Genomic DNA, 57671 nt, shown 5'->3' on the forward strand with positions numbered 1-57671 from the left:
CTTCTTTTAGCCCCATTGCTAAAACAGCTAAATGCAAACCAGAGGTAGCATTATTTACCGCTAAAGCGTACTTAGCACCAACATAAGTTGCAAATTTTTCTTCAAATTCTTTAACTTTCGGTCCTTGTGTTAAAAAGTCATTTTGTAAAGTTTCTACAACAGCATTGATATCGTCTTGCTGTATATTTTGGCGTCCATAAGGAATTTTAAAAGTCATAGCTATATTTCAAAATTAGAATCAACATGTTTTTTAACCAAAGTTCTCAGACTTTCAATGGTTTCCCAGCTGTCGTTATTATTGGAATTATATGAAAAACCTTCAGGAACGGGTGTTCCATCGAATGCTTTTTGGTATTCTTTTTTAGTATATATTGAATAAGGCGAGTTTTGAGGCAAAATAGCGTAATATTTACCTAAATCAAGAGTACTAAACGAGTCTGATGCAGTAATCATCTCCTCGTGTAATTTCTCTCCTGGTCGAATGCCTACTATCTTTTGCTCTAATTCAGGAGCTATAGCAGTAGCAACATCAATAACATTATATGATGGTATTTTAGGTACAAAAATTTCTCCTCCCCAAGCATTTTCGATTGCATAAAAAACCATTTCACAACCATCTTCCAAAGAAATATTGAAGCGTGTCATATGTTGATCTGTAATTGGTAAAAAAGCGGCACCGCTTTTTTTCTTATTTAAGAAAAAAGGCATGACAGAACCATTAGATCCCATTACATTTCCATATCGAACTACAGAAAACTTAATATCTCTCTTACCTTTTATGTTGTTAGCTGCAATAAATAGCTTATCAGAAGCTAATTTAGTAGCTCCATACAAATTTATAGGAGCTGCTGCCTTATCTGTTGATAGTGCTACTACCTTCTTAACGTTGCATTTTAAAGCAGCGTCAATAACGTTTTCAGCGCCATTAATATTTGTTTTAACACATTCCATCGGATTGTATTCAGCTAAATGAACGTGTTTCATCGCCGCTGCATGAATAACTATATCAATATCTTCAAAAGCACTTTCCAATCTTTTCAGATCTCTTACATCACCAATAAAATAACGTATTTGAGGAAATTCTGATTCAGGAAACTCTTGAGCCATTTGAAAATGTTTTTGCTCATCTCTAGAAAAAATGACAAGACGTTTTACATTGGGGAATCTATTTAGGATTAATTTGGTAAACATTTTCCCGAAAGACCCTGTACCCCCTGTAATTAAAATAGATTGATTATTTAAGTTTAGCATAAAATTTTTTTTCAAAATCTAAATATAATAGTTTGCAAAAATACGTATTTTATAATTTACATTTAATAAATAGTAAAATCAATTTTTGTATGGTGTAAATTATGGTAAATTTGCCAAGCATAGATTAAGTGAGCATGGAAATAAAAAAACAGTACTATAAAGAGGCTATTTCAGCCGAAATTTTTCAATATATATCGCAAGCAGCTAAAGAATTAGAGGTGGAATGTTATGTGATAGGAGGTTTCGTTAGAGATTTCATTTTAAAAAGAGGAACTGCTAAAGATATTGATATTGTAGCGGTAGGTAGTGGTATTAAATTAGCTCAAAAAGTAGCTTCTTTACTCCCCACAAAGCCTAAAGTACAGGTTTTTAAAACATATGGCACTGCAATGTTGCGGTATCAAGACATTGAAATAGAGTTTGTAGGAGCGAGAAAAGAATCTTATACTAAAGATAGTAGGAATCCTGAAGTTTCAGTAGGAACATTACAAGATGATCAGAATAGAAGAGATTTTACGATAAATGCTTTGGCCTTAAGCTTAAATGAAAAAGATTTCGGGTTCTTACTAGATCCTTTTGGAGGGATGAATGACTTGGTAACAAAAACGATTAGAACTCCGCTAGCTCCAGATATTACTTATTCAGACGATCCATTACGCATGATGCGAGCTATTCGATTTGCTACCCAATTGAACTTTTCTATTGAAGAAGAATCTTTGAAAGCAATTACTGAAAATGCAAAGAGAATAGACATCATAACTCGTGAACGAATTATTGTTGAATTGCATAAAATTATAAGTGCTCCAGTTCCTTCTATAGGTTTTCTACTACTAGAAAAAACAAATTTATTAAAACGGTTACTTCCTGAGTTAGTAGATTTGAAAGGAGTAGAGGAAGTAGAAGGGCAAAAGCATAAAGATAATTTTTACCATACATTAGAAGTTGTTGATAATATTTCTAAAAACACCCATGATGTTTGGTTACGCTGGGCGGCTTTATTACATGATATAGGAAAAGCTCCTACTAAAAAGTTTCATAAGAAAAATGGATGGACATTTCATGCCCACGAGTTTGTAGGAGCTAAAATGGTATATAAGTTGTTTAAGAGGTTAAAGATGCCATTAAATAATAAAATGAAATTTGTGCAAAAGATGGTGCTTTTAAGCTCTCGTCCGATTGTGTTGGCTTCGGAAGTTACAGATTCTGCTGTTCGTCGTTTAATATTTGATGCAGGAGATGATGTGGATAGTTTGATGACTCTTTGCGAAGCTGATATCACTACAAAAAATCCTAAAAAATTTAAACGATATCATCAAAACTTTGAGCTTGTTCGTAAAAAAATTAAGGAAGTAGAGGAAAGAGATAGAGTTCGTAACTTTCAACCCCCTATTTCGGGAGAGGAAATTATGAAAACCTTTAATTTAAAACCTTGTAGAGAAATAGGCCAGATAAAGGAAGCTATAAAGGAAGCTATATTAGAAGGGGAGATTTTAAATGAATATGAAGCCTCGTATCAATTTATGCTTAAAAAAGGAAAATCTTTAGGTTTAAAAATAGAAGCTTAATAGTAAAAAATACAATGTACGCTATAGGTATTATTTAATAACTATCTTCAAATAAAAAAAGCTCAGAAATTTTAAATTTCTGAGCTTTTTTTTGAATAGTTTTTTTTAGAAACGGTAAGAAACACCTAGAATAATTTGGTTGGTTCTATTGTCTATAATTGCCTTTTGAGTAACATTCTTTCCTACAAATTTAGCTTCAGAGTCTGTAAGTCCTCTTTCCCATCGAGCATCTACTCCTAATTTGCCAAACTCAACTCCAAATCCCATTTGAAGTCCTAAAGAAAATTTATCAAATTCGTCAGCTGTAATATTTTTAGCATCAAACTTAGCGTCAATAACATATTGAAATGAAGGCCCTATAAAAGCACGTCCAATACCAAATATTTTTTTTCCTAAAAGTATAGGAATATCAATTTTTTGTAAATCGTAATCGTTTTTTTCAGTGCTAAGTGCGTATTCACTTTTAGCTTGTGTATATACAAGTTCAGGTTGTATATATAGTCCATTATTTGGTAAATCTTTTCTAAGCCAAAATCCAGCGTGGAAGCCTGATTTAGCATCTGCCCCTTTTACTGCGTTTCCAAGCGTTTCTGAAAGCTTTAAATCGCCATTATTATTATAATTAATACCTGCTTTAACACCAAATTGGATTTGCGAGTTGATCATTTGATTTGCGCCAAAAATAAGGCACAATGCTAAAATTATTTTTTTCATTTTTATACTTTATATGTTTTCTTGTTGGTTAGAACGAATGGATTAAGATTATCGTTTATTTTCTTTTAATAACTTTTTCAACAGCATTTACAATAGCAATATCATTCAATCCATATTTTTCCATTAGTTGCTCAGGAGTAGCAGATTCACCGAAACTATCATCTACGGCAACGAACTCTTGCGGAGTAGGCGTGTTTTGAGCTAAGCAACGCGCAACACTTTCGCCTAAACCTCCAAACTTATTATGTTCTTCGGCAGTTACTACACATCCTGTTTTAGCAACAGAAGTTAAAATGGCCTTCTCATCTAATGGCTTTATAGTATGAATGTTAATTACTTCTGCAGAAATACCTTTAGCTTCTAGCTTTTCAGCAGCTTGTAAAGCCTCCCAAACTAAATGACCTGTAGCTACAATGGTTACATCAGTACCTTCTGTTAAATGAATTGCTTTACCTATTACGAATGGCTCATTAGTCATAAAAACAGGTACTTTAGGGCGCCCAAAACGTAAGTAAACAGGGCCGTCATGTTCCGCAATCGCAATAGTAGCAGCTTTAGTTTGGCTATAGTCACAGGTATTAATAACAGTCATACCTGGTAACATTTTCATCAATCCAATATCTTCTAATATTTGATGAGTAGCTCCATCTTCTCCTAGCGTTAATCCAGCATGAGAAGCACATATTTTTACGTTTTTATCAGAATAAGCAACAGATTGACGAATTTGGTCATATACACGTCCGGTAGAAAAGTTAGCAAAAGTTCCTGTAAAAGGAATCTTTCCTCCGATAGTCATACCAGCGGCGATACCAATCATATTAGCTTCAGCAATACCCACTTGAAAGAATCTTTCAGGATGATTTTTTTCAAACTCATTCATTTTTAAAGAGCCTGTTAAATCTGCACAAAGAGCTACTACATTTTCATTTGTTTTACCCAATTCAGTCAAGCCATCACCAAAACCTGATCGAGTATCTTTTTTTTCTGTATATGTATATTTTTTCATGTAAATAATTTTAACCAACTAAGGTTTATTCGTGTGTTGTTTAAAGCTTCAAAAATAAACTTTTATTTAAACAGAAGCTTATAAATTCATCAATTCTTCATACAGTTTATGAACAGGTAGCCCCATTACATTAAAATAACTACCTTCTATTTTATGAACACCTATTTTTCCAATCCATTCTTGTATTCCATAACTTCCAGCCTTGTCAAAAGGTTGGCACTTTTTTAAATAATAATGTATTTCTTCTTCAGATAGAGTTTTGAAATGAACATCAGTTATATCATGCACTATTTTTTGAAAATTCTTGCTTTTAATACTTATAGAAGTAATCACTTGATGCTGATTGTTAGACATTTTATTGAGCATTGAAAAAGCGTCTTCATAATTTTTAGGTTTCCCTAGTGCTTCATTATTAAACCAAACAATAGTGTCAGAAGTAATTAAAAGATCTTTTTCTGTTAATTCACTTTCAAAGGGTAGGGATTTTAAATTGGCTAAAAAATCGGTTATTTGACGTCCTTTTAGTTCTTTTGGGTATATTTCCTCAACTTCTTTTAATCTGATTTCAAAAGGGATGTCTAATTCTTTAAAGAAGTTCTGCCTTCTAGGAGATCCTGATGCTAGAATGATGTTATAGTTGGCTAGTTTAGTTTGTAACATTTATGGTAATTTTAAAATAAAAAAGAAGAAGAGCTCCAAAAAGAATCACGGCATTTATTAATTTATGAAAAAGTAAAAAGGAGCGTTGTGTTTTTAATTTTTTTATATCATAATATAAATATAAAAGAGGTGTTAGCATAATAAAAAACAAACATTTTATAAAGGTGGGTTGTAATTTTAAGTAATTTTTATAGAACACTATTAATAAAAAACAAAGCATACTTAAAGCAACTCTTATAAGGAAATATACTCTATTTCTTCCTATGAGGATAGGGAGCGTCTTTTTATTTAATGAATAATCTTTATTGATATGCTTGCTATCATTTATCAGTTTTTTAACACCAAGGAGAATTCCAACAAATAGACTATAAAAAGCAATCAAAAGTTCTTTTTTATACGAGCTAAATCGCGTTTATTATCACGATCTTTCATAGTTTCCCGCTTGTCATGTACCTTTTTTCCTTTACCTAATGCTATTTCTAATTTGGCAAACCCTTTTTCATTAATAAAGAGGCGTAATGGAACAATAGTATTTCCTTTTGCTTCTACATCTTTCTTAAGATTTCGGAGCTCTCGTTTATTCAATAAAAGTCTCCTTTCACTTTTAGGTTTATGGTTAAATTGGTGCCCATATATATATTCCTCAATATACATGTTTATTACAAATAGTTCTCCTTTATCATTAAATTCACAAAAACTTTCTGTAATACGAGCCTTGCTCAAACGAATTGATTTTATTTCTGTTCCTGTTAATTGAATTCCAGCTACATATTTATCTAAAATCTCATACTCGAAACGAGCTTTTTTATTTTGTATGTTGATTTTTTTCTGCATAACTAAGCGCAAATATACTCATAAAAAAGGAGGGAAAAACAAAATTATTAAACTATGATTTTAGTCATATTCTTAGGAAAGAATCCGATTTACTTTTGTTGATGGATTTATAACTATTAAAATTAAATATTATGAAGAAAGTTTTGATAAGCTTTGTTTTAGGAATTCTTTTTTTAGGAAATGCAAATGCACAAGAAAAAGTAAAGGATTGTGATTTTAAGAGGTGGCAGGCCCGCTGTAGATGGGTTACAGTAATTCCTAATGAATCTGCTAAAATAGGAGCTATTGGAGGTGATGCTGCTATAAGTACAAATGTAATTCCGGAAGTGGATTTTACGTACTTTTTTACTAAAAATATTTCTACAGAACTTGTTTTAGGAACTACAAAACACAGTGTTTCGGCAGTACAAACAGCTTTAGGAAATGTAAATTTAGGACATGTATGGTTACTTCCTCCAACGTTAACAGTTCAGTACCATTTTAATATTAGTAATTTCAAACCATATTTAGGAGCTGGAGGCAATTATACAATTTTTTACAGCTCCAATCCAGGGGCGGTAATAGATGTAGCATATAAAAATGCATTAGGGTATGCTTTTCAGTTAGGATTTGATTACGACTTGAATGATAAATGGTTTTTAAATATAGATGCAAAATATGTAGGATTAAATACGGATGTTACTGTTAAGACGTTAGCAGCTACAGTGCCTGCTGATATTGATATAAACCCTCTTTTAATTGGTTTTGGAGTTGGTTTAAAATTTTAAAGGGGGATTTGAAGAAATGTTGGTTACATTTCTTTGATACGAAAGCTTCCTGAGATTCACAGGAAGCTTTTGTTTATCGTTTTAATATTGATTTTTTTAAGACTATAAATCAATTAGCTTTTCGGTAGAGTAGAGTTGAAACTGGAGTACCTAATATTTTTTTGCTAGTTTTTTGATCCTTATTTTCCTTTTAACATAAATTAAATGCATTTTGTGTAATTTTATTAGCAAACTCCGACGTAAAGAAAAACATTATAAAACAAAATTACATGAGATATTTTTTTCTTTTTATTACAATGTATTTCGGTTTGTATAAAACAGATTATACTGCCCAAGAAATAATAGATAAGTCTATTGAAAAAAGTGGTTTGCAAGTCATGAGCAATGCTACATTAGCATTTACGTTTAGAGATAAACATTACAAAGCTGTTAGAAAAGATGGACATTTCAATTTGTCAAAATCGTTTGTAAAAGATGGTGTAAAAATAGAAGATATTCTTTCTAACAGTGGTTTACAACGCTTTATAGGAGGCAAAGAAGTTTCTTTAAATGAGAAAGCGAAAAATGCCTACGCAAATTCTGTGAATTCCGTACATTATTTTGCAGTGCTACCTTATGGATTAAATGATAAGGCGGTTTATAAAAAATTACTGCCAGAGGTAACTATTAAAGGAAAAGCTTATTATAAAATAGAAATTACTTTTAATGAAAAAGGGGGAGGTGATGATTTTGATGACGTGTTTATTTACTGGATTGATAAAAAGACTTTTAAAGTAACTTATTTAGCGTATAAATACCATACCAACGGAGGAGGAATTCGTTTTAGAGATGTAAAAAAAGAACATCTTATAAAAGGAGTACGTTTGGTTGATTATAATAACTACAAACCATTAAAAAAAGAGCTTAATTTTTATGATATAGATAAAGAGTATGAAAATAATAAGCTGAAAAAACTATCAGAAATAGTTTTGGAAAATATTAGCATAACTTATTAAAATAAAAAAAGCGATACTCTGAGTAAGTATCGCTTTTTTTAATTAGTGATTTATTAATTCCGTTTGATTTCTAAAAACAAGTTTGTCATCAAAAGCATCTAGTAAAATAATACTATCGGTAGTAACCTTTCCTGATAATATTTCTTTAGACAAGGTGTTTAATACCTCTTTTTGAAGCACTCGTTTTACAGGACGGGCACCAAATTCAGGTTGGTATCCTTTTTGAGCCAAATAGTTAATAGCTTCATCTGTAGCGTCTAAAGTGATATTTTGTTCTGCAATCATTTTCTTAACGCGGTCTAATTGTATTTTTACAATTTGATGAATGTTTTCCTTAGAAAGCGGTGTAAACATGATAATATCATCTATTCTATTTAAAAACTCAGGTCTTACGGTTTGTTTTAATAAACCTATCACCTCCGTTTTAGCTATTTCCATACTCGATTGGAGATCTCCTTTTAAGTTGTCAAACTTCTCTTGAATGATATGGCTCCCCATATTAGAAGTCATGATGATGATAGTATTTTTAAAATCAGCAACGCGCCCTTTATTATCTGTTAGCCTACCTTCGTCTAATACTTGAAGTAATATATTAAAAGTATCAGGATGCGCTTTTTCAATTTCATCTAAAAGAATTACAGAGTAAGGTTTTCTACGAACAGCTTCAGTCAATTGACCTCCTTCGTCATAGCCCACATATCCAGGAGGCGCACCTACCAAACGGCTTACAGAATGGCGTTCTTGATATTCACTCATATCAATTCTAGTCATTGCATTTTCATCATCAAATAAATAATCAGCTAGGGCTTTTGCTAATTCTGTTTTTCCAACCCCAGTAGTTCCTAAAAATAAGAAAGAACCAATTGGTTTATTAGGATTTTGTAATCCTGCACGAGAACGTCTTACAGCATCAGCAACAGCCGTTATAGCTTCTTCTTGTCCTACCACTCGCTTATGCAATTCATTTTCTAACTTCAATAATTTTTCACGTTCTGATTGCAGCATCTTAGTAACAGGAACCCCCGTCCATTTAGCAACAACTTCGGCAATATTATCATAAGTAACTTCTTCTTTTATTAAGGCGTTATCTTGTTGGTTTGCTAATATTTTTTGTTGTTCTTCAAGAGATTCTTGCGCTGTTTTAATTTTTCCATATCTAATTTCAGCAACCTTACCATAGTCTCCATTTCGTTCCGCCTTATCAGCTTCCTGTTTATAGTTTTCTATAGTTGCTTTTAATGATTGTATAGTATCGACTACACTTTTTTCAGATTGCCATTTTGCATTAATTTCATTACGATCTTCTTTTAAATTTGCTAAATCAGCATTCAAAGATTTTAGTTTAGCAGTATCATCCTCGCGTTTAATGGCTTCTATCTCAATTTCAAGCTGCATGATTCTTCTATCTAAAACATCTAATTCTTCAGGTTTAGAGTTCATTTCCATACGAAGTTTAGCAGCAGCTTCATCCATAAGATCAATGGCTTTGTCTGGTAAAAATCGATTGGTGATATAGCGTTGCGATAATTCTACAGCACCAATAATAGCCTCATCTTTAATGCGAACTTTGTGATGCGTTTCATATGTATCTTTAATTCCTCTTAAAATAGAAATGGCACTTTCTGTATCAGGTTCATCTACTATCACTTTTTGGAAACGACGCTCTAAGGCTTTGTCTTTTTCAAAATATTTTTGATACTCATCCAAGGTAGTAGCACCAATGGCGCGAAGTTCTCCACGTGCCAATGCTGGCTTTAAGATATTAGCGGCATCCATGGCTCCTTGACCTCCTCCAGCACCTACTAAGGTATGAATTTCATCAATAAAAAGTACAATATCACCATTTGAACTAGTTACTTCTTTGACAACAGATTTTAAGCGCTCTTCAAATTCTCCTTTAAATTTAGCTCCTGCAATTAAAGCTCCCATATCTAACGAAAATAGTTGTTTTTCTTTTAAATTTTCAGGAACATCTCCGCGAATAATCCTATGCGCTAATCCCTCTGCAATAGCTGTTTTACCTGTTCCAGGTTCTCCAACTAAAATAGGATTGTTTTTAGTTCTTCTGGTTAAAATTTGTAATAAGCGGCGTATTTCTTCATCTCTACCAATTACTGGATCTAGCTTTCCATCTTGTGCTAATTGGTTTAAGTTTTTAGCATATTTACTTAAAGCATTATAGGTTTCTTCTGCACTTTTAGAAGTTACACGAGTTCCTTTTCTTAATTCTTCTATGGTAGCTAACAAATCTTTTTCCGTAACTCCTTGGTCTTTTAAGATTTGAGAAGCATTACTTTTTGACTTAAAAAGAGCTAGCAAAATATGTTCTATTGATACATATTCATCGCTCATTTTTTTAGCAAGGATGCTTGCTTCATTTAGTGTTTTTCCAGCTTCTCTAGAAAGGAGTATTTCGGCTCCTGACACCTTAGGTAAGTTTTCTAATTGCTTGTTTAAAACTTGTTGAACGATATGGATGTTGATTCCTAGTTTTTTTAGTACAAAAGGAAGTACATTTTCGTCAACATTGAGTAAGGCTTTAAAAATATGTTCATTGTTTATTTGATTATGTCCATAACTTTGCGCTAATTCTTGTGCTTTTTGTATGGTTTCTTGCGATTTTATCGTATAATTGTTTAAATTCATTTTCTATTTTTTTTTAATTTTTCATGAGAAAAAAATCAAAAGTGATACCATTTGTAAAAAGCAAACAAAAACAGTCATTTTGTCTTGTTTATAAGAGTTTTACTGACTTTTTGGCTTTATGAAAGTTTTTTTAATTAGTATCGACCAAACCAAAAAACAAAAATATGGGACTATTTAGTAGTATATTCGGAAATAAAACGAAGAAAGAAGATAAAAAGGAAGTACAATCGAATGTAAATTGGATTCGATTGAATTCTTTAAAGCAATTAGAAGCAATTAAAAAATTGTCTAAAACAGAAACAATCGCTATTTTTAAGCATTCAACAAGATGTAGTATTAGCAGTGTTGCAATTCAACGATTTGAAAGGTCTTTTGATGAAGATTTAAAAGAATTAAAGGTGTATTATTTGGATTTGTTAAATTATCGTGAAATATCAAATGAAGTAGGATACCAATTTCAAGTACTTCACCAATCACCTCAATTACTGGTAATTAAAAATGGAGAAGCCGTTGCGCATGCATCTCATTATGATATTACACAAGTGAATTTAAAAAGCTTTTTAAAATAAACGTTGTTTTGTGCTGGTTTTTCTTAAGAATGATGCTATTTTTGTATCCTTCAAAAAACCAACACATTGAGCAATACAATCTCTGATAAAAAAGTAGGAAAAGACCTATATAGCTACCAAAAAAGGGCCATTCATAGTATTTTTAAAAGCTTTGAAAATGCTCCAGAAAACTACCATTTATTATACCAATTACCAACAGGAGGAGGAAAAACAGTTATTTTTTCAGAAATAACAAGACAATACTTAAAACATTATCAAAAGAAGGTATTGATAATGACGCACCGTATAGAATTATGTAAACAAACTGCTAAAATGTTAGTGGAGTTTGGTGTAGATAATAAGATTGTTGATAGTAAAGCGAGTTTAGATGATCAAAACGAATATAGTTGTTTTGTTGCTATGGTGGAAACACTAAACAATCGACTAAATGATAATATGCTTGATATTTCTGATGTAGGATTAGTGATTATTGATGAAGCGCATTATAATTCTTTTACAAAATTGTTTAAGTATTTTGATAAGTCTTTTGTGCTGGGGGTTACGGCTACTCCTTTAAGTTCAAATATGAAACTGCCTATGAAAGATAATTATGATGATTTAATAGCTGGTGAAAGTATTGGTACATTAATAGAAAATGAATTTCTAGCGCGTGCAAAAGTATATTCTTATAATGTAGGACTGACTTCGTTAGAAGTAGGGGCTAATGGAGATTACACCGTAAAATCTTCTGAAGATTTATATACGAATACAGATATGCTAGGAAAGCTTTTAAAAGCTTATCAAGAACGTTCTAAAGGAAAAAAAACATTGATATTTAACAATGGAATCAATACTTCTTTACATGTTTATGATACTTTTAAAAGAGCAGGGTATCCAATAGCGCATTTAGATAATACAAATACGAAAAAAGAACGCGATTTTATTTTAAAATGGTTTAAAGAAACTCCTAATGCTATTATTACTTCTGTAAGTATTCTAACAACAGGATTTGATGAACCTACTGTAGAATCTATTATATTGAATAGGGCTACAAAATCATTAACCTTATACTATCAAATGATAGGGCGTGGTTCGCGTATTTTACCTGGAAAAAGTAGTTTTAATGTTATTGACTTAGGTAATAATTTCCATCGTTTTGGACCTTGGGGGGCTGATTTAGATTGGCATAAAATGTTTAGAGCGCCTAATTTTTACTTAGATAATTTATTAAGTGATGAGGAAATAGAAAGTACTTTTGTATATGAGCTACCTGAAGAAGTAAGGGCTGAGTTTTCAAATTCAAAAGATTTGTATTTCGATGTTAAAAAGGTGTATGTTGATACCATAAAAACAGGGCAAAGCTCTAAAAAAGTATTGGAACGCTCTATTGAACATCATGCTAGAATGTGTATTGAAAATAGTGAAGATGTGTTTGATGCACTTATCTTGGCTAAAAAGTTAGGAGATGATATTGATGATAGGATACATCGTTACTCAAAATGTATTTGTAAGAGTACACACAATTTTATAGATTGGTTACGCGATGATTATCGTAAGAAATTAAATACATATTTACGTAATAATTTTGATGAGATTTACGAAGATATTTTTGGGCATCCACCTCCTGAAGAAGAATAAAATAACTAGAAATAGTTTGCCAAAAAGCACTACAAAAAAGTAGTACTTTTTTACTTTTTTTTAAGATGATTTGCTAAAAAATGAGTTACATTTGATAGGTTTCTTTTTTGGATGAATTTCTAACATTCATTATGTTTCTGTTAAAAGTTAATAAGAAAAATAGATGCCACTACATAAATTATTTGGAAATTAAAGTAATCATATTAACAAATGGATTTAATTGCTAAAGCATATCATTTAGAAAAGCGCATAGTATTAAATAATGCTACTAAAGCATTAGAGAAGTACCAGCTCCTAAAAAAGGAACGCTCTTTTTTATTGTATAAAATAAAAGAACAATCTTATGTATATATCAAAGATTATGGTAGTATTGTTTTTATAAATTGTGCAACAACCTTAATTGAAAAGACAATAAATTCACTGCTAATAGATCGTAAAGGAAATACAGATTTACCCTCCGAAGAATATACAATTACTTTTAAGGATATTATTGATGTTGATTTTGGCACTATTCAAATAAAGGAACTAAATGACGATGTGGCTCATCTTATCATGTTTAATTTGGCACAATCTGTCGTTTTAATGGGCTATGTTAATGAAACATCTGATTTGCACCATAAAACATTAATTTATTCAAAACAACTAGCGCAAACAGGTAGATTTAAGCTTCCTAAAACACAAATGCAAAAGTTTATAGGAAAAACAATGAATTTAAAAAATAATATTGCCGAAAACCTCTTTATTTTTGAATCCCCTGATCTTGCATGGAATAGCAAAGACTTACTAACACTAGATGATAAATTAAAAAAGGAGCTAGATATAGAAAAACGTCATCAAGGAATAGAAAATAGTCTGAATGTTATTAAGGAGAATTTAGACTTGTTTAGTGATATTCTTCAACATAAATATAGCAGTATGTTGGAATGGATTATTATCATTTTAATTCTCTTTGAAGTAGTTCAGGTTATTATAGAAAAACTAATTTAAAAAAAGAGACTCGTATATGCACAGCGAGTCTCTTTTTTTAGGTAGTTGTTTTATAATTCTAAAACAATTATGGTAAGGTTAAGTTTACTTTAAAGCAGGTAATACTTTACCAGAACACTCTCCAAAACCAATACGAACGTTATCATTTTGTGAGTAGCCTCTCATAATAACGGTATCATGGTCATTAATGAACTTTCGTTCACTACCATCCTTCATTTTAATAGGGTTTTGACCTCGCCAAGTTAGCTCTAACATAGAACCAAAGCTATCTTTAGTAGGGCCTGATATGGTACCGCTTCCCATCATATCTCCAGCATTTACAGGGCATCCGTTTACAGTATGGTGGGCTAGTTGTTGCGCCATGGTCCAGTACATATACTTAAAATTAGAGTTACATACAACCGTTTCATCCTCATTTTCAGGTTTAATAGCCATTTGTAAGTTAATATCATAGCTATCATTCCCTTCTTTACGTAAATAAGGTAAGGGCTCATAAACTTGCTTAGGGTTAGCTACTCTAAAAGGCTCTAAAGCATCTAAGGTTACAATCCAAGGAGAAATAGTAGAGGCAAAGCTTTTTCCTAAGAACGGACCTAAAGGAACATATTCCCATGCTTGAATATCTCTAGCGGACCAATCGTTGAACAATACCAATCCAAAAATATAGTCTTCTGCTTCTTCAATAGGAATTCTTTCACCTAAATCATTTGCAACGGTTGTAATAAATGCCATTTCTAATTCAAAGTCTAATAATTTTGAAGGTCCGAAATTAGGGGTTGTTTCTCCCTCATTTGGTCGTGATTGTCCGATAGGACGACGTATGGGGGTACCTGACGGAACAATTGATGAGCTTCTTCCATGATATCCAATAGGAATTTGTAACCAGTTAGGAAATAAAGCATTTTCTGGATCGCGAAATAATGACCCTACATTGGTAGCGTGCTCTTTACTTGCATAAAAATCAGTATAATCACCAACAGCAACAGGCAATTGCATTTCTACATCTTCCATTCTAAAAATCACTTGGTCTTTATGCTCAGCATTATCTCTTAAACCTTGATTAGTTACATCAAAAATATCAGCAATTCTATTACGAACTAAACGCCATGTTTTGCGCCCATCAGCTATAAAATCATTTAACGTGTCTTGTAAAAAAATATCATCAGTTAGCGGTATTCCTTCAAAATATCCTAATTGATGTAAAGCACCTAAATCTATTGCGTAATCACCAATTCTTGTTCCAATAGTTATAATATCATCTTTAGTAATAAAAACTCCAAAAGGGATATTTTGAATAGGAAAATCTGAGTTTTCTGGTACTTTTAACCAAGATTTTCTGTTAGGGTCGTTAGCTGTTATTTTCATTTCTAATTATTGTATTTTTATTTATAAACCAAACCTACATATTTTTTTATAGTTCTCGGTTACAAAAAATATAAAAAATGTTAATTTGTTTTATAGGTTATATATTAACAAATTCTAAGTAAATATAAACTAAACTTGTTATTAGCAAAATGATTTTTATTACTTTTGATGCTCTTTTAAATAAACAACAATGCAACAAGACCATCAAATTTTTGATCTTATTCAAGAAGAAAAAGAAAGACAATTAAACGGATTGGAGTTAATTGCTTCAGAAAATTTTGTAAGTGAACAAGTAATGCTAGCACAAGGTTCCGTTTTAACCAATAAGTATGCCGAAGGATATCCTAACAAGCGCTATTATGGGGGATGTGAAGTAGTAGATGTAGTTGAGCAAATAGCTATTGATAGAGCTAAGGAGCTGTTTGGTGCTGAGTATGTAAATGTACAACCACATTCTGGAAGTCAAGCAAACACAGCTGTATTTGCAGCTTGTTTACAACCTGGTGATAAAATTTTAGGATTTGATTTATCACATGGAGGGCATTTAACTCATGGTTCTCCTGTTAATTTTTCTGGAAAATTATATGAAACTTCATTTTATGGGGTAACTAAAGAAACTGGTGTTTTGGATTATGATAAAATTCAAGAAACGGCAGAGAAGGAGCAACCTAAGTTAATTATAGCGGGTGCTTCTGCTTATTCTAGAGATATTGATTTTAAACGTTTTCGTGATATTGCAGATAGTGTTGGTGCTATTTTAATGGCGGATATTTCGCATCCGGCGGGATTAATTGCTAAGGGTATTTTAAATGACCCTTTACCTCATTGCCATATTGTTACTACTACTACGCACAAAACTTTAAGAGGTCCTCGTGGCGGAATGATTATGATTGGAAAGGACTTTGAAAATCCGTTTGGGCTAAAGTTAAAAAATGGAAAACTAAAAAAAATGTCAACCTTAATCAATTCTGCTGTTTTTCCAGGAAATCAAGGAGGGCCATTAGAGCACGTTATTGCAGCTAAAGCAATTGCTTTTGGAGAGGCTTTAACCGATGAGTTTTTGGAATATCAGTTGCAAGTTAAAGAAAATGCAGCAGCAATGGCAAAGGCATTTGTAGCAAAAGGATATGATATTATTTCTGGTGGAACGGATAATCATATGATGCTAATTGATTTAAGAAATAAAAATATTTCAGGAAAAGATGCTGAAGCTGCTTTGGGTAAGGCTGCAATAACAGTAAATAAAAACATGGTTCCTTTTGATGATAAATCGCCTTTTATAACTTCAGGTATCCGTGTAGGTACTGCCGCCGTAACAACGCGTGGTTTAAAAGAAGAGGATATGGTAACTATTGTTGATTTGATAGATGAAGCTATTTTAAATGCTGAAAATGATGAAGTGTTGGAGGCTATTGGCGAAAAAGTTTATGAATTAATGCACCACAGAAGATTGTTTGTGATGTAAATTGATTATTTACTTTACAATGAATTTTATAAAAAAGCCTCCAACATTTTTAAGTTGGAGGCTTTTTTTATGCTGTATGCTTTGCGCTGTCAATAATACTTTGAGGCAAAGCCTTTTTTGCTTTTGCTCCCATCTTTTTTAATTTTTCAACACTAGTTATTAAATTACCCCGCCCGTTTACGAGTTTTCCCATTGCTAAATCATAATCAGCTTTAGAGGCATCAATTTTTTTACCTATTCCTATCAAATCTTTTAACAAACCTTCAAATTTATCATATAAGGCACCTGCTTGCCTTGCTATTTCCAAGGCATTTCGTTGCTGCTTTTCATTATTCCACATGGTATCAATTGTTCGTAAAGTAGCTAGTAGGGTGGTAGGCGTAACAATCACTATATTTTTTTCAAAAGCTTTATTATAAAGCGCATTGTCAGCATTTAAGGCTACCGCAAAAGCTGGCTCAATAGGAATGAAGAGCAATACAAAATCAGGCGATGCTATTTTATAAATATCTTCATATCTTTTTTCACTTAATTGAGTAATGTGCTTTTTTAAAGAATGAAGGTGTTTTTTTAACAAAAAGTCTTTTTCAGCTACGTCATCACTATTTGAAAACTGCTCATATGCTGTTAAAGAAACTTTAGCGTCCACAATCATTTTTTTATTATTAGGCAAATGTATTACCACATCGGGTAATACTCTTTTCCCTTGCTCATTGGTAAAAGATTGTTGTACAAAGTACTCTCTGTCTTTTTCCAAGCCAGATTTTTCTAACACACGTTCCAATACTAATTCCCCCCAATTTCCTTGAATTTTACTGTCACCTTTTAACGCTTTTGTTAAGTTTGTTGCTTCTTTACTCATTTGTAAATTAAGTTCTTTTAAACCTAGTATTTGTTGGCGTAAAGCAGCATGGTAATCAACACTTTCTTTATGAGTTTGTGCTACTTTGTTTTCAAAGCCCTTTATTTTTTCTTGAAGAGGCGTTAAAATATTTTGTATGTTTTCTTTATTTTGAGCCGTAAATTTACTTGATTTCTCTTCTAATATTTTATTAGCCAAGTTTTCAAATTCTTTGGTAAATTTAGTCTGCAAGTTTTCTATTTCTTGTTGATTATCTTTTAGTTTTAATTGCAAATTTTGCAAATTGCTCTCTTGAGTTGCGTTTATTTTTATTAAGCTTTCTTTGTCTGCTTGGTTTGCTTTTAACTCAACTTGAAGGGCATTAATTGTTGACTCTGCGTTTTTTTGAATTTGATTTAACAAGATGTTTCGTTCTTGTAAGACTACTTTTTCTTGCTCAAATTTTAATTTGGCTAATAATCGTCCTGATATTAAACCAATTATACCTCCTGATATTGCTATTAATAAGTAAATAATCAATTCGTTCATTATATTAAATTAAGTGCTAAATTTATCATTTTAAAATCCGATAATGACAAAGGCTTTTTCAAAATTTATATACACTAAAATTTTAGGTTGGAAATTTGTTGGTGAGTTTCCTAGCCACTTAAAAAAATATGTAATAATAGGAGCTCCGCATACGAGCTGGAAAGATTTTCCTATTGCGCTTCTTGCTAGGAATTCATGGGGTATAAAAATTAATTTTATAGCTAAAAAGGCTTTGTTTAAACCTCCTTTTGGTTTTATATTTAGATGGTTAGGAGGTGCTCCAGTTGATAGATCTAAAAGTACGAATAAGGTAGATGCTATTGTGGCTATGTTTAACAAGCAAGATGAGTTTCGCTTGGCTTTGTCACCTGAAGGAACTCGTAAAAAAGTGGCTCAATGGAAAACAGGATTTTACCATATAGCAAAAGGTGCTAAGGTACCTATTGTTATGTTTAGTTTTGATTTTGGTAAAAAGCAAGTTGCCTTATCGCCTCCGTTTTATACTACGGATAATATGGAAAAGGATTTTGAATGTTTTTATGATTTCTATAAAGATGTGAAAGGGGCTAACCCCGAATTATTTTAATATAAACAGCGGTTTTATATTCCTAATTTGTACATTTTTTTGGTAAGAAAATATTATTTTTGGGGGAATATAAGAATAGATTAGCTATTTTTGGGAAATAATTATATAAAAAACATTTTAAATCAGCTAATGGCAAAATCAGAACAAACATTTAATAAAAAGGAAAAAGAAAAAAAACGTTTAAAAAAAAGAGAGGAAAAGAGAAAGAAAATGGAAGCGCGTAAGGCAGAGGGGAAAGAAAATGGAAAGAAGGGTATTGAGTTTGCTTACGTAGATCATAATGGAAATTTAACAGACACACCACCTGATCCTGCAAATAAGATCGAAATTGAGGCCGATAGTATTGCTGTAAGCATTCCGAAAGCTACTGAGAGAGAAAAAGAAAAGATTGATCCAGTTAGAACAGGAGTGGTATCCTTTTTTGATTCTTCTAAAGGATTTGGATTTATAATAGATGCAGTAAATAAAGAAAAGTATTTTACACACGTTAGTGGTTTGATAGATAGAATAGCTGAAAACGACAAGGTTTCCTTTGAGTTGGAAAAAGGATTGAAAGGAATGAATGCAGTTAAGGTTACTTTGCTAAAATAATATAGGGGATTTATATAAATCCCTCTTTTTTTGCGCCTAAATTAACTCAATTACAGTCTGTAAGTATTCTTTTAAATACACGACCCAGCTTGTATGTTAAATATTAAAATCAACAGCCAAACAAATATTTAATTACATATACTACATTTTACTCAATGAGACCACAAAAAGTAGAAGACCTACAAGTCTTAAAAGGCTTCATATCTGTTTTTAGAGCAAAAGGATATGAAGGAGCTAGTTTGAATGAATTAGCCGCTGCTTCTGGTTTAAAAAAGGCAAGTTTATATCATCGTTTTCCTGGAGGAAAAAAAGAGATGGCATTGGCCGTTTTAAATTATATAGAAGAATGGATTGAAAAAAATATCTACGGAGTATTGGTAGATAGTACAAAACCTGAAAAGGAACGTATTGAAATGGTTGTTAAAAATATTAACGACTTGTATAGTGGAGGTGTAGAGAGTTGCATGTTTAGATCACTTTCTTTAGACTTAGGAATCGCTTTATTTGGTAAGGAAATTAAAAGAGGTACGGAACTTTGGATTAAAGGCTTTTTAATTTTTGGAATGGAAATAGGAATGCCTAAAGATAGCGCTGCTGAATTAGCTTCTCAAAGCTATATTGATATTCAAGGTAGTTTGGTACTCTCTAAATCAATAGGCACAACGGTACCTTTTTTAAAAGCGTTAAAAAAAATAGAAAAGGCTTATTCTTAACACATCTACAGTAATCTTTTCCCTTTATTAGTTTGCTTTTTTCTTCTTTTTCGGAAAAAAAATCAAGAAAAATCCTACGATATAACTTATGGTCTTTTGCTAGTAGATAACTGAAATTATCTTAGCGCTTTTTTAGGCAACTTACTATAGTTTCTTTTTTTAACGAAAAAAAAGTAAGGAGCAATCAGCGATTAACTAAAATACGATGAGTGATATAATAGGATATTGTTCTTTTTGTGATTTCATTAGTTCCCAATAGGTTATTGAGAAACTTATTCTTTATTAAATAGTAGCTTTCAAGCTTATTATAGCTGCTGTTAAATAACGTTCTTCATCTTTTAATAACTTTATTTTTAGTTGCTGTTGTGTTTCCTTAAAAAGCGAATGTTTTGCTAACCGTGCTTTTATATGGTTTTTACGTAAATCAATCCACTTTACATCCGTTGTACTCAACTCCGTATTATTAAGTAAACTAATACAAGCATTGATTCCTCGAAACCATTGTTCCCTTTGCTGCTGTAGTTGTGCTAGTTTTTTTTGATGTGCTATTAGCAATATTGCTACTGCTTCTTTTTGCTTCTTTAATTGTTGCAATGTTTCTTTTTTTTCTTCATTCATTACGGGTGTTATTTCTGATAGCATATTTATTGGAGTAGCTAGTTGTAAACTTTTATATAGGGTTAAAAGTTTGTTTATAGAAGGTAAATCAAACCCTCTACGACCGTTAATAGCCGATTCTAAAAAGCTTAGAGAACGTTGAATGTAAACCGCAATGATTCTGTTAGATACGTCATAGTATTTTCTTATTTCTTTTATCATTTTTCTGTATTTTTTTCAAATTTTGCAATAAAATAGTTTTCATTTTTTCTTATGCTTGCTGCAAATTTGTCTTATTTCACCCTAATTTTAGCTTTTTTCATAATGTAGCTAAAAACTTAATTAGGATAAAAAATGTTAAATTTTCGCTTCCAAACAAAAAATTGAAATCACTTCATTTTATAAAATTTACTTAAACTTTTTCAAGTTGCTAAAAAAAATACTATTTCAAGTCTTTTTTTTTATTTTTTTCTTAGAATAATGCTGTTAAATCATTTTGAAAGAGCATTTTTACTTCCATAAGTTTGTTTTCTCTTCATTTTTGTACAGCATTTTTTTCTCTCGTAAAAACAGGGTACAAGATTTGACCTTCGTTTTTTGTACAGCGTTTTTTTCCCCTGTAAAAACAGGGTACAAGATTTAACCTTTGTTTTTTGTACAGCGTTTTTTTTCCCTTGTAAAAACACTGTACAGGATTTAACCTTCGTTTTTTGTACAGCGTTTTTTTTCCTCGTAAAAGCACTGTACAAGATTTGACCTTCGTTTTTTGTACAGCGTTTTTTTCCCCTGTAAAAACAGGGTACAAGATTTAACCTTTGTTTTTTGTACAGCGTTTTTTTTCCTCGTAAAAACAGGGTACAAGATTTAACCTTCGTTTTTTGTACAGCGTTTTTTTTCCTCGTAAAAACACTGTACAAGTGGAATGTCTAGTTTTGTTGAGACGAATTAATAGAGTCCATAAATATTATATTTGAATTATGGCAAAAAAGTATGATAATGATTTTAAAGTAATGCTAGTAGAGCTTTTAAAATCAGGAAGAAAAGCAAAATCTCTTAGTGAAGAATACGGTGTTAATGACGGAGTCATAAGACGTTGGAAACGTGAGTATGAAGCTAAATCTGGAGATTTCTCTAAGAAACGTGAGTTATCGGTAGAAGCGCAAGAATTAAAAGCACTAAAGAAAGAACTTAGAGAGGTTAAGTTAGAACGCGATATATTAAAAAAGGCAGTGAGCATCTTCTCCAAGAGCGACAAATGAGATATAAATTCATTTTAAAAAATGTAAGTGTATATCCTGTTGAGAAGATGTATAAATGTATGAAAGTTAGCAAAAATGCTTATTACTATTGGTTAAAACACAAGGATGTAATAAAAATACTACCCTCTAAGGTTTTACTCAAAGAGAGAATTAAATTTCATTTCGAACAAAGTAGAGAAATTTACGGAAGCTATCGTATTCAAAAAATGTTGGAAAGAGAAGGTTTAGTTTATGCACGTTCTTACATTGGGCTAATAATGAAAGAACTAGGACTAAAAAGTATTCTAAAAAGGAAATATGTAGCAACTACTAATTCCAATCATAATTTATCGATTACTAAAAACGAATTAGATAGAAATTTTACAAGTTTAAAATTAGGAGAAAAATGGGTTTCTGATATTACTTATATACGTGTAAATGATCATTGGAATTATTTAACAACAATAATAGATTTAGCAGATAAAAGGGTAGTTGGATGGTCTTTAAGTAAAGATATGACCACTAAAAATACAATAATGAAGGCGTGGAATTTAGCAAGTAATAATAGAGCTATTACAAATAAGTTTATCTTTCATTCAGACAGAGGAGTGCAGTATGCTTCTAATAAAATAACTAACTTATTTTCTTTTAATAGAAAAATAACACAGAGTATGAGTAGAAAGGGAAACTGTTGGGATAATGCAGTAGCTGAATCCTTTTTTAAGACAATTAAGCACGAATGGTTATACCGTTTTAAATATAGTTCTTACAAACAATTATTCAGCAGTATTGAAGATTACATAAATTGGTATAATAACGAAAGACTTCACTCTAGCCTAGGGTATATTTCCCCTTTAGAAATGGAAGTCAAAATAAGAATGGGGGTTAACAAAGCGGCTTGATCAAATTAGTCCCAAATTTATTAGGTAGTCCAGAACAATAAATAATCCTTGTAAATTGATTGCAAAACTGAAAGATAAAAATGCAGAAAAAGAAGTTAATATTTTAACTGAATTGAATATAAATTAAAGTTGCTAACAATCGCTATAAGTACTTGCTACTTCTCGACTACTTATGAAAATCCTCGCGGATTTTCAATCCTAAGTTTTTTCTTAGAAAATTTATTCCTAAATTCACGCAAAAACTAATAGCCGAGAACGTTAGCAACAAGCCACAGCAAACCCTAAATCCGAATGAGTAAAATCACTTCCCACATACTTAATATTGATAAAACAATTTGTAAGAACATTGAGAAATTTGATGACGATGAAAGAGGGTTATTATCCCAAAATATTTTGTCTCAACTTAGGAACTTTGTTGAACATATTTCTTTAAAAGTTTTTGAAGATGCACAACAAACAGAGTTAAATAATAGCTATGAAAATATCCAAAATGCTATTGAGTATATAAAAGCCAGAGGAGACTTAAAGTTTTTATCAAGATTTCATAAACTCTTACAAATTACAGCTTCACATTATACTCTAAACGAAGAAAGTTCAGAAAGATTAATACTAAAATACTTTGAGTACCTTATTAAAATAAAGTCATTTCTTTACAAGACATATAATTTAGATGCCCTTTACAATCTAAAAGATTTTCCAATCCAAACTGATTCTAACCTAAAAGAATATTATGAAAAAATTTCTTCATTAATTAAACAGCCTGAAGAAAATCGTAAAAAAACTAATTACAAAGACAGATATTATATTCAAAAAGTAAAACCTTTTTTTGTAGAAAATGAAATATTCTATGAAGTAACTTTTCGAAGAGCCAATGATTATACAAGCAAATTTGACAGAATAATTGCTTTTACCAAGCTTGAAATACTTGGAAATTATGCAGTGAAACTATCAATAAGTACTGACTATATAGATATTTTAGATAAAAAAATGCCTATTCAAATCATTGATAGTTGGGACGTTTCAATTCGCCCTTGTGAAATAGATAATTTTGCGAAAATTTTTGGTGTAAAATCTAAAATTAGTAGTGGTAAGGAATCTTATGAACTAATGAAATATTTAACATCATCCGGATTAAATTTAGTAGAGGTTATTAGTTTAAATGATTGGTATTATGAATACGTAAAAAAGACGGTTACTGAAAAATCGAAAGCTTCTCGAATATTCCAATTACTGGATAAATGTAGAGAAATGGGTAAAACTAAAAGTGATGGTCATAATCTGCTTAGATATTTACTACTTAAGCTTAATAATAAAATAATTAAAAAACAGTACACTAATTCACCTTGTCATTTATTATCAAATCTAAATTTAGAGTTTGGGTCTATTCCTTTTGACCAAATGCCATTCAATTCGGCATTAATTAATCACAACCCTAAACTGAGTGACCTTTTCTCATCTATCGATACTGAAGGCAGAAAACACGAAATATTAGCAAGACATATAAAAAACAATACGGAACAAAAAGGACAATTATTTACTGCTATCAATGAAATTGAAAACTTTGATAATATTGAAGAACTTATAAGTCAATGGAATGATAATCTATATTGGAAACATAAAAATAGAGAAATAGAAAGTTTTAAAAAAAGTGTATTCATCAAAGGCTATGAAGCAGATACTTTTAACATCATAAACAAGCTAAAAGAAATATCATCTGCGGGAATTAAAAATTATAAAAACTCAATAGAATCTTGGCTTAATTCAACTGCTTATAAAATTGATTGTGAAGAAAAAGAAACTGCTCTTAAAAACTTATTCGAAAGTTCAAAAGTAGCTTTGATTTATGGGGCAGCTGGAACTGGTAAATCAACTATGATTAATCATATTTCAAACTTTTTTGACAAAGAAAGTAAGTTATATTTAGCAAATACTAATCCTGCAGTTGATAATTTAAAACGTAATATAAAGGTTGCAAATTGTAATTTTAAAACTATAACCAAATTTACTTGGAGTAAAGAAACTGAATACGATATTTTAATTATAGATGAGTGCAGTACAGTAAGTAATTCTGATATGCTTAAAATACTTAACAAAGCAAAATTCAGGTTGCTTATTCTTGTTGGAGACGTATTTCAAATAGAATCAATACTTTTTGGAAATTGGTTCAGTCTAATAAAGTCTTTTATTCCAAAATCTTCAGTATTTGAATTGGAAAAACCTTATAGAAGTAATAATCCAGATTTATTAAGACTTTGGGAAAGAGTAAGAAACATTGATGATAACATTCTAGAAACTTTAACGAAAAACGAATATTCTAAAACACTTGATAATTCAATTTTTCAAAATGCAGAAGAAGACGAAATAATACTTTGTTTAAATTATGATGGTCTTTATGGCATAAACAATATAAATTCATTTTTACAAAGCAGTAATTCTAATCAAGCATTTGTTTGGGGTACTCAAACTTACAAAGTGGAAGACCCAATAATTTTCAACGAATCAGGTCGCTTTTCACCTCTAATTTATAACAATCTAAAAGGTAAAATATCAGGAATTAAATTACTTGACGAACAAATTCAATTTGATATTGAAGTTAATCTAGCACTTAATGAATTCGACACAGAATCGTATGATTTTGAACTCTTAGATGATTCTGAAAATGGGAATTCCGTAATTCGATTCACTGTCGACAAGTACAAAAGCACTGATGATGACGATGATGATTCTAGTAATATTATTCCTTTTCAAGTAGCTTATGCAGTTTCTATACATAAAGCACAAGGGTTAGAATATAACTCTGTAAAAATTGTGATAACAGATGAAGTAGAAGAGATGATTTCTCATAATATTTTTTACACAGCAATTACACGAGCAAAAGAAAATTTAAAAATTTATTGGACACCCGAATCTGAAAAGAAAATTATAGAAAGTTTTAAAACTAAGTTTAACAAAAAGGACTATGCTTTACTTAAAACGAAGAACAGTCTTTAATTAATATGAAAAAGGCCAGTTGCTAACACCGGTAACCGTTGCACAAGCCTATAATTTTACGAAAATAGATATAAAACCAAGCTCTTTTTAGGGCTTTTGTTTTTTTTAGGAGACCTTCAAAAACTAAAATAGAATGAGCTCAAAACCAACCGCTGTTTGGTAAGTTTCCCCTTTTTCGAACTGATTATTAATCCAAATATATGAATTTTACGTTTTAAAACAGGGTTGACATCTTTCATTATATTTTTTTATGTCAATCCTGTTTTAAAATGCGCCCAGCGGCAGCGACACAATGTTGTTTCGCATACGGGATTGGAGCCATATCTCCCAAAGCATCATGCGGTCTAAAATTATTGTAATCGTGCATCCATATCTGGGTTTGCTCTCTGACTTGATGAATATTTTCAAAAATATATTTATTTAAAACTCCTCATCTATATGAACCGTTAAAACGTTCTATAAAAGCATTTTGTGTGGGCTTTCCTGGTTCTATATATTTAAAATCAATTTCATGCATGGCACTCCAGGTAGCAGTTAAATTGGCTATAAATTCCGGACCATTATCCATACGTATCTTTTGTGGTTTACCTTTGCGTTTTAGCAGATGATTTAAAACGTAAACTATTCTATTACTAGGTAACGAAAAATCTGCTTCTATATGTAAAGCCTCTCTGTTAAAATCATCTATGATAGTAAAACCTCAGGTAGAATACATCAAATAAATATGGCAGTAGAAAGAATAAATAGAATAAAAGAAGTACTAGTAATTCAAGGAAAATCACAAGTGTGGATTGCGGAAGAATTAGGGAAAAGTACGACTTCTGTAACGGCTTTTTGCAATAATAAATCACAACCACATTTAAAGGATTTAAAAAGAATTGCAGAAATACTAGATATAGATATCAGAGAGCTTTTAGTTTCTACAAAATGATTGTTTTAGAATTTCTAAAATCTGAATTTAAAAGCCATAACTAAGAGTTTATCAACAAAACTGATGGGAGAGAAGGGGTTGATTTCTTAATTGGAGAAAACCAATTATACCTATGCAATTCCAGAATTAAGCGGATATTCATTAGATAATATGATTAACGAATTAAAAGGTTAAAGTTTTATATTATGTTAAATAGAAGTTACTACTTAAAAAAAGCGGCATCAGAAAAATTTGGTCAAAACAATAGGTGGAATGAGCGTACATATTTTAGAGGGTTAGCAATGCACATTCTTAATATTGAGTGTTTTATATTTAACTCAAAACAATTTTAATGAGTTACAATGTTTTCTAAAATATAGCAAATGAACCGTGATTGTTTCCAAAGTTTTCTGAAGCCTTGAATTTTTGTTTAGCTCACGACATTTATATTTTTTTAAGTGTTCGTGAATCTCTGAAAGTCGATTTCTTTTGTTTCAAGACACTATTTTAAATAATTAATTGAGTATTAGTTTTTAAAATACCTAATAGCGCAGAATGAAAAAAAAGTTCATTTTTAGTTACCATGTTAGCAAGGGTATAGAAATTTTAAAGCATGGATTTGAGCTAGGCAAAATTTTATACTCTTGCGGAAACCTTAACGAGAACATCCTAAAAAAATTGTAACGGATATTTTCTTAAATACACGAATCTCAGATAAGAACTTAATGTAAGCTTTTATGCGGTTGGCAAGCGTTGGTAAATTGTGTTTAAAAATAAAAGCTTTTTCAGCTTTAAGTTTTAAAAAGCAATACGATCGATTTTGGCAAGAGGAAATTTTACATAACGGCTAATTATAGATACAAATGTGTGTTCGAATGTTTCTTGAGAATCGCGTATTTAAAAAAAATTGAATAATTGTACAGAATATTAAAATTAAACGAAAAAAAAAGCCAAACAAGAATGTTTAATGCCTCAAGCGCTATAGTTTATTGTGCGTTCCAGGCTTTCTGGGATATTTTATAGAGAATTATAGCTATCAAATAAACTTAGAAGTTAATTAGCCGTAATTTCTTTTAACATAATTATTGTAGATATAGACCTAAAGGCACTATATCTACAATTATGTGTAAATAGCCAGAAAGACGGCTATACAGAAATTACTACATATTTAAACTATAATGTACTGCGTTATGTTACTTTGCTTTGGAAAAAAGCGTTAGCAAAACAAAATTTTACTTCAATTTTTTTTACTCAAAAGTTTATTGAAAATGTAATGGAATACTCTTTACCCGAAATGACAATAGGAGAGTAGGGGAATGTGTATGGAATGGCTTGGATTAATCCATTATTTAATAATTAACTCTTTTTTTAAAATCAATAATTTCGTCTTTCAATTTCTTATTAGCATTTTCTATCAATTCATTTTGGAGTTTCATAATTTTTAATAAATCATGTACAGCATTTAGATTATCAAGTTGAATATGAACTATTTCCTCTAATTGTGCTTTAGTATATTTTTTATAGCTCATTTGTTCTGTTTTTTAGGTTAAATATCCCGATTATAAGAACAAATATATCATAATTCGGATAAAATAAAAACTAATTGTTTAGAAAATCAGAATAAACGGTCATATTTTTTAGATTTATAATCTAAAAAACGGACAAAAATGACTGATTTAGGACTATATTTATCAAGAAAATCTGTAAACAGGTCTGATGTATCTCGAAAGACCGGAATTAGTAAAACTAGATTGAGTGAGTTGTCTAATAATAAGAGAACAAAGCTCAGAGCAAATGAATTATATCTAATAGCTTTAGCTATTGATGTAGAGCCTTGTGATGTATTTAAAGAAGTTTGTAAAAAACTTAAATTAAAGGAAGAAAATTAATTTTTTAAAATCATAAAATTGAAATTAAAAAATAAAATAAAGGCTGTTGATTTCTTTTGCGGAGGAGGAGGAATGAGTTATGGTATGCAGAAATCTGGTATTCAAGTTTTAGCAGGAATTGATTATGAGGAAAATTGTAGAGCTACTTATGAAGCTAATATTAAAAAAGCAAAATTTATTAAAGCTGACGTTTTCGAATTAAAAGAGACTGATTTAGAAAAAGCTTTGAAACTTAAGCGTAATGATGACGAACTATTACTTATAGGTTGTAGCCCTTGTCAATTTTGGAGTATTATAAATACCGATAAGAAAAAATCTCAAAAATCTAAAAACTTACTAGTAGAGTTCGAAAGATTTGTTAAGTATTTTAACCCTGGTTATGTTGTAGTTGAAAATGTTCCTGGTGTTCTTCGCAAAAAAGGAGAAAGCGGTTTAGAAACTTTTATAAATTGGTTAGAGGAAAATAAATATACTGTTCATTTTAAAGTTCATAATACTTCTGAATATGGAGTTCCTCAAAATAGAAAGAGGTTTACTTTAATTGCAAATAGAATCTCTAATAATGAATTAGAGCCTGTAAAAGTAAATAAAAAATTGACCGTAAGAGATGTCATTGGAGTGGATAATGGCTATCCACAAATAAAAGCTGGTCATAGGGATAAAACAGATTTTAATCATTCAGTTCCAAATGTTAGTGAATTAACTTTAAGACGTTTGAAAAAGGTAAAAAAAGATGGAGGTAATCGTCTTAGTTTCGCTAATGACCCTGAACTTCAATTAGATTGTTTTATTGGAAGAGATAATTCTTTCAAGGATACTTTTGGAAGATTATGGTGGGATAAACCATCTCCAACAATTACAACAAAATTTTTTAGTGTTTCTAATGGTCGTTTTGTACATCCAGAAGAGAATAGAGCTTTATCAATTAGAGAAGGAGCAACTTTACAATCTTTTCCTAAAGATTATAAATTTATAGGAACAAGTATAGGAAGTATAGCTCGTTTAATAGGAAATGCAGTGCCTCCGGAATATGCAAAAAGAGTAGGACAAGCAATAATACAAAATCATAAAAATGCAATTTAGAACCAAAGCAAGAGCTGTTGATTTATTGGGTAAAGGTCAAATTGCAGATTTACCAACCGCTATAACTGAGTTATGGAAAAATGGTTATGATGCTTATGCTGACAACCTAACTGCTGAAATATATTTAGATACCTATAAAGATGTTAAGTCTCCTTTGTTTGTAATGACAGATGATGGAAAAGGAATGTCTAGAAATGATATTTTTGAAAAATGGTTAGTTCTTGGTACGGATTCTAAAAGTAGAGCTACTTTAGAAGAACAAGAAAGTGAAGAAACTCTTTGGAAAAAACCTAGAATCAAAGCGGGTGAAAAAGGAATAGGACGATTATCTGTAGCATTCCTAGGAAATCCTATGTTGATGCTTACTAAAAAGCAAGGACATCCTTTACAGGCTGTTTTTTTTGATTGGAGGTTATTAGAAAATTATAATCTTTTTTTAGATGATGTTGATATACCTGTTGAAAACATAGAAAATGTTAATGATTTTTCTTTTAAGTTTGATAAATTAAAAGAATCTTTTCTTAAAAATTTTGATAAAGAAAAAGATATAGATGATAATTATATTTGGGAAGAAAAACAATTAGGGTTAAGAAGAGATATTGAAAATTCAGTAATAAATTCACAAATTCCAAGTTTTTTATTGGATAAGTTACTAAATGGTTTTTTAGATATAGAAAATAGTCACGGAACAAAGTTTATTGTATTTGAACCCTTAGACCAAATAATAGATATAACAAAAAATGATGATGACGGTTTAGATGATAGACAGTTTGTAGCATCTAGTCTTGCAGGATTTACTAATGAGTTTGTTGAAAATAATAAAATTGTTAATACAGCAATACCAATATTTAAAGAAGTCAATGCAGAATATGATTTTTTAACCGTATTTGGACAATTCTTTACTTCTGAAGATTTTAATTATGCTGATGTTGTAATAGAAGGTGTTTTTAATGGGGAAGGTTCTTTTAATGGGACATTAAAATTATATGATGAATTAATAAATTATTCTTATACAAATCCTAGAAAAAAAGATAGAAGAAGTTTCTATGGAAATTTTCCTATTAAAGTTGGAGTTTCACAAGGTAAAGAAAGTGAATCTAAACTTGAATCTAATGCTTGGAAAAGGATTAGTGATAAAGTTAAGGCAAATGGAGGGTTATATATTTACAGAGATAATTTTAGAGTTTTACCTTACGGAAGAACTGATTTTGATTTTTTAGGTTTTGAAAAAAGAAGAGCATTAAGAGCTAGTTCTTATTTCTCGCATAGAAGAATGTTCGGGTACATTGAACTTTCAAGAAATGTAAATAATAAGCTAAACGATAAGTCAAGTAGGGAAGGATTAATAAATAATTCAGCATATAGAACATTTAAGAATGATTTAGAGTCATTTTTTATAGAGTTAGCACAAGAGTTTTTAGGAACGGATGCCAGAGAGTCAATATTTTTAGATAAAAAGACCAAAATAAAAGAAGAAAGTGAAGCTATAAAAAAAGACAATAAAAGAGCTATTGAAGAAAAAAAAGCTTTTTCACGTTCTTTAAAAGATTGTCCTGAAAACTTAAAAAAATATCAAGAAGAGTATCTAACTATTTTAAATGAATTAGAAGAAAAAACAAATGCAACTAATGTATTGTATTCTGATATTGAAGACTTATTAGATAGACTTCATACGCTTGATATAGAATTTAAAAATTTAATACCCAAAATACCAAAACGATATAAACCTACTGACACTCAATTAGACCGTTTAAACAAATATGAAGATAAAATAGTTACATTTAATAATACTATCAAAAAAGATAGTATTCAACTAATGACAAAAGTTAAAGAAAAACTGGAAGTCAAAGAATTGAAAATGGAGTTTTCTAAAAATTATCAAAAGTTTAATGGAGTTTTAGAAAAGATAATTACAGAGAATAGAAATCAATTAAAATCAAAATATGATTCTATATTAAAAGATTTCTCTTTTCGTTCAAGAAGAATTGTTGATGATTTAAATTTTAATAAAGATAAAATTGTTAATTCTATAGATTCAAAAGAAAGTGTTTTAATTGAATCTGAAAAGTTAAGTTCTAAATTTGAATTTCTTAGAGAACAGATAAATAAAGAGCTTACACCATTAGTAGAACATTTAAGTAAGTTAAGTTTTGATATTGATGAAGAGTTAGTACAAGGAGCTTATAAAGCAGAATATGAAACAATAAAATACAAATGGGAACAAACTAGAGAAACAGCTCAATTAGGTGTTGCTGTTGAAATTATAGACCACGAATTCAATCAACTATATGCCAAAATAAATAACTCTATTTCAAAGCTTAGCAGTGAAAATCTTTTTACTGATGTTGAGCAATTTCAATTTCTAACTCAAAATTTCAAGCAGTTAGAAGATAAATATGATTTATTATCTCCTTTGTATAGAATATCTGGTGTCGTTCCTAAAAAAGTAACTGGTTTAGATATTTATAGTTATTTAATAAAATTCTTTGATAGAAGAATTAAGGATTACCAAATTAAATTTCAAACTACAACAGAGTTTAATAATTATAGTTTGAATATTAAAGAGCCTGTTATACACACAGTATTTATAAATATAATAAACAATGCTATCTATTGGATGCGTAATAAAAACGACAGGCAAATATTGTTAGATTTTAAAGAAGATACAAATGAAATAGTTATTTGTAATTCAGGATTAAAAATAGAAAATCATAGGTTAGATAAAATATTTGATATGTTTTACTCTAATCGTCCAAACGGTAGAGGTATAGGTTTATACCTCTCAAAACAAAGTCTAAATGAAAGTAATTTAGATATATATGCTACAAATGAAAAAGAATACAATGTGCTTAACGGTGCTTGTTTTGTTATAAAATCAATATTATAATATGACTTTAAATCAGAAAACCAAAGAAATAATTCTAGATTCAATAAAGTCTGCTATTTTTATTGATGAGAAAGCCTTAGAGCCATATAAAGCAAAACCCAAAGACCCTTATCCAGAAGTTGATTTATCTATTAATCTTCTTAAAAAATTTAAAGAAAAAGGTATTTCACTAGCAGTTCATAAATTTACTCCTAATGACCTTCAAAATGAAGAGCGTCTAAAATATTTTTTTAAAAGAAGAGATTTAGTATTACTTGATTGGAGACTTGAAGGTAATGATGGAGAAGAACATTCTTTAAATCTATTATCTAAAATTGTTAAAGAAAAACATATTCATTTTTGTTCAATTTTCACTTCTGAACTGAATATGAATGAAATTATTGATAATGTTTCAACTTATTTTTCAGGATATAATTTAGGGTATTATCAAAATATAATTGATGAGTTAGATATTTATAGAGATGATAATTTGGCTACTTTTAATCAAATATCATTTAATGATGAAAAGGCCAATGCGCGTCTTTATGGTAATTTTTATAAAATAGATAATAATTTACCTCAATTAATAAAAGATTGTACTGGCTTGTTAAATTTTGGAGAAGCTCTTATTCAAGTATCCTACGCTTTTTCTAATTTACATAAATCATTAGAAGCTAACCCTAAATTATCTCATATAAATAGAACAAATTTCAGTCTTAATATTAATAATACCATTATAACTATTATTCCTAAATCTGAAAATAGTGCAATTAAGATTTTGAACAGATTAGTAGACCAAGTAAGGAAGTCCGAAAATAATCTTTCTCAATTATTAGGTTTAGATATGCAAAATAGTTTTACTAATAATGCTTCTTTTATTGATGAAAATTTATTGAATACTAGTATTGATACTTTAATGTATCACCGGAAGCAACTAAAGATTCATAATTTGGATTTAGAATTTAATAATTTTATAAAATCAATATTATTAGAACATTCAAAATTAAAATTAGAAGACTCAGATTTAAAGATTCTTGAAGAAGAATTTCTAAATAAAATATCAAAGCAAAATTATAAAGTTTCTAATTCTGAAATAGCAGTATTAAATGCATTTTATAATGGTACTGTTTTAAAAGAAAAGAAATTATTGAATTTTGGAGATATATTCAAAGGAGAAAATACTACTTACTATTTATGTATAACAGCACTTTGTGATTGTATACTACACAATGGTGAAAGCAATATAGACTTTAATTACTATTTTGTAAAGGGAAACTCTATTCCTTTGGAAGAAGGTATAAAAAAAGGTGATGGAGGTTTTATTTCTTATATAGATTCTAAAACTTGTATTTTGTGGGGGCAAGAATATGTTAAACCAAAACAATATTTTGTTGAAAATCCTTTACTAGTAGATAATAAAATAAGAATAGAGTTTAGAAATAAACAAAAAGTTTTAGTCCAAGAAGACATTGAATATGTGTTTACTCTAAAACAAAATTATGCCCAAAGGATAACAAATCATAGTTTTAATCATCCTATAAGAGTAGGAGTTGATTTTGTTAAAGTTAATAAGTAAGCTATTGTGATTACTTTAGAATTCCTAAAATCAAAACTAAAAAGCCATAATCTAGAATTAACCGCCAAACCAGATGGGAGTGAAGGGGTTGGTTTTTTAATAGGAAACAACCAAATATATCTACAACCACTAAATTTAGATACTGTAAAACAAAGTATTAAAATTGCAAAGCAAGATTTAGGAGAACTCAACGATAACTTGTTTATCGCTTTAGTTTTAATCATAGAAAAACAACCTAGAGTTGTGTATTTAATTCCATCTAGACAATTACAAAAAACCAATAGTAACTTTTTCATAGATAATGAAGTAAGTTTATTACCCAGTTTATCCAATTGGGAGATAAGAATATCTAGTAAAGCCATACAAGAATTAGAAAAGTATGCTTTAGAAAATATGATTAGTAAACTAAAGGCTTAGTTATATAGTATTATGTTAAATAGAATCTAAATACTTAAACGGCCTCCGAAATTTTTGGCTAAAACAATAGGTGAAATGAGCGTCCATATTTTAGAGTTTTAGCAATACATATTATTGATTATATTGGACTACCTAATAAATTTGGGACTAATTTGATCAAGCCGCTTTGTTAAAATTCATTCTTATTTTGACTTCCATTTCTAAAGGGGAAATATACCCTAGGCTAGAGTGAAGTCTTTCGTTATTATACCAATTTATGTAATCTTCAATACTGCTGAATAATTGTTTATAAGAACTATATTTAAAACGGTATAACCATTCGTGCTTAATTGTCTTAAAAAAGGATTCAGCTACAGCATTATCCCAACAGTTTCCCTTTCTACTCATACTCTGTGTTATTTTTCTATTAAAAGAAAATAAGTTAGTTATACCAATTAAACTTTAATTTAAGTTAAATTTATTATCTTTAAGGTATGGGAAGACTGACTCAAATCCGTATTAGAGAAGATTTAGACACATTAGAATCGTACAAACAAAAAGTAACCAATTTTAAGAGTTCACAAAAGCTTAAAGTTTTGTTTTTAATTAGCTCAGGAGGTTATAAAACATTAGGTCCAATAGCTAGTATCCTTTCTATCAATTATAGTACTCTTCATAGATGGTTGAAGATATATAGAGAAAAAGGAATAGATTATTACCTAAGTCCAGACAAACGTAATAGATCCTCAAAAATAATTACTCCTGCTATTCACAAGGAGTTACAGAATCTGTTGAACCAAGAAAGAGTTCAATTCAATGGTTATAAAGATGTTCAAAAGTGGTTAGAAGTAAATCACGGTGTTAAGATTGAATATCAATGGCTTTGGAAATACTTAAAAACTAAATTAGGTACTACTCTTAAAGTTCCAAGAAAAAGTAACGTTAAGAAAGATAAAGATGCTTCGGCTGAATTTTTTAAAACTTCCTGATAGGTTTAATTCGATTAGAGATAGTCTAAATAAGAATAATAGATTTGATAGCGTCAATTTATATTTTCAAGATGAATCTCGATTTGGTCTGAAGACCTTTGTAGGTAAATGTCTATCGTTAGTAGGATTAAAACCAGTAGTGTCTTACCAACATAAATTTTCTAATACTTACCTGTGGGGTAGCTATTCTCCTATAAATGGAGATAGTTTTGTGTGGGAAATTAATGGAGTAGATTCAAAAATATTTGAAGCCTATTTAGCGGCTTTTTCTCTACATAATCCTAACGAATATAAAATTGTAGTTATAGATAATGCCGCTTTTCATTCCTCAAAAAATATTAATGTGCCTGATAATATTTTTCTCTTGAGAATACCTCCGTACACACCAGAACTTAATCCCTGTGAACAAATATGGCAATATATCAAGTATCGTTTTAGAAATAAGTATTTTCAAAATATGACAGAATTAAAACAATGGTTATATCAAATTGTAAATCAAATGGACAATGAACTTATAAAATCAATTGTAGCTGATTATAGATACAAAGAAATATTTATAACGCATTTTAAAGTTTAAATCGTATTATTTTATTAGAAGCATACTGCACTCCTCTGTCTGAATGAAAGATAAACTTATTTGTAATAGCTCTATTATTACTTGCTAAATTCCACGCCTTCATTATTGTGTTTTCAGTGGTCATATCTTTACTTAAAGACCATCCAACTACCCTTTTATCTGCTAAATCTATTATTGTTGTTAAATAATTCCAATGATCATTTACACGTATATAAGTAATATCAGAAACCCATTTTTCTCCTAATTTTAAACTTGTAAAATTTCTATCTAATTCGTTTTTAGCAATCGATAAATTATGATTGGAATTAGTAGTTGCTACATATTTCCTTTTTAGAATACTTTTTAGTCCTAGTTCTTTCATTAGTAGCCCAACGTAAGAACGTGCATAAACTAAACCTTCTCTTTCCAACATTTTTTGAATACGATAGCTTCCGTAAATTTCTCTACTTTGTTCGAAATGAAATTTAATTCTCTTTTTGAGTAAAACCTTAGAGGGTAGTATTTTTATTACATCCTTGTGTTTTAACCAATAGTAATAAGCATTTTTGCTAACTTTCATACATTTATACATCTTCTCAACAGGATATACACTTACATTTTTTAAAATGAATTTATATCTCATTTGTCGCTCTTGGAGAAGATGCTCACTGCCTTTTTTAATATATCGCGTTCTAACTTAACCTCTCTAAGTTCTTTCTTTAGTGCTTTTAATTCTTGCGCTTCTACCGATAACTCACGTTTCTTAGAGAAATCTCCAGATTTAGCTTCATACTCACGTTTCCAACGTCTTATGACTCCGTCATTAACACCGTATTCTTCACTAAGAGATTTTGCTTTTCTTCCTGATTTTAAAAGCTCTACTAACATTACTTTAAAATCATTATCATACTTTTTTGCCATAATTCAAATATAATATTTATGGACTCTATTAATTCGTCTCAACAAATGTAGACATTCCATATTAAGTTTAATACTAGTTAAAAACAAACTTAACGAGTTACAATCCATTCTAAAATATAGCGAATGAACCGTAATTGTTTCCAAAAATATCTGAAGCCTTGAATTTTTGTTTAGCTCACGACATTTATATTTTTTTAAGTGTTCGTGAATCTCTGAAAGTCGATTTCTTTTGTTTCAAGACACTATTTTAAAGAATTGATTGAGTATCAATTTTTAAAATACCTAATAGCGCAAGAATGAAAAAAGTTAATTTTTAGTTACTATGTTAGCAAGGGTATAGAAATTTTAAAGTATGGATTTGAGCTAGGCAAAATTTTATACTCTTGCGGAAACCTTAACGAGAATATCCTAAAAAAAATTGTAACGGATATTTTCTTAAATACACGAATCTCAGATAAGAACTTAATGTAAGCTTTTAGCGGCTGTAAGCGTTGGTAAATTGTGTTTAAAAATAAAAGCTTTTTCAGCTTTAAGTTTTAAAAAGCAATACGATCGATTTTGGCAAGAGGAAATTTTACATAACGGCTAATTATAGATACAAATGTGTGTTCGAATGTTTCTTGAGAATCGCGTATTTAAAAAAAATTGAATAATTGTACAGAATATTAAAATTAAACGAAAAAAAAAGCCAAACAAGAATGTTTAATGCCTCAAGCGCTATAGTTTATTGTGCGTTCCAGGCTTTCTGGGATATTTTATAGAGAATTATAGCTATCAAATAAACTTAGAAGTTAATTAGCCGTAATTTCTTTTAACATAATTATTGTAGATATAGACCTAAAGGCACTATATCTACAATTATGTGTAAATAGCCAGAAAGACGGCTATACAGAAATTACTACATATTTAAACTATAATTTATATTATGTTAAATAGAGTGTTACACTCCTATAAATATATCTTTTGTCACTATCAATTAAATCAATTAGATATGTTTTGCCATTCCTATTTACTTTTCTAAATTTGTAGTGTAATTCTTATATAACTAGTTACTCGTTAGCTTTTCCTAAAATCAGGAATAAGAATTATTTAACTAACTATTAAATATTCCCCCAAATGAAAAAAATATCATTTCTTTGACTTACGTAACATATCGTTCTCGTATAAAAAATCAATAAAATCTTATAATTTATCATCTCTTACAAATAATTAAGAGACTTCTCAAGGTACCTATAGCATGTATTGCTTTCTTTTAATTTTTGTTGTTAAGAATGTACGGATATGCTTTTGAAATTCAACTTTTATAAGATTTATATAAACTTTACATATTAAAACATACTTATTAACGCCGTACAGGCATTTTTAAGACGGAATTTTTATGCAAAAAGTGCCCCTTTTTGTTAACCAACTATTAAACATTCCCCCAAATGAAAAAAATATCATTTTTTTGACTTGCGTAACATATTGTTCTCGTATAAAAAATCAATAAAATCTTATAATTTATCATCTCTTATAAATAATTAGGAGATTTCTCAAGCTACCTATAGCAGGTATTGCTTTCTTTCAATTTTTGTTGCTAAGAATGTACGGATATGCTTTTGAAATTCAACTTTTATAAGATTTATATAAACTTTACATAATTAAAATATGCTTATTAACGCCGTACAGGCATTTTTAAGACGGATTTTTATGCAAAAAAGTGACCCTTTTGAATTAATATAAACCCCTTAAATATAATTAAAAATGAAAAAAATTATTACGTCTTTAACATTGTTAGCTTTTATAGCTTATTCCTGTAATACAGATGACGAAGTACTTTCTAATCAACAAGTAAGTACTACAGGAATAGATAATAAAGGTATTAAGTTGGAAGGAGACGAGGCTTTGAAAGCTCTCGAAGAAATCAACGCTAGCAATGAATGGAAATTAATAGCTAAAGGAGAAAAAGAAAGTGAAGAAAGAGTTTCAAATGGTTTAATAAGCTTACCAGCTTCTTCCCCATTAAACATAACTCAAGGATTAGAAAAATTAGGCATTACAACTGGTGAAATTACACAAGCAACATCTACATTTGATAAGTGGCTAGCTCACTTTGAGGTTTTTAAACCTTATGCTGTTTTCTTTAATGATAAAGATGTGTTGAACAATCAGTATGGATATACTCCTAAATATGTAGGTAGCAGAAATAGAGAGAGATATGGATATGTTCCTTTTGCTATCAAAGCAGGAAAACCTTCTGTAAGTTATGATAGATTAGATACTCAAGGAAAAGAAGTTCATGAGTTTTATATTATTAATGAAAGTAACTTAACAGATGAATCAACGCAATCATATTCATATGAGCAAGGTGTAGAAGAATCTGTAAATGTAAGTGCGGGAGTTTCTTTAGGCTTTGAAGCTAAAATAGGCGTTCCTATGTTTGCTGAATCTAGTTTTTCTGTAGGTGTGGAGCTTAGTACAGGGTATTCTAATACTAGAAGTACTGTTAAAACTATTGCTGCTGAATATACAGCTCAAATGCCTCCTAGAACTAAGAGAAAAATTAGAATTGTAACTGATTTAGTAAATGTTGATGCTAGGTATAAGATTCCTTATGTTCTTAATGGTAACTTTGAAGCATACTATTATTACCAATTAGAACATACAGGAGGAAGATCAACTCCTGATGGTGATAAAACAAGAAACATCTTCCCTGCTAGTACTCTTGATAAGTACATAGGAAACCAAAAAAGTGCAGGTAGTATATCATATTTAAAGAAATCAAATGTACAGGTATTTGCAGGTCCAGCGATTCCGTTAGACTAATATAGTTACATTTGACTTTACCCTTGAAAATTAAGTGTTAAGTTCCATCATGAGTTTTCATGATGGAATTTTTCTTTATGGAATCATGAATAAGGCTTCCGTAATTCATTGGCAAAATATTTATTAGAGTATATTTGCTGCTATGAACTTTACCTTATTATCTTCTCCTTTGCAAGGATTTACTGATTTCCGGTTTCGAAATGCTCAAAACAAATATTTTGGAGGTATTGATACTTTTTATGCTCCATACATTCGGTTAAACGGAAAAATGAAAATTAAATCGAGTTATGATAAAGATTTGCAGCTTGAAAATAATAAAACATTAGAGGTGATTCCTCAAATTATAACGAATAAAGTTGAAGAGTTTTTATTTGTTGCAAAATATGTGCAAGAGCTAGGCTATAAGGAGCTAAATTGGAACTTGGGCTGCCCCTATCCTATGGTAACTAAGTCAGGAATGGGCTCAGGACTTATTGCTAATCGTGCTAAAATTGATGCAATATTAGATCAAGTACATCATGAAACAGATATTGTAGTATCTATGAAAATGAGATTAGGATATGAAAATAGCAACGAAATACTAAGCACCTTCCCTATTCTTGAAAAATATCCTTTAAAAAATGTAGCGATTCATGCCAGAATAGGCAAGCAGCTTTATAAAGGCGGCGTTGATTTGAATGCTTTCCAAAAATGTATTGATACTTCAAAGCATTTGCTATACTATAATGGAGATATTACTTCTATAGAGGAATTTAAAAAAATACAACAGCGCTTTCCTGCTATTAAGCATTTTATGATAGGCCGTGGTTTGATAGCCGACCCGTTTTTACCTAGTATGATTAAAGAAAATGCCACGGAATATCCAAAAGATAGATGGAGTATTTTTAGAGATTTTCATGAAGAAATTTATCAGCAATACGATGCTGCTTTATCTGGACCAACTCCTATAAAAATGAAAATGTTAGGTTTTTGGGAGTATTTTTCTAAATCTTTTTCAAACCCTCATAAAACATATAAAAAAATAAAAAAAGCAACCTCTCCACAGAAGTATCAGCAAGCAGTAAAAGAAATACTAGATAACGAAAAATAAATACCTATATAATGCAAAAACAAAAAAAATCGCAATTAGAATTTATTGCGTTAATGGCTTCATTAATGTCATTAGTGGCACTTGCTATAGATGCTTTACTTCCTGCATTAAAACAGATAGGAATTTCTATAGGTATTGCATACGTTAACGATAACCAACTATTAATAACCATGATATTTTTAGGCTTGGGACTAGGACAATTAATAGCAGGGCCTATTTCAGATAGTATTGGAAGAAAGCCATTAATTTACTGGGGGTTTGCTGTGTTTGTTATAGCTAGTTTTATATGTGTGACTGCTGAAAGTTTAGAAATGATGGTGGTAGGTAGAATATTACAAGGAATTGGACTTTCTGCTCCTAGAACGATTAGTATAGCCATGGTTAGAGATAGTTTTAGTGGTGACTATATGGCTAGAATCATGTCTTTTATAGTAGTTGTATTTATTCTGATTCCAGTAGTAGCTCCTGCAATAGGAAAAATAATGCTTGATTTATATGGATGGAAATCTATTTTCTATAGCCAGTTGATCTTTGGAGTATTGGTGATTATTTGGTTTTGGAAAAGACAACCTGAGACGTTGAGTAATCATCATAAAAAAAAGTTTTCCACCAATTTATTTGTAAATGGTTTTAAAGAGTTTATAAAGCACAAAGCAGCTATTATTTTTACATTAATATCTGGCTTTATAACAGGGGCATTCATGGTATATTTATCAGCTTCGCAAACAATATTTCAAGAACAATATGGTTTGGTAAATGAATTTCCGTTTATTTTTGCAGGACTGGCTATAGCTGTTGGTTTTGCTACTTTTTTAAATGGTGCTTTTGTTGTAAAATATGGAATGTTACGGCTTATTTCTGTATTTTTAGTTTTATTCACAATCATTCCTCTTATATATCTTTTTCTATTTTATCAAAAGAGCAATCCTTCTATTATTGTACTGCTAAGTTTTTTTGGGGTTCAGTTTTTTGCCATTGGTTTTTTGTTTGGAAATTTGAGAGCTTTAGCCATGCAGCCTATTGGATACATTGCTGGTGTAGGAGCCGCTATTAATGGCTTTTTTTCAACAATAATGGCAGTTCCAATAGCTTCTTATATTGGAAGTTTTATAAACACTACTGCCCTACCTCTTTTTATAGGCTTTTTAGTTTGTGGGGTATTTTCTTTAGCGCTATTGGCTATTTTTAAAAAGGAAAAGTCTAACAATTTTTCAAATCAAACATAAAAACATTTCTATTGAAGATTCCTATTATTTATCAAGACGAACATATGCTTTGTGTATCAAAACCTAATAATACTTTGGTGCATCATGCACACCATTCGCGTAATGTTTCTAATGAAAAATCATTACTACAGCTATTAGACGAACAAATTGGAGGAAAATATTACCCGATTCATCGCTTAGATCGTAAAACATCTGGAATTATTCTATTAGCTAAAAAAACAGAGTATGTAGCTAAGTTTCAAAAATTATTTACCAATAATGAAATACAAAAAACTTATTACGGGGTTATTAGAGGACATTCTCCTAAAGCAAAAATTATTGACACGCCAGTAAAAGGACGTGATGGGAAGGTGTATAAAGAGGCGGAAACTCAATTAAAAACTTTACAAACGATCACTTTAAACATTCCTGTAAAACCTTATGAAACTTCTCGGTATAGTTTGGTTGAATTGAAGCCAAAAACGGGAAGGTTGCATCAACTGCGAATTCATATGAATAAAATTAGTCATCCATTAATAGGAGATGCCAAGTATGGAGATAAAAACCATGACATGATGTATGTAAATAACTTTGGATGGGAAAACATGTTTTTGCATGCCAGCAGCTTAGAATTTGTACACCCTTTTAGCAAAGAGGTCTTGTTTTTAAAATCGGATTTACCCAAGGATTGGAGTAGCTTATTAAAAGAGTTCAAATGGGAGATTTAAAAGAAATAGCTTTTGTGTTTTTTAAATTAGGATGTATTGCTTTTGGCGGCCCAGCGGCTCATATAGCCATGATGGAAGAGGAAGTTGTTCAGAAGCGAAAGTGGATTTCAAGACAGCATTTTTTGGACCTTATGGGAGCTACTCACTTGATTCCAGGACCTAACTCAACTGAATTAACCATGCATTGTGGCTACCAAAGAGGTGGAATATTGGGCGTGTTTGTTGCTGGTATTTCTTTTATTTTTCCAGCAGTTATCATAACAGGTGTTTTTGCTTGGCTCTATGTTTCTTATGGAAAATTACCAGAAATAATCCCGTTTATTTATGGTATAAAACCGGCAGTATTAGTGATTATAGCTATGGCAATACTAAAATTGGGAAAGAAAGCAGTAAAAGGCTATGAATTGACGCTTTTAGGAATCTTAGTAATACTAGCTGCTTTATTAGGTTGTAATGAAGTAGTTGTTTTACTCGTAGCTGGCGGTATAGGTACTATTTATTTTCATCTAAAAAAACAGCAATTTACCCAAAAGAATCACTTAATAGTTTTGCCTTTATTTTTATTAAAAGTTTCTTCTATTCCGAAAATAATTCTTTCTTCTTCTATATTTTGGAGTTTTTTAAAAGTTGGAGCTATTTTGTATGGAAGCGGATATGTTCTATTTGCTTATTTAGATGCGGAGTTAGTTGCTAGCGGATTGCTTTCAAGGCAAGAACTAATTGATGCTATTGCTATTGGCCAACTTACTCCTGGCCCAGTACTTTCTACAGCTACTTTTATAGGATATCAATTAAACGGTATATCAGGTGCTATTGCTGCTACCATAGGTATATTTTTACCGTCTTTTATTTTTGTGCTTATTTTAAATCCTCTTGTAGATAAAATGAGAGCTTCTAAAATACTATCTTACTTTTTAGATTCAGTAAATGTAGCTGCCGTTGCTATCATGCTCGTAGTGTTGATTAAAATGGGATATAGCTCTTTAATTAGCTATAGGGAATTTATAATTCTGGGAATCAGTATTTTATTAATTTATAAAATAAAAAAAATGAATAGTATATGGCTAGTTCCTATTGGTGCCATTATAGGATATTTACTAACTTTTATATAAAACGTGAAAAGGCGATTAAAAAATAGAAAAGGTCGTCTAAAATTCAGACGACCTTTTCTATTTAATAAAAGATTAAAAATCTTTTTACAGTTCTTTAAAAATAGCGTGCATCATTCTTTTTTTATCATTGATGCTCTCCTCTAATGAAATCATAGTTTCAGTTCTACTAACACCTTCAATATCATCTATTCTATAAATGATTTCTTTAGCTTCATTAGTTCCTTTTGCTCTTACTTTACAAAAAATATTGTATTTACCAGCAGTAACATAGGCTACTGTTACATTAGGTATCAAACGTAAGTTTTCTAGTACGTATTGAGTTTTTGATGTTTTATCTAAAAAAACACCTACATGTGCAATAAAAGAATATCCCATTTTTTCGTAATTCAACGTTAGTGTTGAACCTTGAATAATTCCTTCATCTTCCATTTTTTTTACACGAACATGGATGGTTCCTGCAGAAACTAAAAGTTTTTTGGCAATGTCTGTAAACGGAGTACGCGCATTTTCTATTAAAATGTCTAAAATTTGATGGTCTATTTCATCAAGGACAAATTTCTTCATTATTTTTTTAAATTTTTTTCAAATAATAGTGCAAAAATATTAATTTTTTTAGTCATATCATACTTTTTTTTAAGTAAAGTTTAAAAAAATCAGTCTTTTTGTATGATATCTCTATGAGCTAAGAAGTTGGATAAATCACCTTCTTTTTCCTTTTTTAAAGCGGTTACAAAGGTACCATTTTCTATCGTTTCTACATACTGAAAAGCAACATCTTTTTTGTTTTTATTTCTATGTATAACGTCAAAGAAAACCTTTTGATTATTGGGAATATCGAAATATTCTTTATATTGATGATACTTATTTTCAATTGAAATATGATAGATACCTTGTACTAAAGCATAGAAGTTGTATTCTCGTACTTTTTCTCTTTGATAATCATTTGGGTAATGCCCTGCTTCTATTAAAATAGTATTATGCCCTAGCTTCTGAAAATTATCTCCTGTTGCCGTTGGATAAAATTCGTCAGTATAACGACCTATATGATTCGGTATTATTTGCTGTAAGAAAGAGTTCATGGCAATAATAACATTCATGGTAGCAATTCTTCCTTGGGTAATTTTTCGGGTTACTTCTTCTGAAGGAGCCAAAAAAGATATAGCAGCTGGATTTTTAGTTCCTTCAACACCAAAAATGGTGCGTTGGTCATGTAAATTAAAGCAAAATATTGGAGAAAAACGATCTAATATAGTTCTTAATAACCTACTTTCTTTAGCTTTTAAATCAACAGCATCTCTATTCAAATCAATTCCGTTTGAATTTACTCTAGTATATGCTAAAGAGCCATCAGGATTTAACATAGGAATGATTTCTAAAGTACATTCTTCCAAAATTTTACGAACCAATACAGATGCTTGTTCTTGTATTAAAAAATTGAATAGATCAAAAATAGCTTTGGTTCCAGTACTCTCATTTCCATGCATTTGACTCCATATAAGAATCTTCTTTTTTCCAGTACCTATTGATACTTTATAAATAGGTACTCCTTTTTCAGAATTTCCTATTTTTTCTGAAGAAAAATGACTTGCTATATTCGCTAATAAAGGCTTTATATCTTGAAAAGAAATCCATTTTCCTGATAAAGTACTTTCTTTTATCTTCAGATAGTCTTGCTGAAGTTTTTTTACGTTTAACAATGTCATTTTATACAGAGAACCAATTTTTAACCAATCTTTTTTCTATTGGTTCTGATGAAACATGTACGTAATCATTTTTAATAGCATCATAGCTATAATCTTTGGACCAATCAGCTATATTTTCTGCTAAAGTTTTTAATGAGCTACAAATAAAAGCTAATTCTGTTGTTGTGATTGTTGGATGAACAGATAAGCGAACCCATCCTGGCTTTTCAGTATTACAGCCTTCTAAAATTAAATTTTCAATAGCTTTAGAAGTCTTTTTATCTACATTTAATAAAAAATGCCCGTAAGTTCCTGCACAAGAGCATCCTCCTCTAGTTTGAATACCAAAACGATCATTTAATAATTTTACAACCAAATTAAAATGGTACTTTTCAAAGTAAAAAGAAAATATACTCAATCTTTCTTTATGATGAGGGGCTAATATATGTACTCCTTCAATACTTTCTAAGACTGAAAACAAACGCTCATTTATTTCATCTTCTCTTTTTTTAATATTAGTAGTTCCCATCTTTTCTTTTAACTGAATAGCTAAGGCTATTTTAATAGTTTGTAAAAAAGCTGGAGTACCTCCATCTTCACGAGTTTCTACATCATCAAAATAATCATGGTCACCCCAAGGGTTAGTATAGCTAACCGTTCCTCCTCCTGGGTTATCAGGTACCATATTTTTATAGAGTTTTTTATTAAAAATTAAGACCCCTGAACTTCCTGGACCCCCTAAAAATTTATGAGGTGAAAAGAAAACAGCATCTAAATATTCCTCTTTATGTTCAGGGTGCATATTGATATCAACATAAGGAGCAGAACAAGCAAAATCTACGAAGCATAAGCCATTATAATCATGTATTATTTTCGCTATTTTATGGTATTCTGTTTTGATACCTGTAACATTAGAGCAAGCTGTAATGGAAGCGATCTTTAATTTTCGCTCTTTATTTTCTTCTAAAATCTCTTTGAATTGAGCTAAGCAAATTAAACCTTCCTGATTGCAAGGAATTACTTTTACATCAGCTATTGTTTCTAACCATGATGTTTGATTAGAATGGTGTTCCATATGACTAACAAAAACAATAGGTCTTTTTTCTTCAGGAATAAGGGTATGCTCTTTAAGATTTTCGCATACCTTTAATCCTAAAATTCGTTGAAATTTATTAACAACACCAGTCATACCAGAGCCTTCGGTTATCAATACATCATCTTTACTTGCATTTACATGACGTTTAATAATGTTTCTTGCTTCATGATAAGCTAAAGTCATAGCAGCGCCTGAAGTAGATGTTTCTGTATGCGTATTCGCAACAAAAGGACCGAATTCATTTAATAGCTTCTCCTCTATCGGCCTGTATAATCGCCCGCTTGCAGTCCAATCACTATAAATTAATTTTTGAATTCCATAAGGCGATTCAAACGATTGATCGATACCTACGATATTTTTACGAAACTGATTAAAATAATGCTCTAGTGTTTCCATCTGTGTCATTTTAAAAGAGTCTAAACTTTCCTCCTATTAATATTGTCTTTTCATAGAAATAAAAACTTTGAGAAGCAGTATCCAATGCACTTAAAGTTGTTTTAATATCTGGCATATTGATATACCCTACTTTAAAATCAGATTGAATATAAAAATGCTTCAAAAAGGAAATATTAATTCCTGCTCCAGCAGAGATTCCCCATCCTGATAGATGGAAATCGTCATGTCTTTCTCTTCCAAATAATTTCGTATTTGTTCTTGGGTATAAAATTCCAGCTCCTATTCCTTCTGTTAAATTAATTTGTAAATCTTCTAAATTTAAACCGAACCAGTGACTAATATCGTCAAAACGCTTTACTTCAACATTTACATAATTTAACCCATCAGTATGCTCAAAGCGCAAAAAATCTTCTGAGAGTTTTATTGTTTGATTATCATATGTTCCGTCATAAGTATTACCTACATTAATGTTTCCGTTAATTTTTACATCTTGATCGTCAACCATTACATATTTCATATGATCTACTCCAATAGAAACAGTGTAATTTTCCTTAAAAAAGTATCCTATTCTATAATTCGTTTGGGGTATTGTAACCCTTCCTGGATTAAAGTAATCATTAAAAGAAAATTTAGTTTGCCTATCTCGTGCCTTTACATTAGATAAGGTGAAATCGTAATTATTTCCTTTAAAACGGATATCAGAATCGGTATAATTAGCCCAATTCCATCCCCAATACACAAAAAACTTTCCTTTATTGGTCGTTTTCTTTTTCTTAAGAAATTCTTCTTTTTCTTGTCCTATTATTGCAGTAATGCTCATGAGCATCACAAATATAAATGATGTTTTTGTTTTCAATTATTTACGCTATTATTTGTTCAATTTCTTTTATAAATCGCTCTGCTAATGTATCAGCATTATCTTGTGAAACACTTTCTGTATAAATTCTAATAATAGGTTCCGTATTTGATTTACGTAAATGAACCCACTCATTCGCAAAATCAATTTTAACCCCGTCTATTGTATTCACATCTTCTTCTTTATACTTAGTTGCCATTTTTTCTAAAATGTCATCTACATTTATTTGAGGAGTTAACTGAATTTTATTTTTACTCATAAAATAGCTAGGATAACTAGCTCTTAATTCCTTACAAGACATTTTTTTATGAGCCAAATGCGATAAGAATAAGGCTACCCCTACTAAGGAATCTCTTCCATAATGAGACGCTGGATAAATGATACCTCCATTTCCTTCACCTCCTATCACTGTTTCAGTGTCTTTAATCATTTGAACTACATTAACTTCTCCTACTGCACTTGCTGTATAGGTACCTCCATGTTTTTCAGTTATATCTCTTAATGCTCTTGATGATGATAAGTTTGAAACAGTGTTTCCACCATTTAGCTTTCCTAAAACATAATCAGCACAAGCCACTAATGTGTATTCTTCTCCAAACATAGATCCATCTTCGGCAATTAAAGCCAAACGATCTACATCAGGATCTACAACGATTCCTAAATCAGCTTTCTTTTTCACCACTAACTCAGAAATATCAGTTAAATGTTCTTTAAGAGGCTCTGGATTATGAGGAAACTGCCCATTAGGTTCACAATACAATTCAATACATTTTACTTTCAATGCTTTTAATAAAGCAGGAATTGCAATTCCTCCCGTAGAATTTACGCCATCAACAACAACTTTAAATTTTGCTTTTTTAATAGCTTTAGTATCTACTAAATCGAGCTTTAAAACTTCTTTTATATGCTTTTTAATATAATTTTTTTTCTTTTTGTAAGTACCTAAATCATCCACTTGAGCAAAATCAATAGCTGCATCATTTTCAGCTATTTCTAATATTTCTGCACCGTCAGCACCATTTAAAAATTCTCCTTTATTATTTAATAATTTTAAAGCATTCCATTGCTTAGGGTTGTGCGAAGCTGTTAAAATAATTCCTCCATCAGCTTTTTCCATAGGCACAGCTATTTCTACTGTAGGAGTTGTTGATAAGCCTAAATCAAGCACATTAATTCCTAAGCCTGTTAAGGTATTAGCAACTAAGCTACTGATCATTTTACCAGAAATACGAGCATCTCTTCCTAAAACTACCGTAAGCTTTTTATTAGTTGAGTGTTGTTTTTTTATAAACGTACCATAAGCTGCTGCAAATTTTACAGCGTCAATTGGTGTTAAATTGTCACTTGGATTTCCACCTATGGTTCCTCTAATTCCTGATATTGATTTTATTAATGTCATCTCTTCTTTTTTATTGTATAACAAAGATAAAGTTATTTAAGAAATTACTCATGTTTCTTCTTGCTTTAACTGTAACTTTTGTTACACAATAACATATATAAATTAAATTTATCGCAATAAAATGTTCTTTTTTCTTTTAAATCGTAATAAATCTAAAAGAAAAACCGCTAAGCTTTTTTGCTTAGCGGTTTAAAATATTTAATGGTATCTGTTTTTATTTACCTTCCATTTTTCTTTTTAATTCAGCTAATCCTCCGATATCTCCAAGAGTAGTTTTTTCTGCTTCTGCTGCTTTTTTAGTAGCCGCTTTCACATTTCTTTGCTCTTGCTCTTTAAAGATAGCTGTATGAGAAACTACAATTCTTCTGTATTCTTTAGAGAATTCTAATACTTTGAATTGAGCAGTATCTCCTTTTGCTAATTTGTTACCGTCTTCTTTTTCTAAGTGACGAGAAGGAGCAAATCCTTCAACACCATCAGCAAAAACTACAGTAGCACCTTTGTCATTCTTTTCTTTGATTGTTCCTTCGTGAACAGAGTCGATAGCATATGTACCTTCATGAGCATCCCAAGGATTATCTTGTGTTTGCTTATGACCTAAGTTCAACTTACGGTTATCAACATCTAATTCTAACACTTGAACTTCTAATTTATCCCCTACTGTTACAAAGTCAGATGGGTGCTTCACTTTCTTAGTCCAAGATAAGTCAGAAATATATACTAATCCATCAATACCTTCTTCTAATTCAACAAAAACACCAAAGTTAGTGTAGTTACGAACAGTACCAGTATGTGTAGAACCTACAGGATATTTAGTGGTAATGTCTGTCCATGGATCTGGATGTAATTGCTTCATTCCTAAAGACATTTTACGCTCTTCGCGATCTAATGTTAAGATTTGAGCTTCTACTTCGTCTCCTACTTTTACAAAGTCTTGTGCAGAACGTAAGTGCGTTGACCAAGACATTTCAGATACGTGGATTAATCCTTCTACTCCTTCTTCTACTTCAACGAAAGCACCGTAATCCGCTAAAACAACTACTTTACCTTTTACTTTATCTCCTACTTTTAAGTCGGCATTTAAAGCTTCCCATGGGTGAGAAGATAATTGTTTTAATCCTAATTGAATTCTTGACTTATTATCGTCAAAATCTAAAATTACAACATTTAATTTTTGATCTAATTCAACAACTTCATTAGGGTGGTTGATACGAGACCAAGACAAATCTGTGATATGAACTAAACCATCAACACCTCCTAAGTCAACGAACACTCCATAAGAAGTAATGTTTTTAACAACACCTTCTAATACTTGTCCTTTTTCTAATTGGCCAATGATTTCTTTCTTTTGATCTTCTAAATCAGCTTCAATTAACGCTTTATGAGAAACTACTACATTTTTAAATTCATGGTTGATTTTCACCACTTTGAATTCCATAGTTTTCTCTACATATTGATCGTAATCTCTAATTGGTTTTACATCAATTTGAGAACCTGGTAAGAATGCTTCAATACCAAATACATCTACGATCATACCACCACGAGTTCTACATTTAACAAAACCATTAACGATTTCACCTGTTTCGTGTGCGTTATTTACTCTATCCCATGCTTTAATTACACGAGCTTTTTTATGAGATAATACCAATTGACCAGAGCTATCTTCTCTTTTATCAACTAATACTTCTACTTTATCACCAACAGCTAGGTTAGGGTTGTAACGAAATTCGTTTAAAGAAATAACTCCTTCTGATTTAGAATTGATATCGATAATTGCATCTCTATCCGTTTTTCTTACAACAACTCCTTCAATTACATCGCGTTCGTTTACGAAACCTACAGTTCCTTCTAACGCTTTTTCGAATTCTTTTAATTTAGCTTCATCAACTTCATCAATACCTTCTTCGTATTTATGCCAATTAAAAGTTGCTAAAAATTCTGCTGGGTTTACTGCTTCTGCAGTTGTTTTTTTTGTTTCTTCAGACATTCTGAAAACTACTTTGTATCTTTTTGTATCTCAGATTTTTAACAATAGATACGCCAAGAGAAATTATACTTTATATAAGTTGTTTTTAACCTTTTTTAAATCTGTTCTTGTAAAAAGGCGTGCAAATTTATAGTTTTTTATTGAGATAACCTACGATATATTAGTAATTTAGTGGCTTAGTGCTAAAACTAATTTAAACTTTGTATCAAGATTTATTTTTTCAAATGTAGGCTAGTTATTTTAAAAATCTGTTTTGCTATTCCATGCACAAACATCTTTAGGTCTCTTTTTGCCGTATCAAACTGTGATATTATTTGAGTTGCTCTTTTTCTATATTAACTTGTATCCTCTTATTTTTCAATTACTTTTTTTATAAAAACAATAAGAGAGCTAACTTTTCTTAGCTCCCTTATACACATCTTCTATTTTATACTACCTTTTTATTCTGCTCTTAGAGCTAATCAAATACAGTTTTGAGTTCTCTAAACACAACTTGAGCTTTACTTGCTTTATAATTAAAAGGACACTATAATATTGACTTAAATAATTAGTTTTATGTTTTAGAATAATTTAGTATAAAAGTAGATTCCCATAATTATAAAATATCCTAGCAGTTTTATATTTTGGAATGTTATAATACAAATTCCGATTAGCTGTTTTATAAATTAGATCACTATAATTATAAAACATCTTAGCAGTTTTATATTTTGGAATGTTATAATACAAATTCTGATTAGTTGTTTTATGAATTAGATTACTATAATTATAAAATATCTTATTAGTTTTAATTTAATTATCTGTAAATTTAATTTTTGATACTTTAGAATATTCTTTTGAACTTGCTCCGTACACACTTTTAACGTATTTTTTGACATTTTGAGCTATAGTATAGAGCCCTACTCCTTCTGCATATAAAATATTGTTACGTGCTATAAGTTTTGTATTTAACTCTGCTTCCGTTTGATTGACTAAACGTGTACTAGTTACTAACGATGTTAAGTAAGTATTTAGCTTTGTTAATTTTAGTTCTTCTATGTTTGGTTTATAGTTTGGTATAGTTGATAATAGCTGTAGTAATTTTGAAAAATTATCTGCTAGCTGTGTATAAGATTGACGAGAAGTAGATACCGATTTACTTTCTTCTTCATTTATTTCTTCTTTTTTCTTTTTTGATCCTTGTAACAAATAATTTAGAGATTTTGCTTGGTCTAATGTACGGCTTGGTAAGCCTAAAATATCTAATTGATTGATGATTCTTGTACAAGTTGGTTTTAAGTTTTCATAAGCTTCTTGCCGTTTGTGAATTGCACTTTTATTTGCGTTTCGTTTTTCTTCTACTACTGAAAGGTTTGTTAATGCGGTTTTGTAAAGTGCTTTTAGGTTTTTAATTTTTAGGTTATCTACAGAAGGGTTATAAGCTGTGTAAACGACTACCTGTTCTATTAACTTTTGTAAATTAGCAACATTTTTTGCATTTCCTGTTTCATATTGTTGACTCATATTATTGTTTTTTTTATGAATTATAGGTATAAATATACATATTTATTGTAAAAAAGATGCTTTTTTAACCTTTTGATTGTTTTGTTATTTCTTCTTTATATTCTAAATGATTATTATTTACGTGTAGTTTATTAATACATTTCTTTTTAATAATTCAAAGTAAGAAGAACCTATTTTAATAACTACTTGTTATCATAATTATATTGTAAAGAAATAAGGGAGTTTAGCAAAACTCCCTTATTTATATAGCTGTAATTTATTTTGGTGGGGAACTCGATGAAAAATAGCTTATACATTTTGATGTAAAAAGCAAGGAGGATATATTAATTTTGACTCCTTTTTTTGAAATAAACTATGGAGTGTTCTCCGTTATTATTAGTTAGTTTATAGTTTTTTTATACCATCTAAAAATTGAGCTTCTGAATGAGGTAGTAATTTTTTAGCTATTTCTAATGTGTTTACAATATCGTATTCACTGCAATTGGGTATTTCAAAATTACACATACCTTCCATAGCACACTGGCTTACATTTATTAACGAACCTATTAGGCTTACTAGCTCTACGTAACTAGTGTCTACTTTTATTTTTATTTCTGAGTATTCATTATTTTCTGACGAAACTAACGTTTTTAAATACATTTCTTTCAACTCGCGAATTTGCTCTAAATTCATATTTACTTAATTTAAGGGGTTATATAAATATTTCTAAAAGATCATAGCTATTTTTGTTGAACAATAGCAAAACTACCCCTCTTTTTTTACTGTTATGTTAACTTAAGTTAATATGCTAGCAAAATCTTAAAAAACGATACTAAAAGAAAAAAGTTTTAGCATTACTCTATACGCAATCTTTTTTTGATCCTACTTATCGATTGGTTTTTTAATCCTAAAAATGAAGCTATATGATATTGCGGTATCCTTTCACATAAAACCTTGTATTGCGCCACAAAGTTTAAATATCTTTCTTCTGGCTTTAAAAAAAGTAAACTCTCTGTACGGTACAACAACTTATTAAAGGAGTTTTCAGCAATAATTCTACCTATTCTTTCCCATCCCTTTGACATACTGTATAACCTTTCTAAATCATCAATATGAATATAAATAATATCAGAATCTGTTAAAGACTGGATGTAATATAAACAAGGGGTTTGATTAACTAAACTTTTAAAAGCTGTAAAGAAATCATTATCGGAGTGTAAAAAAATATTCCTTTCCTCTAATAACTCATCGTCTATATAGTAGGTTCTAAAAACACCTGAAATAATGAATCCTAGATACTTACAAATATTCCCATATTCATTGAAATACTCTCCTTTTTTAAACTTTTTTTTCCTCCATAGATTTCTGGACAACTCAAGCTCTTCTCTTTTGATACTTATGTTACTTTCTAAACTATCAAACAATAAATTTACTTCTTCCATTTTATTTTAATCTTCAATTTCTTCAATTGCTACTTTAAATAAATTATTAAAAATGATGAATATGCCAGCTGCTTCTTTTTTACGAATCGCTATCGTATATTCACAGTCTAGCTCTAATTTTTGATGGACAATATTAATGTTCTTTTCTTTGATAATACGCATTACTTTGTTCATCATATCGTAACCAAAGTTTAGTTTATACTTAATATCAATTGTTTTTTCAATTATATCAGCAGTTTCCAATGCTAATTGAGCTGATGTTTTATAGGCGTTTATAAGTCCTCCAACTCCTAGCTTTGTTCCTCCAAAATAGCGAACAGAAACAATCAAGATATTGGTTACATCAAACGCCTGTATTTGTCCATAAATTGGCTTTCCTGCCGAATTACTGGGCTCCCCATCATCATTTACTCTAAATCGAATTTTTTCCGTTCCAAACTGCCATGCATAACAAAAGTGACGCGCTGAATGGTGCTTTTTTTTTAATTGTTCCAAAGCTTCTTTTACGTCCTCTTCAGTAAGAACAGGAAATGCATATCCAAAAAATTTACTATTTCTATCCTTGAATACTATTTCTTGAGAAGGGGATTCAATTGTTTTATAAATATCTTTTATCTCTTTTGTCATGCTGAGGCTACTAATAAAATACTCATAATGGCTAAGGCAACTCCAATCCAATTTTTTTTAATTAGTTTCTCTTTAAAGAAAAGTAAGGCAAAAAGAGTTGTCATTATCATTACAGAAACGTTATTAATGGTAAACAACGTAGAGCTTTCTAATCCTTCCGTTTGCAAAGCTTTCAATAAAAACTCCATTGAAAAATAATTAGGAACTCCTAGAATAATACCCCAAAAAATGCTTTTAATTTCAAATTTACTAATTTTTTTTCTTATTCTTTGAAGTATTACAATAAAAACCCCAAAAATAAAAGCTATTCCAAAAATAGTTGCTAAAAATAAAGGGACGCTTTCTTGGTTTACATAAGTGGTTTCTACATATTTTAATCCTGTATCAATGCATCCCGATCCTGTAAATAGCAACAAGGGAAACATCAAATTTTTAAACTTTACAGCCTTGGTGTCACTTTTCGCTGATGATAAATACACTGCTGTTAAAGCTAATATAATTCCTATAAATTTAAAAAGACTCATACTTTCTTTATACACAAGTACTCCAAAAAGAATAGGAATTATTACAGACATTTTACCAGAAACTGAAGCTACTGATAATCCATTTTTTTGTGATGTTATTCCCATGATATTAAATACAGAAATAAATAAAATACCTAAGAAAAAAGCCCCTAGAAACCAAGGTTGATTTGGTATTTCTGTAAGAGAAATGGATGCATTAGAAACCCCAAGCCCAAAAAGAAAAGCGATGATGTAATTTACAACAATTGCCTGCAATGTATTGACCCTATATATTTCAAATAATTTAAAAATAACAAATAACAAACTAGATGTTAACACGCTTAACACAAGATAGATCATAACAATAATTCTTTTCTATTTAACAAATCAGTTACTTCTTCTTTTGGTAACAAATGCCAAGTATGTATTCCTAATTCTTTTGCAGCATCTGTATTTTCTTGAGTATCGTCAATAAAAATAGTTTCACTAGCCATTAAGTCGTTTTCCTTTAAAACAAATTCATAAATGTTTCTATTAGGTTTTCTAAAATGAATTTCATGCGATAAATAAAATTTTTCAAAGCAATCCTTAAATTCATGATACAATTTCATCCCCCAATCATTCTGAATCCATGAAATATGCAAATCATTCGTATTACTCAATAAAAATAATCTATATTTTTTAGAAGCTTTTAACGCTTTTAAAAAAGAAAGCCTTTCTTGAGGAAAATCTAATAAAATAGCATTCCACGCATTTATAAGTGCTTCTTTTTGAATTGTTGGGAATTTATTTTTATAAAAACTAATAAACTCATTTGTAGTTAATAACCCCATTTCATACTTATAGTAGGTTGCTATCATATCGCTAGAAATATCAGTAACTCCTAGCTTTGCCATTTCTCTATAAGTAGCTTCTTTATCTAAATTGATGAATATGTCACCAAAATCAAAAATGATATTTTTAATCATTTGTATATATTTTTAAAACATCTTTTACAATGTTCTTTCTTGTTTTTAATTTTCCTTTTAGTCTTGGTTTTCTAATTCCGTTTTTAAACTCAACATCTCCTATAAAAACCCTCGCCTCATCCCATAAATTTAGATCTATAAATGATTGTAGCGTTTGTGTTCCTCCTTCAACAATTAGCGATTGTATTTTTTCTTCCTGTAGAAAGGCTACTATCTGTGTTATAATTTCTGTAGAAAAATCAATTGATTTATAGGTTATTCCTTCTCTTTTTAAAGGAGGAGTCGCCTTCTTCCTGTCAAAAAAAACAATCGTCTTGGCACTACCATCCAATACGTTTGCTTCTTGAGATATTTGTAAGCTTTTATCTATCACCAACCGAATGGGATTTTTTCCACACCAACTACGTACATTTAATTGAGGATTATCAGCCAGGACAGTATTGGTTCCTACTAAAATAGCATGTTCTTCTGCTCGCCATTTATGTACTAATTGTTGAGAATATACATTAGAAATCCAAATGGGAGTCTGCTCTTTCTTAACCGAAGGAGCAATAAGGCCATCTTGTGTTTCTGCCCATTTTAAAATGATATAAGGGCGCTTTTGATTTTGAACTGTAAAAAAGCGTTTGTGATGTTCTATACTAGCTTCTTTTAATATGTTCATAGTAACATTACATCCTGATTTCTTTAACCGTTCAATACCTTTTCCTGCCACTAAACTATTCGTGTCTATTGTTCCAATGACTACATTAGGAATTTTATGCTGCATGATTAAATCAGCACAAGGCGGTGTCTTTCCAAAATGAGCGCAAGGTTCTAATGTCACATAAATGGTAGCTTCTTTTAATAGTTCTTTGTTTTTAACAGCCCGAATTGCGTTTACTTCTGCATGCGCTCCTCCGTAAGGACTTGTAAATCCTTCTCCTATTATTTTACCTTTATGAACAATAACAGCTCCTACCGACGGATTGGGTCTTGTGGTACCTATTCCGTTTTTAGCAAGCTGCAAACAACGTTGTATATAATTTGTATGATTGATATTATTGTAATTTTATTTCTTCTGTTTGGTCTATAGCATATATTCTTGAAAATCCAAATAAAGCATATTTTAAGTTTCCTTTAAAACGAACTTTTAAGCTATTGCTTAAAAGCGCATTTATAAGACCTCCTAAAATCCCATTCTTTTTCGTTTCAAATACTTTTTTAGTAGGGATCTTCACTTGTAAAGGAACTTCAAATTCTTTTCTTGCTGGAACTTTAAACTTCTCAGAGGATACCTTAGCTATTTCTGTTTCGTTTACCATTACTTTGATTTCATCTGTAGAAATAGTTCCCCCAATATCATTTGGGTTTTGGAAAAATGCACTAGCTTTCAAATGAATGGTATCCGATTTAATAGCAACTACTTTGATAGCATCAACTTTTAAAAAAATGGGTTTCTCTCGAACAGAGCAATTTAAAAAACACAACAATATTCCTAAAAAATACACGAATTTCCTCATCTTTGTTATTTAAAAAATTAAGTACTTTGCTTTTGCAAAAATAGCATATTCAAATGACACCGAAAGACTTTATTATTAGAGAGATTAAATCCAGTGATAATTTAGCCGTAGCTAGCCTTATCCGTTCCGTTCTATTAGAACTTGGAGCCCCTAAAGTAG

The 57671-nt window shown here is 30.3% G+C and carries 51 protein-coding genes and 3 pseudogenes (2 of these 54 cut by a window edge); 26 read left to right on the forward strand and 28 right to left on the reverse strand.

The window, feature by feature from the left end; genetic code table 11:
• Positions 1 to 217, reverse strand: the beginning of a protein-coding gene (gene pseC, locus MARIT_RS07465) for a UDP-4-amino-4,6-dideoxy-N-acetyl-beta-L-altrosamine transaminase (protein WP_100211178.1). 929 nt of this gene lie to the left of the window's left edge; only the first 217 of its 1146 coding nucleotides appear in the window; the start codon lies at positions 215 to 217; its stop codon lies off the left edge, out of view.
• 2 nt (positions 218 to 219) lie between these two features.
• On the reverse strand, positions 220 to 1251 hold the full coding sequence (pseB, locus tag MARIT_RS07470) for a UDP-N-acetylglucosamine 4,6-dehydratase (inverting) (RefSeq protein ID WP_024740776.1): 1032 nt from the start codon (positions 1249 to 1251) through the stop codon (positions 220 to 222).
• A 134-nt stretch (positions 1252 to 1385) separates the two neighbouring features.
• Here pseB and MARIT_RS07475 point away from each other — a divergent pair, with 134 nt between their 5' ends.
• Positions 1386 to 2816 carry a CCA tRNA nucleotidyltransferase gene (locus MARIT_RS07475; protein WP_174683266.1) on the forward strand — a complete coding sequence of 477 codons (1431 nt, stop codon included), beginning with the start codon at positions 1386 to 1388 and terminating at the stop codon, positions 2814 to 2816.
• A gap of 105 nt (positions 2817 to 2921) precedes the next feature.
• Here the strand turns inward: MARIT_RS07475 and MARIT_RS07480 are convergent, their stop codons facing one another.
• From MARIT_RS07480 to smpB, 4 genes are all read right to left on the reverse strand, one after another.
• Complete coding sequence (locus MARIT_RS07480) at positions 2922 to 3530, reverse strand: porin family protein (RefSeq protein ID WP_024740774.1); 609 nt, start codon at positions 3528 to 3530, stop codon at positions 2922 to 2924.
• A gap of 55 nt (positions 3531 to 3585) precedes the next feature.
• Positions 3586 to 4536 carry a transketolase family protein gene (locus MARIT_RS07485; protein WP_024740773.1) on the reverse strand — a complete coding sequence of 317 codons (951 nt, stop codon included), beginning with the start codon at positions 4534 to 4536 and terminating at the stop codon, positions 3586 to 3588.
• Positions 4537 to 4614: 78 nt separating this feature from the next.
• Positions 4615 to 5196, reverse strand: a complete 582-nt coding sequence (locus MARIT_RS07490) for a Maf-like protein (RefSeq protein WP_024740772.1) — start codon at positions 5194 to 5196, stop codon at positions 4615 to 4617.
• Positions 5197 to 5574: 378 nt separating this feature from the next.
• Complete coding sequence (gene smpB / locus MARIT_RS07500) at positions 5575 to 6030, reverse strand: SsrA-binding protein SmpB (RefSeq protein WP_024740770.1); 456 nt, start codon at positions 6028 to 6030, stop codon at positions 5575 to 5577.
• Between the two features lie 131 nt (positions 6031 to 6161).
• Between smpB and MARIT_RS07505 the strand changes: the two genes are divergently transcribed.
• Together MARIT_RS07505 and MARIT_RS07510 are read left to right on the forward strand one after the other, a co-directional pair.
• Positions 6162 to 6797, forward strand: a complete 636-nt coding sequence (locus MARIT_RS07505) for an OmpW/AlkL family protein (RefSeq protein ID WP_024740769.1) — start codon at positions 6162 to 6164, stop codon at positions 6795 to 6797.
• Positions 6798 to 7066: 269 nt separating this feature from the next.
• Positions 7067 to 7792 carry a DUF6503 family protein gene (locus tag MARIT_RS07510; protein WP_100211179.1) on the forward strand — a complete coding sequence of 242 codons (726 nt, stop codon included), beginning with the start codon at positions 7067 to 7069 and terminating at the stop codon, positions 7790 to 7792.
• A 42-nt stretch (positions 7793 to 7834) separates the two neighbouring features.
• On the opposite strand, the gene clpB is transcribed toward MARIT_RS07510, so the two are convergent.
• The gene (gene clpB / locus MARIT_RS07515) at positions 7835 to 10438 is read right to left on the reverse strand and encodes an ATP-dependent chaperone ClpB (RefSeq protein ID WP_100211180.1); all 2604 of its coding nucleotides are present in this window, start codon (positions 10436 to 10438) and stop codon (positions 7835 to 7837) included.
• 164 nt (positions 10439 to 10602) lie between these two features.
• Here clpB and ytxJ point away from each other — a divergent pair, with 164 nt between their 5' ends.
• The 3 genes from ytxJ to MARIT_RS07530 all read left to right on the forward strand — a co-directional run bounded on the left by ytxJ (position 10603) and on the right by MARIT_RS07530 (position 13611).
• Positions 10603 to 11007, forward strand: coding sequence for a bacillithiol system redox-active protein YtxJ (ytxJ, locus tag MARIT_RS07520; protein ID WP_024740766.1), 405 nt, complete (start codon positions 10603 to 10605; stop codon positions 11005 to 11007).
• Positions 11008 to 11073: 66 nt separating this feature from the next.
• Complete coding sequence (locus MARIT_RS07525) at positions 11074 to 12624, forward strand: DEAD/DEAH box helicase (protein ID WP_231975208.1); 1551 nt, start codon at positions 11074 to 11076, stop codon at positions 12622 to 12624.
• 210 nt (positions 12625 to 12834) lie between these two features.
• Entirely contained in the window at positions 12835 to 13611 is a 777-nt protein-coding gene (locus tag MARIT_RS07530) for an RMD1 family protein (RefSeq protein WP_024740764.1), read from the forward strand.
• An 84-nt stretch (positions 13612 to 13695) separates the two neighbouring features.
• Here MARIT_RS07530 and fahA read toward each other — a convergent pair whose 3' ends face one another.
• Positions 13696 to 14976 carry a fumarylacetoacetase gene (fahA, locus tag MARIT_RS07535; protein WP_024740763.1) on the reverse strand — a complete coding sequence of 427 codons (1281 nt, stop codon included), beginning with the start codon at positions 14974 to 14976 and terminating at the stop codon, positions 13696 to 13698.
• 190 nt (positions 14977 to 15166) lie between these two features.
• Between fahA and glyA the strand changes: the two genes are divergently transcribed.
• Positions 15167 to 16441 (forward strand): serine hydroxymethyltransferase, encoded by a 1275-nt coding sequence (glyA, locus tag MARIT_RS07540; protein ID WP_024740762.1) that lies wholly within the window; start codon positions 15167 to 15169, stop codon positions 16439 to 16441.
• Between the two features lie 67 nt (positions 16442 to 16508).
• Here glyA and rmuC read toward each other — a convergent pair whose 3' ends face one another.
• Positions 16509 to 17831: a DNA recombination protein RmuC gene (gene rmuC, locus MARIT_RS07545; protein WP_100211182.1), complete on the reverse strand. Its 1323-nt coding sequence runs from the start codon at positions 17829 to 17831 to the stop codon at positions 16509 to 16511.
• Positions 17832 to 17874: 43 nt separating this feature from the next.
• On the opposite strand from rmuC, the gene MARIT_RS07550 reads away from it, so the two are divergent.
• The 3 genes from MARIT_RS07550 (at position 17875) to MARIT_RS07560 (ending at position 19721) form a co-directional block, all read left to right on the forward strand.
• Positions 17875 to 18417 carry a 1-acyl-sn-glycerol-3-phosphate acyltransferase gene (locus tag MARIT_RS07550; protein WP_024740760.1) on the forward strand — a complete coding sequence of 181 codons (543 nt, stop codon included), beginning with the start codon at positions 17875 to 17877 and terminating at the stop codon, positions 18415 to 18417.
• A gap of 129 nt (positions 18418 to 18546) precedes the next feature.
• Positions 18547 to 19008, forward strand: a complete 462-nt coding sequence (locus tag MARIT_RS07555) for a cold-shock protein (protein WP_024740759.1) — start codon at positions 18547 to 18549, stop codon at positions 19006 to 19008.
• 155 nt (positions 19009 to 19163) lie between these two features.
• Entirely contained in the window at positions 19164 to 19721 is a 558-nt protein-coding gene (locus tag MARIT_RS07560) for a TetR/AcrR family transcriptional regulator (RefSeq protein ID WP_024740758.1), read from the forward strand.
• 282 nt (positions 19722 to 20003) lie between these two features.
• On the opposite strand, the gene MARIT_RS07565 is transcribed toward MARIT_RS07560, so the two are convergent.
• Positions 20004 to 20540, reverse strand: a complete 537-nt coding sequence (locus MARIT_RS07565; RefSeq protein ID WP_100211183.1) for a hypothetical protein — start codon at positions 20538 to 20540, stop codon at positions 20004 to 20006.
• 755 nt (positions 20541 to 21295) lie between these two features.
• Here MARIT_RS07565 and MARIT_RS07575 point away from each other — a divergent pair.
• Both MARIT_RS07575 and MARIT_RS07580 read left to right on the forward strand, forming a co-directional pair.
• Positions 21296 to 22458 (forward strand): IS3 family transposase gene (locus tag MARIT_RS07575; RefSeq protein ID WP_100211185.1). Its coding sequence is split into 2 segments (ribosomal slippage): positions 21296 to 21536 and positions 21536 to 22458, totalling 1164 coding nucleotides; the frame shifts between segments, so codons are not numbered across the junction.
• A gap of 291 nt (positions 22459 to 22749) precedes the next feature.
• The gene (locus MARIT_RS07580; RefSeq protein WP_100211186.1) at positions 22750 to 25449 is read left to right on the forward strand and encodes an ATP-dependent DNA helicase; all 2700 of its coding nucleotides are present in this window, start codon (positions 22750 to 22752) and stop codon (positions 25447 to 25449) included.
• Between the two features lie 253 nt (positions 25450 to 25702).
• Here MARIT_RS07580 and MARIT_RS07585 read toward each other — a convergent pair.
• Positions 25703 to 26146: pseudogene (locus MARIT_RS07585) on the reverse strand (integrase core domain-containing protein); the annotation flags it as partial.
• A 27-nt stretch (positions 26147 to 26173) separates the two neighbouring features.
• On the opposite strand from MARIT_RS07585, the gene MARIT_RS07590 reads away from it, so the two are divergent.
• The gene (locus MARIT_RS07590) at positions 26174 to 26380 is read left to right on the forward strand and encodes a helix-turn-helix domain-containing protein (protein WP_100211187.1); all 207 of its coding nucleotides are present in this window, start codon (positions 26174 to 26176) and stop codon (positions 26378 to 26380) included.
• Between the two features lie 1328 nt (positions 26381 to 27708).
• Here the strand turns inward: MARIT_RS07590 and MARIT_RS07595 are convergent.
• Positions 27709 to 27888, reverse strand: coding sequence for a hypothetical protein (locus tag MARIT_RS07595; RefSeq protein ID WP_100211188.1), 180 nt, complete (start codon positions 27886 to 27888; stop codon positions 27709 to 27711).
• A 138-nt stretch (positions 27889 to 28026) separates the two neighbouring features.
• On the opposite strand from MARIT_RS07595, the gene MARIT_RS07600 reads away from it, so the two are divergent.
• Genes MARIT_RS07600 through MARIT_RS07620 form a run of 5 tightly spaced genes read left to right on the forward strand, consistent with a single transcriptional unit; the run spans position 28027 to position 34190 of the window.
• On the forward strand, positions 28027 to 28248 hold the full coding sequence (locus MARIT_RS07600; RefSeq protein WP_100211189.1) for a helix-turn-helix domain-containing protein: 222 nt from the start codon (positions 28027 to 28029) through the stop codon (positions 28246 to 28248).
• Positions 28249 to 28266: 18 nt separating this feature from the next.
• A complete protein-coding gene (locus tag MARIT_RS07605) occupies positions 28267 to 29331 on the forward strand; it encodes a DNA cytosine methyltransferase (protein ID WP_197706287.1) in 1065 nt (354 codons plus the stop codon).
• Positions 29321 to 32218: an ATP-binding protein gene (locus tag MARIT_RS07610; protein ID WP_100211191.1), complete on the forward strand. Its 2898-nt coding sequence runs from the start codon at positions 29321 to 29323 to the stop codon at positions 32216 to 32218. Before MARIT_RS07605 ends, MARIT_RS07610 begins: the two co-directional genes overlap by 11 nt.
• 1 nt (position 32219) lies before the next feature.
• Positions 32220 to 33773, forward strand: coding sequence for a response regulator receiver domain (locus MARIT_RS07615; RefSeq protein WP_100211192.1), 1554 nt, complete (start codon positions 32220 to 32222; stop codon positions 33771 to 33773).
• 6 nt (positions 33774 to 33779) lie between these two features.
• Positions 33780 to 34190 (forward strand): hypothetical protein, encoded by a 411-nt coding sequence (locus MARIT_RS07620; protein ID WP_100211193.1) that lies wholly within the window; start codon positions 33780 to 33782, stop codon positions 34188 to 34190.
• 156 nt (positions 34191 to 34346) lie between these two features.
• Here the strand turns inward: MARIT_RS07620 and MARIT_RS07625 are convergent.
• Positions 34347 to 34619: pseudogene (locus tag MARIT_RS07625) on the reverse strand (transposase); the annotation flags it as partial.
• A gap of 44 nt (positions 34620 to 34663) precedes the next feature.
• On the opposite strand from MARIT_RS07625, the gene MARIT_RS07630 reads away from it, so the two are divergent.
• Both MARIT_RS07630 and MARIT_RS07635 read left to right on the forward strand, forming a co-directional pair.
• Positions 34664 to 35158, forward strand: coding sequence for a helix-turn-helix domain-containing protein (locus tag MARIT_RS07630; protein WP_024742594.1), 495 nt, complete (start codon positions 34664 to 34666; stop codon positions 35156 to 35158).
• Positions 35127 to 35735, forward strand: a complete 609-nt coding sequence (locus tag MARIT_RS07635) for an IS630 family transposase (protein ID WP_100211083.1) — start codon at positions 35127 to 35129, stop codon at positions 35733 to 35735. The genes MARIT_RS07630 and MARIT_RS07635 overlap by 32 nt, the downstream gene beginning before the upstream one ends.
• Before the next feature lie 7 nt (positions 35736 to 35742).
• Here MARIT_RS07635 and MARIT_RS07640 read toward each other — a convergent pair.
• Positions 35743 to 36635, reverse strand: a pseudogene (locus MARIT_RS07640) (IS3 family transposase); the annotation flags it as partial.
• A gap of 1743 nt (positions 36636 to 38378) precedes the next feature.
• Here MARIT_RS07640 and MARIT_RS07645 point away from each other — a divergent pair.
• The 5 genes from MARIT_RS07645 (at position 38379) to chrA (ending at position 43575) form a co-directional block, all read left to right on the forward strand.
• Positions 38379 to 39440 (forward strand): ETX/MTX2 family pore-forming toxin, encoded by a 1062-nt coding sequence (locus MARIT_RS07645; protein ID WP_100211194.1) that lies wholly within the window; start codon positions 38379 to 38381, stop codon positions 39438 to 39440.
• A gap of 142 nt (positions 39441 to 39582) precedes the next feature.
• Positions 39583 to 40530 carry a tRNA dihydrouridine synthase gene (locus MARIT_RS07650; RefSeq protein WP_100211195.1) on the forward strand — a complete coding sequence of 316 codons (948 nt, stop codon included), beginning with the start codon at positions 39583 to 39585 and terminating at the stop codon, positions 40528 to 40530.
• 11 nt (positions 40531 to 40541) lie between these two features.
• Positions 40542 to 41756, forward strand: a complete 1215-nt coding sequence (locus MARIT_RS07655; RefSeq protein ID WP_100211196.1) for a multidrug effflux MFS transporter — start codon at positions 40542 to 40544, stop codon at positions 41754 to 41756.
• Positions 41757 to 41767: 11 nt separating this feature from the next.
• The gene (locus tag MARIT_RS07660) at positions 41768 to 42463 is read left to right on the forward strand and encodes a pseudouridine synthase (RefSeq protein ID WP_100211197.1); all 696 of its coding nucleotides are present in this window, start codon (positions 41768 to 41770) and stop codon (positions 42461 to 42463) included.
• Positions 42451 to 43575: a chromate efflux transporter gene (gene chrA / locus MARIT_RS07665; RefSeq protein WP_100211198.1), complete on the forward strand. Its 1125-nt coding sequence runs from the start codon at positions 42451 to 42453 to the stop codon at positions 43573 to 43575. Before MARIT_RS07660 ends, chrA begins: the two co-directional genes overlap by 13 nt.
• A gap of 84 nt (positions 43576 to 43659) precedes the next feature.
• Here the strand turns inward: chrA and MARIT_RS07670 are convergent, their stop codons facing one another.
• From MARIT_RS07670 to MARIT_RS07735, 14 genes are all read right to left on the reverse strand, one after another.
• Positions 43660 to 44139, reverse strand: a complete 480-nt coding sequence (locus MARIT_RS07670) for an Lrp/AsnC family transcriptional regulator (protein ID WP_024742032.1) — start codon at positions 44137 to 44139, stop codon at positions 43660 to 43662.
• 89 nt (positions 44140 to 44228) lie between these two features.
• The gene (locus MARIT_RS07675) at positions 44229 to 45278 is read right to left on the reverse strand and encodes a M14 family zinc carboxypeptidase (protein WP_024742033.1); all 1050 of its coding nucleotides are present in this window, start codon (positions 45276 to 45278) and stop codon (positions 44229 to 44231) included.
• Between the two features lies 1 nt (position 45279).
• Positions 45280 to 46749: an aminotransferase class V-fold PLP-dependent enzyme gene (locus MARIT_RS07680; RefSeq protein ID WP_100211199.1), complete on the reverse strand. Its 1470-nt coding sequence runs from the start codon at positions 46747 to 46749 to the stop codon at positions 45280 to 45282.
• A gap of 10 nt (positions 46750 to 46759) precedes the next feature.
• A complete protein-coding gene (locus MARIT_RS07685; protein WP_024742035.1) occupies positions 46760 to 47569 on the reverse strand; it encodes a hypothetical protein in 810 nt (269 codons plus the stop codon).
• Between the two features lie 40 nt (positions 47570 to 47609).
• Positions 47610 to 49004 (reverse strand): phosphoglucosamine mutase, encoded by a 1395-nt coding sequence (gene glmM / locus MARIT_RS07690; RefSeq protein ID WP_100211200.1) that lies wholly within the window; start codon positions 49002 to 49004, stop codon positions 47610 to 47612.
• A gap of 214 nt (positions 49005 to 49218) precedes the next feature.
• Positions 49219 to 50991 carry a 30S ribosomal protein S1 gene (gene rpsA / locus MARIT_RS07695; RefSeq protein WP_024742037.1) on the reverse strand — a complete coding sequence of 591 codons (1773 nt, stop codon included), beginning with the start codon at positions 50989 to 50991 and terminating at the stop codon, positions 49219 to 49221.
• A gap of 789 nt (positions 50992 to 51780) precedes the next feature.
• Positions 51781 to 52491 carry a hypothetical protein gene (locus MARIT_RS07700; RefSeq protein ID WP_024742038.1) on the reverse strand — a complete coding sequence of 237 codons (711 nt, stop codon included), beginning with the start codon at positions 52489 to 52491 and terminating at the stop codon, positions 51781 to 51783.
• Between the two features lie 384 nt (positions 52492 to 52875).
• The gene (locus MARIT_RS07705; protein WP_024742039.1) at positions 52876 to 53163 is read right to left on the reverse strand and encodes a hypothetical protein; all 288 of its coding nucleotides are present in this window, start codon (positions 53161 to 53163) and stop codon (positions 52876 to 52878) included.
• 161 nt (positions 53164 to 53324) lie between these two features.
• Complete coding sequence (locus MARIT_RS07710) at positions 53325 to 53912, reverse strand: Crp/Fnr family transcriptional regulator (protein ID WP_024742040.1); 588 nt, start codon at positions 53910 to 53912, stop codon at positions 53325 to 53327.
• A gap of 6 nt (positions 53913 to 53918) precedes the next feature.
• The gene (locus tag MARIT_RS07715) at positions 53919 to 54539 is read right to left on the reverse strand and encodes an IMPACT family protein (protein ID WP_174683267.1); all 621 of its coding nucleotides are present in this window, start codon (positions 54537 to 54539) and stop codon (positions 53919 to 53921) included.
• On the reverse strand, positions 54536 to 55402 hold the full coding sequence (locus MARIT_RS07720; RefSeq protein WP_100211201.1) for an EamA family transporter: 867 nt from the start codon (positions 55400 to 55402) through the stop codon (positions 54536 to 54538). Before MARIT_RS07720 ends, MARIT_RS07715 begins: the two co-directional genes overlap by 4 nt.
• The gene (locus tag MARIT_RS07725) at positions 55399 to 56010 is read right to left on the reverse strand and encodes an HAD family hydrolase (protein ID WP_024742043.1); all 612 of its coding nucleotides are present in this window, start codon (positions 56008 to 56010) and stop codon (positions 55399 to 55401) included. Before MARIT_RS07725 ends, MARIT_RS07720 begins: the two co-directional genes overlap by 4 nt.
• Positions 56003 to 57049 carry a bifunctional diaminohydroxyphosphoribosylaminopyrimidine deaminase/5-amino-6-(5-phosphoribosylamino)uracil reductase RibD gene (ribD, locus tag MARIT_RS07730; RefSeq protein WP_262509617.1) on the reverse strand — a complete coding sequence of 349 codons (1047 nt, stop codon included), beginning with the start codon at positions 57047 to 57049 and terminating at the stop codon, positions 56003 to 56005. Before ribD ends, MARIT_RS07725 begins: the two co-directional genes overlap by 8 nt.
• Position 57050: 1 nt before the next feature.
• Positions 57051 to 57512 carry an NDR1/HIN1-like protein gene (locus MARIT_RS07735; protein ID WP_024742045.1) on the reverse strand — a complete coding sequence of 154 codons (462 nt, stop codon included), beginning with the start codon at positions 57510 to 57512 and terminating at the stop codon, positions 57051 to 57053.
• A 53-nt stretch (positions 57513 to 57565) separates the two neighbouring features.
• Here MARIT_RS07735 and MARIT_RS07740 point away from each other — a divergent pair, with 53 nt between their 5' ends.
• Positions 57566 to 57671, forward strand: the beginning of a protein-coding gene (locus MARIT_RS07740; protein WP_024742046.1) for a GNAT family N-acetyltransferase. It continues 389 nt past the right edge of the window; only the first 106 of its 495 coding nucleotides appear in the window; its start codon is at positions 57566 to 57568; its stop codon lies beyond the right edge, outside the window.

The sequence above is a fragment of the Tenacibaculum maritimum NCIMB 2154 genome (assembly GCF_900119795.1).
GTDB classification, from domain to species: Bacteria; Bacteroidota; Bacteroidia; order Flavobacteriales; family Flavobacteriaceae; genus Polaribacter; species Polaribacter maritimus.

What these genes read in the sequence shown, in the direction of transcription:
- pseB (WP_024740776.1), bottom strand. Translation starts at nt 1,251, where the DNA reads ATGCTAAACTTAAATAATCAATCTATTTTAATTACAGGGGGTACAGGG.
- MARIT_RS07475 (WP_174683266.1), top strand. Translation starts at nt 1,386, where the DNA reads ATGGAAATAAAAAAACAGTACTATAAAGAGGCTATTTCAGCCGAAATT.
- MARIT_RS07480 (WP_024740774.1), bottom strand. Translation starts at nt 3,530, where the DNA reads ATGAAAAAAATAATTTTAGCATTGTGCCTTATTTTTGGCGCAAATCAA.
- MARIT_RS07485 (WP_024740773.1), bottom strand. Translation starts at nt 4,536, where the DNA reads ATGAAAAAATATACATATACAGAAAAAAAAGATACTCGATCAGGTTTT.
- MARIT_RS07490 (WP_024740772.1), bottom strand. Translation starts at nt 5,196, where the DNA reads ATGTTACAAACTAAACTAGCCAACTATAACATCATTCTAGCATCAGGA.
- smpB (WP_024740770.1), bottom strand. Translation starts at nt 6,030, where the DNA reads ATGCAGAAAAAAATCAACATACAAAATAAAAAAGCTCGTTTCGAGTAT.
- MARIT_RS07505 (WP_024740769.1), top strand. Translation starts at nt 6,162, where the DNA reads ATGAAGAAAGTTTTGATAAGCTTTGTTTTAGGAATTCTTTTTTTAGGA.
- MARIT_RS07510 (WP_100211179.1), top strand. Translation starts at nt 7,067, where the DNA reads ATGAGATATTTTTTTCTTTTTATTACAATGTATTTCGGTTTGTATAAA.
- clpB (WP_100211180.1), bottom strand. Translation starts at nt 10,438, where the DNA reads ATGAATTTAAACAATTATACGATAAAATCGCAAGAAACCATACAAAAA.
- ytxJ (WP_024740766.1), top strand. Translation starts at nt 10,603, where the DNA reads ATGGGACTATTTAGTAGTATATTCGGAAATAAAACGAAGAAAGAAGAT.
- MARIT_RS07530 (WP_024740764.1), top strand. Translation starts at nt 12,835, where the DNA reads ATGGATTTAATTGCTAAAGCATATCATTTAGAAAAGCGCATAGTATTA.
- fahA (WP_024740763.1), bottom strand. Translation starts at nt 14,976, where the DNA reads ATGAAAATAACAGCTAACGACCCTAACAGAAAATCTTGGTTAAAAGTA.
- glyA (WP_024740762.1), top strand. Translation starts at nt 15,167, where the DNA reads ATGCAACAAGACCATCAAATTTTTGATCTTATTCAAGAAGAAAAAGAA.
- rmuC (WP_100211182.1), bottom strand. Translation starts at nt 17,831, where the DNA reads ATGAACGAATTGATTATTTACTTATTAATAGCAATATCAGGAGGTATA.
- MARIT_RS07550 (WP_024740760.1), top strand. Translation starts at nt 17,875, where the DNA reads ATGACAAAGGCTTTTTCAAAATTTATATACACTAAAATTTTAGGTTGG.
- MARIT_RS07555 (WP_024740759.1), top strand. Translation starts at nt 18,547, where the DNA reads ATGGCAAAATCAGAACAAACATTTAATAAAAAGGAAAAAGAAAAAAAA.
- MARIT_RS07560 (WP_024740758.1), top strand. Translation starts at nt 19,164, where the DNA reads ATGAGACCACAAAAAGTAGAAGACCTACAAGTCTTAAAAGGCTTCATA.
- MARIT_RS07565 (WP_100211183.1), bottom strand. Translation starts at nt 20,540, where the DNA reads ATGATAAAAGAAATAAGAAAATACTATGACGTATCTAACAGAATCATT.
- MARIT_RS07580 (WP_100211186.1), top strand. Translation starts at nt 22,750, where the DNA reads ATGAGTAAAATCACTTCCCACATACTTAATATTGATAAAACAATTTGT.
- MARIT_RS07590 (WP_100211187.1), top strand. Translation starts at nt 26,174, where the DNA reads ATGGCAGTAGAAAGAATAAATAGAATAAAAGAAGTACTAGTAATTCAA.
- MARIT_RS07595 (WP_100211188.1), bottom strand. Translation starts at nt 27,888, where the DNA reads ATGAGCTATAAAAAATATACTAAAGCACAATTAGAGGAAATAGTTCAT.
- MARIT_RS07600 (WP_100211189.1), top strand. Translation starts at nt 28,027, where the DNA reads ATGACTGATTTAGGACTATATTTATCAAGAAAATCTGTAAACAGGTCT.
- MARIT_RS07610 (WP_100211191.1), top strand. Translation starts at nt 29,321, where the DNA reads ATGCAATTTAGAACCAAAGCAAGAGCTGTTGATTTATTGGGTAAAGGT.
- MARIT_RS07615 (WP_100211192.1), top strand. Translation starts at nt 32,220, where the DNA reads ATGACTTTAAATCAGAAAACCAAAGAAATAATTCTAGATTCAATAAAG.
- MARIT_RS07630 (WP_024742594.1), top strand. Translation starts at nt 34,664, where the DNA reads ATGGGAAGACTGACTCAAATCCGTATTAGAGAAGATTTAGACACATTA.
- MARIT_RS07635 (WP_100211083.1), top strand. Translation starts at nt 35,127, where the DNA reads ATGCTTCGGCTGAATTTTTTAAAACTTCCTGATAGGTTTAATTCGATT.
- MARIT_RS07645 (WP_100211194.1), top strand. Translation starts at nt 38,379, where the DNA reads ATGAAAAAAATTATTACGTCTTTAACATTGTTAGCTTTTATAGCTTAT.
- MARIT_RS07650 (WP_100211195.1), top strand. Translation starts at nt 39,583, where the DNA reads ATGAACTTTACCTTATTATCTTCTCCTTTGCAAGGATTTACTGATTTC.
- MARIT_RS07655 (WP_100211196.1), top strand. Translation starts at nt 40,542, where the DNA reads ATGCAAAAACAAAAAAAATCGCAATTAGAATTTATTGCGTTAATGGCT.
- chrA (WP_100211198.1), top strand. Translation starts at nt 42,451, where the DNA reads ATGGGAGATTTAAAAGAAATAGCTTTTGTGTTTTTTAAATTAGGATGT.
- MARIT_RS07670 (WP_024742032.1), bottom strand. Translation starts at nt 44,139, where the DNA reads ATGAAGAAATTTGTCCTTGATGAAATAGACCATCAAATTTTAGACATT.
- MARIT_RS07675 (WP_024742033.1), bottom strand. Translation starts at nt 45,278, where the DNA reads ATGACATTGTTAAACGTAAAAAAACTTCAGCAAGACTATCTGAAGATA.
- MARIT_RS07680 (WP_100211199.1), bottom strand. Translation starts at nt 46,749, where the DNA reads ATGGAAACACTAGAGCATTATTTTAATCAGTTTCGTAAAAATATCGTA.
- MARIT_RS07685 (WP_024742035.1), bottom strand. Translation starts at nt 47,569, where the DNA reads ATGAGCATTACTGCAATAATAGGACAAGAAAAAGAAGAATTTCTTAAG.
- glmM (WP_100211200.1), bottom strand. Translation starts at nt 49,004, where the DNA reads ATGACATTAATAAAATCAATATCAGGAATTAGAGGAACCATAGGTGGA.
- rpsA (WP_024742037.1), bottom strand. Translation starts at nt 50,991, where the DNA reads ATGTCTGAAGAAACAAAAAAAACAACTGCAGAAGCAGTAAACCCAGCA.
- MARIT_RS07700 (WP_024742038.1), bottom strand. Translation starts at nt 52,491, where the DNA reads ATGAGTCAACAATATGAAACAGGAAATGCAAAAAATGTTGCTAATTTA.
- MARIT_RS07705 (WP_024742039.1), bottom strand. Translation starts at nt 53,163, where the DNA reads ATGAATTTAGAGCAAATTCGCGAGTTGAAAGAAATGTATTTAAAAACG.
- MARIT_RS07710 (WP_024742040.1), bottom strand. Translation starts at nt 53,912, where the DNA reads ATGGAAGAAGTAAATTTATTGTTTGATAGTTTAGAAAGTAACATAAGT.
- MARIT_RS07715 (WP_174683267.1), bottom strand. Translation starts at nt 54,539, where the DNA reads ATGACAAAAGAGATAAAAGATATTTATAAAACAATTGAATCCCCTTCT.
- MARIT_RS07720 (WP_100211201.1), bottom strand. Translation starts at nt 55,402, where the DNA reads ATGATCTATCTTGTGTTAAGCGTGTTAACATCTAGTTTGTTATTTGTT.
- MARIT_RS07725 (WP_024742043.1), bottom strand. Translation starts at nt 56,010, where the DNA reads ATGATTAAAAATATCATTTTTGATTTTGGTGACATATTCATCAATTTA.
- MARIT_RS07735 (WP_024742045.1), bottom strand. Translation starts at nt 57,512, where the DNA reads ATGAGGAAATTCGTGTATTTTTTAGGAATATTGTTGTGTTTTTTAAAT.